This window comes from Bradyrhizobium sp. UFLA05-109 (genome assembly GCF_054185165.1).
In genome coordinates this window covers 1-53833 of sequence record NZ_JBBIAR010000064.1, presented here as the reverse complement: position 1 = coordinate 53833, position 53833 = coordinate 1, and the positions used below count along the sequence as shown (strand labels likewise).

General features: G+C 57.8%; 54 protein-coding genes and 1 pseudogene. 36 read left to right on the top strand and 19 right to left on the bottom strand.

Going from position 1 to position 53833, the window contains the following annotated elements; all coding sequences use genetic code 11:
• The coding region (locus Q3C01_RS34905) for a sugar phosphate nucleotidyltransferase (protein WP_458149806.1) at positions 1-545 on the bottom strand (545 nt) is incomplete at its 3' end.
• A 170-nt stretch (positions 546-715) separates the two neighbouring features.
• Between Q3C01_RS34905 and Q3C01_RS34900 the strand changes: the two genes are divergently transcribed.
• The 3 genes from Q3C01_RS34900 to Q3C01_RS34890 all read left to right on the top strand — a co-directional run bounded on the left by Q3C01_RS34900 (position 716) and on the right by Q3C01_RS34890 (position 3979).
• The gene (locus Q3C01_RS34900; protein WP_458149803.1) at positions 716-2002 is read left to right on the top strand and encodes a glycosyltransferase family 4 protein; all 1287 of its coding nucleotides are present in this window, start codon (positions 716-718) and stop codon (positions 2000-2002) included.
• Positions 1999-2976 carry an NAD-dependent epimerase/dehydratase family protein gene (locus tag Q3C01_RS34895; protein ID WP_458149802.1) on the top strand — a complete coding sequence of 326 codons (978 nt, stop codon included), beginning with the start codon at positions 1999-2001 and terminating at the stop codon, positions 2974-2976. Before Q3C01_RS34900 ends, Q3C01_RS34895 begins: the two co-directional genes overlap by 4 nt.
• 118 nt (positions 2977-3094) lie before the next feature.
• Complete coding sequence (locus tag Q3C01_RS34890) at positions 3095-3979, top strand: class I SAM-dependent methyltransferase (protein WP_458149801.1); 885 nt, start codon at positions 3095-3097, stop codon at positions 3977-3979.
• 193 nt (positions 3980-4172) lie between these two features.
• Here the strand turns inward: Q3C01_RS34890 and Q3C01_RS34885 are convergent, their stop codons facing one another.
• The 3 genes from Q3C01_RS34885 to Q3C01_RS34875 form a co-directional block, all read right to left on the bottom strand.
• A complete protein-coding gene (locus Q3C01_RS34885; RefSeq protein ID WP_458149800.1) occupies positions 4173-4880 on the bottom strand; it encodes a hypothetical protein in 708 nt (235 codons plus the stop codon).
• 18 nt (positions 4881-4898) lie between these two features.
• On the bottom strand, positions 4899-6344 hold the full coding sequence (locus Q3C01_RS34880) for an MOP flippase family protein (protein WP_458149799.1): 1446 nt from the start codon (positions 6342-6344) through the stop codon (positions 4899-4901).
• 355 nt (positions 6345-6699) lie between these two features.
• Positions 6700-7599 (bottom strand): hypothetical protein, encoded by a 900-nt coding sequence (locus Q3C01_RS34875; protein WP_458149798.1) that lies wholly within the window; start codon positions 7597-7599, stop codon positions 6700-6702.
• Positions 7600-7819: 220 nt separating this feature from the next.
• Between Q3C01_RS34875 and Q3C01_RS34870 the strand changes: the two genes are divergently transcribed.
• Entirely contained in the window at positions 7820-8578 is a 759-nt protein-coding gene (locus Q3C01_RS34870) for an FkbM family methyltransferase (RefSeq protein WP_458149797.1), read from the top strand.
• 45 nt (positions 8579-8623) lie between these two features.
• Here Q3C01_RS34870 and Q3C01_RS34865 read toward each other — a convergent pair whose 3' ends face one another.
• On the bottom strand, positions 8624-9556 hold the full coding sequence (locus Q3C01_RS34865; protein ID WP_458149796.1) for a glycosyltransferase family 2 protein: 933 nt from the start codon (positions 9554-9556) through the stop codon (positions 8624-8626).
• A gap of 161 nt (positions 9557-9717) precedes the next feature.
• On the opposite strand from Q3C01_RS34865, the gene Q3C01_RS34860 reads away from it, so the two are divergent.
• The 5 genes from Q3C01_RS34860 to Q3C01_RS34840 all read left to right on the top strand — a co-directional run bounded on the left by Q3C01_RS34860 (position 9718) and on the right by Q3C01_RS34840 (position 15968).
• A complete protein-coding gene (locus tag Q3C01_RS34860) occupies positions 9718-11055 on the top strand; it encodes a glycoside hydrolase family 16 protein (protein WP_458149795.1) in 1338 nt (445 codons plus the stop codon).
• Between the two features lie 100 nt (positions 11056-11155).
• The gene (locus Q3C01_RS34855) at positions 11156-12325 is read left to right on the top strand and encodes a glycosyltransferase (protein ID WP_458149794.1); all 1170 of its coding nucleotides are present in this window, start codon (positions 11156-11158) and stop codon (positions 12323-12325) included.
• 109 nt (positions 12326-12434) lie between these two features.
• Positions 12435-13334, top strand: a complete 900-nt coding sequence (locus Q3C01_RS34850) for a hypothetical protein (protein WP_458149793.1) — start codon at positions 12435-12437, stop codon at positions 13332-13334.
• 107 nt (positions 13335-13441) lie between these two features.
• The gene (locus Q3C01_RS34845; RefSeq protein ID WP_458149792.1) at positions 13442-14707 is read left to right on the top strand and encodes a hypothetical protein; all 1266 of its coding nucleotides are present in this window, start codon (positions 13442-13444) and stop codon (positions 14705-14707) included.
• A 94-nt stretch (positions 14708-14801) separates the two neighbouring features.
• Positions 14802-15968, top strand: a complete 1167-nt coding sequence (locus Q3C01_RS34840; RefSeq protein ID WP_458149791.1) for an acyltransferase family protein — start codon at positions 14802-14804, stop codon at positions 15966-15968.
• Here Q3C01_RS34840 and Q3C01_RS34835 read toward each other — a convergent pair.
• Positions 15965-17020, bottom strand: a complete 1056-nt coding sequence (locus Q3C01_RS34835; protein ID WP_458149790.1) for a glycosyltransferase family 2 protein — start codon at positions 17018-17020, stop codon at positions 15965-15967. The two genes, Q3C01_RS34840 and Q3C01_RS34835, sit on opposite strands and share 4 nt — an antisense overlap.
• A 224-nt stretch (positions 17021-17244) precedes the next feature.
• Here Q3C01_RS34835 and Q3C01_RS34830 point away from each other — a divergent pair, with 224 nt between their 5' ends.
• From Q3C01_RS34830 to Q3C01_RS34770, 13 genes are all read left to right on the top strand, one after another.
• Positions 17245-19164 (top strand): HAD-IIIC family phosphatase, encoded by a 1920-nt coding sequence (locus Q3C01_RS34830; protein ID WP_458149789.1) that lies wholly within the window; start codon positions 17245-17247, stop codon positions 19162-19164.
• 43 nt (positions 19165-19207) lie between these two features.
• The gene (locus tag Q3C01_RS34825; protein ID WP_458149788.1) at positions 19208-20647 is read left to right on the top strand and encodes an MBOAT family O-acyltransferase; all 1440 of its coding nucleotides are present in this window, start codon (positions 19208-19210) and stop codon (positions 20645-20647) included.
• Between the two features lies 1 nt (position 20648).
• Entirely contained in the window at positions 20649-21779 is a 1131-nt protein-coding gene (locus Q3C01_RS34820) for a hypothetical protein (RefSeq protein ID WP_458149787.1), read from the top strand.
• A gap of 39 nt (positions 21780-21818) precedes the next feature.
• A complete protein-coding gene (locus Q3C01_RS34815; RefSeq protein WP_458149786.1) occupies positions 21819-22064 on the top strand; it encodes an acyl carrier protein in 246 nt (81 codons plus the stop codon).
• Between the two features lie 11 nt (positions 22065-22075).
• Positions 22076-22534, top strand: coding sequence for a VOC family protein (locus Q3C01_RS34810; protein WP_458149785.1), 459 nt, complete (start codon positions 22076-22078; stop codon positions 22532-22534).
• Positions 22535-22552: 18 nt separating this feature from the next.
• On the top strand, positions 22553-22990 hold the full coding sequence (locus Q3C01_RS34805) for a hypothetical protein (RefSeq protein ID WP_458149784.1): 438 nt from the start codon (positions 22553-22555) through the stop codon (positions 22988-22990).
• A 104-nt stretch (positions 22991-23094) separates the two neighbouring features.
• Complete coding sequence (locus Q3C01_RS34800) at positions 23095-24165, top strand: ABC transporter substrate-binding protein (protein WP_458149783.1); 1071 nt, start codon at positions 23095-23097, stop codon at positions 24163-24165.
• Between the two features lie 3 nt (positions 24166-24168).
• Positions 24169-25152: an NAD-dependent epimerase/dehydratase family protein gene (locus tag Q3C01_RS34795; RefSeq protein WP_458149782.1), complete on the top strand. Its 984-nt coding sequence runs from the start codon at positions 24169-24171 to the stop codon at positions 25150-25152.
• Positions 25152-26615 (top strand): O-antigen ligase family protein, encoded by a 1464-nt coding sequence (locus tag Q3C01_RS34790; protein ID WP_458149781.1) that lies wholly within the window; start codon positions 25152-25154, stop codon positions 26613-26615. Before Q3C01_RS34795 ends, Q3C01_RS34790 begins: the two co-directional genes overlap by 1 nt.
• 102 nt (positions 26616-26717) lie before the next feature.
• Entirely contained in the window at positions 26718-27404 is a 687-nt protein-coding gene (locus Q3C01_RS34785) for a hypothetical protein (protein WP_458149780.1), read from the top strand.
• A 113-nt stretch (positions 27405-27517) separates the two neighbouring features.
• Complete coding sequence (locus Q3C01_RS34780) at positions 27518-29929, top strand: polysaccharide biosynthesis tyrosine autokinase (protein WP_458149779.1); 2412 nt, start codon at positions 27518-27520, stop codon at positions 29927-29929.
• Between the two features lie 11 nt (positions 29930-29940).
• Positions 29941-30681 (top strand): hypothetical protein, encoded by a 741-nt coding sequence (locus Q3C01_RS34775; RefSeq protein ID WP_458149778.1) that lies wholly within the window; start codon positions 29941-29943, stop codon positions 30679-30681.
• A 437-nt stretch (positions 30682-31118) separates the two neighbouring features.
• Entirely contained in the window at positions 31119-32171 is a 1053-nt protein-coding gene (locus Q3C01_RS34770; RefSeq protein ID WP_458149777.1) for an NHL repeat-containing protein, read from the top strand.
• Positions 32172-32326: 155 nt separating this feature from the next.
• Here Q3C01_RS34770 and Q3C01_RS34765 read toward each other — a convergent pair whose 3' ends face one another.
• Together Q3C01_RS34765 and Q3C01_RS34760 are read right to left on the bottom strand one after the other, a co-directional pair.
• Complete coding sequence (locus tag Q3C01_RS34765; protein ID WP_458149776.1) at positions 32327-33388, bottom strand: polysaccharide biosynthesis/export family protein; 1062 nt, start codon at positions 33386-33388, stop codon at positions 32327-32329.
• Between the two features lie 255 nt (positions 33389-33643).
• The gene (locus Q3C01_RS34760) at positions 33644-35149 is read right to left on the bottom strand and encodes an undecaprenyl-phosphate glucose phosphotransferase (RefSeq protein WP_458149775.1); all 1506 of its coding nucleotides are present in this window, start codon (positions 35147-35149) and stop codon (positions 33644-33646) included.
• A 183-nt stretch (positions 35150-35332) separates the two neighbouring features.
• Here Q3C01_RS34760 and Q3C01_RS34755 point away from each other — a divergent pair, with 183 nt between their 5' ends.
• The 3 genes from Q3C01_RS34755 to Q3C01_RS34745 all read left to right on the top strand — a co-directional run bounded on the left by Q3C01_RS34755 (position 35333) and on the right by Q3C01_RS34745 (position 37746).
• A complete protein-coding gene (locus Q3C01_RS34755) occupies positions 35333-35932 on the top strand; it encodes a hypothetical protein (protein ID WP_458149774.1) in 600 nt (199 codons plus the stop codon).
• A 77-nt stretch (positions 35933-36009) separates the two neighbouring features.
• A complete protein-coding gene (locus tag Q3C01_RS34750; RefSeq protein ID WP_458149773.1) occupies positions 36010-36312 on the top strand; it encodes a hypothetical protein in 303 nt (100 codons plus the stop codon).
• A 177-nt stretch (positions 36313-36489) separates the two neighbouring features.
• Complete coding sequence (locus Q3C01_RS34745) at positions 36490-37746, top strand: hypothetical protein (protein ID WP_458149772.1); 1257 nt, start codon at positions 36490-36492, stop codon at positions 37744-37746.
• Positions 37747-37757: 11 nt separating this feature from the next.
• On the opposite strand, the gene Q3C01_RS34740 is transcribed toward Q3C01_RS34745, so the two are convergent.
• A complete protein-coding gene (locus Q3C01_RS34740) occupies positions 37758-38366 on the bottom strand; it encodes a transglutaminase-like cysteine peptidase (RefSeq protein ID WP_458149771.1) in 609 nt (202 codons plus the stop codon).
• A 188-nt stretch (positions 38367-38554) separates the two neighbouring features.
• Between Q3C01_RS34740 and Q3C01_RS34735 the strand changes: the two genes are divergently transcribed.
• The 3 genes from Q3C01_RS34735 (at position 38555) to Q3C01_RS34725 (ending at position 40436) form a co-directional block, all read left to right on the top strand.
• On the top strand, positions 38555-39295 hold the full coding sequence (locus tag Q3C01_RS34735) for a metallophosphoesterase family protein (protein WP_458149770.1): 741 nt from the start codon (positions 38555-38557) through the stop codon (positions 39293-39295).
• Positions 39296-39334: 39 nt separating this feature from the next.
• Positions 39335-39997 carry a hypothetical protein gene (locus Q3C01_RS34730; RefSeq protein ID WP_458149769.1) on the top strand — a complete coding sequence of 221 codons (663 nt, stop codon included), beginning with the start codon at positions 39335-39337 and terminating at the stop codon, positions 39995-39997.
• Positions 39998-40109: 112 nt separating this feature from the next.
• Positions 40110-40436 carry a hypothetical protein gene (locus tag Q3C01_RS34725; RefSeq protein ID WP_458149768.1) on the top strand — a complete coding sequence of 109 codons (327 nt, stop codon included), beginning with the start codon at positions 40110-40112 and terminating at the stop codon, positions 40434-40436.
• Positions 40437-41186: 750 nt separating this feature from the next.
• Here Q3C01_RS34725 and Q3C01_RS34720 read toward each other — a convergent pair.
• From Q3C01_RS34720 to Q3C01_RS34710, 3 genes are all read right to left on the bottom strand, one after another.
• Positions 41187-41606 (bottom strand): hypothetical protein, encoded by a 420-nt coding sequence (locus Q3C01_RS34720; protein ID WP_458149767.1) that lies wholly within the window; start codon positions 41604-41606, stop codon positions 41187-41189.
• Positions 41607-41680: 74 nt separating this feature from the next.
• Entirely contained in the window at positions 41681-41941 is a 261-nt protein-coding gene (locus Q3C01_RS34715) for a hypothetical protein (RefSeq protein WP_458149766.1), read from the bottom strand.
• Positions 41942-42658: 717 nt separating this feature from the next.
• The gene (locus Q3C01_RS34710) at positions 42659-42814 is read right to left on the bottom strand and encodes a hypothetical protein (protein WP_458149765.1); all 156 of its coding nucleotides are present in this window, start codon (positions 42812-42814) and stop codon (positions 42659-42661) included.
• Positions 42815-43315: 501 nt separating this feature from the next.
• Here Q3C01_RS34710 and Q3C01_RS34705 point away from each other — a divergent pair.
• Positions 43316-43461, top strand: a pseudogene (locus Q3C01_RS34705) (helix-turn-helix transcriptional regulator); the annotation flags it as partial.
• A 196-nt stretch (positions 43462-43657) separates the two neighbouring features.
• On the opposite strand, the gene rfbD reads toward Q3C01_RS34705, so the two are convergent.
• Both rfbD and rfbC read right to left on the bottom strand, forming a co-directional pair.
• Positions 43658-44557, bottom strand: a complete 900-nt coding sequence (gene rfbD / locus Q3C01_RS34700) for a dTDP-4-dehydrorhamnose reductase (protein ID WP_458149764.1) — start codon at positions 44555-44557, stop codon at positions 43658-43660.
• Positions 44557-45111 carry a dTDP-4-dehydrorhamnose 3,5-epimerase gene (gene rfbC / locus Q3C01_RS34695; protein WP_458149763.1) on the bottom strand — a complete coding sequence of 185 codons (555 nt, stop codon included), beginning with the start codon at positions 45109-45111 and terminating at the stop codon, positions 44557-44559. The genes rfbD and rfbC overlap by 1 nt, the downstream gene beginning before the upstream one ends.
• Before the next feature lie 97 nt (positions 45112-45208).
• On the opposite strand from rfbC, the gene rfbA reads away from it, so the two are divergent.
• Entirely contained in the window at positions 45209-46084 is an 876-nt protein-coding gene (gene rfbA / locus Q3C01_RS34690) for a glucose-1-phosphate thymidylyltransferase RfbA (protein ID WP_458149805.1), read from the top strand.
• A 25-nt stretch (positions 46085-46109) separates the two neighbouring features.
• Positions 46110-47174, top strand: coding sequence for a dTDP-glucose 4,6-dehydratase (rfbB, locus tag Q3C01_RS34685; protein WP_458149762.1), 1065 nt, complete (start codon positions 46110-46112; stop codon positions 47172-47174).
• 39 nt (positions 47175-47213) lie between these two features.
• Here the strand turns inward: rfbB and Q3C01_RS34680 are convergent, their stop codons facing one another.
• Entirely contained in the window at positions 47214-47645 is a 432-nt protein-coding gene (locus Q3C01_RS34680; protein ID WP_458149761.1) for a hypothetical protein, read from the bottom strand.
• A 210-nt stretch (positions 47646-47855) separates the two neighbouring features.
• Here Q3C01_RS34680 and galE point away from each other — a divergent pair, with 210 nt between their 5' ends.
• The 3 genes from galE to Q3C01_RS34665 all read left to right on the top strand — a co-directional run bounded on the left by galE (position 47856) and on the right by Q3C01_RS34665 (position 51040).
• The gene (gene galE, locus Q3C01_RS34675; RefSeq protein WP_458149760.1) at positions 47856-48851 is read left to right on the top strand and encodes a UDP-glucose 4-epimerase GalE; all 996 of its coding nucleotides are present in this window, start codon (positions 47856-47858) and stop codon (positions 48849-48851) included.
• A 279-nt stretch (positions 48852-49130) separates the two neighbouring features.
• Positions 49131-49304, top strand: coding sequence for a hypothetical protein (locus tag Q3C01_RS34670; protein WP_198031824.1), 174 nt, complete (start codon positions 49131-49133; stop codon positions 49302-49304).
• Between the two features lie 155 nt (positions 49305-49459).
• On the top strand, positions 49460-51040 hold the full coding sequence (locus Q3C01_RS34665; protein ID WP_458149759.1) for an EAL domain-containing protein: 1581 nt from the start codon (positions 49460-49462) through the stop codon (positions 51038-51040).
• 81 nt (positions 51041-51121) lie between these two features.
• On the opposite strand, the gene Q3C01_RS34660 is transcribed toward Q3C01_RS34665, so the two are convergent.
• Complete coding sequence (locus Q3C01_RS34660; protein ID WP_458149758.1) at positions 51122-51394, bottom strand: hypothetical protein; 273 nt, start codon at positions 51392-51394, stop codon at positions 51122-51124.
• A gap of 291 nt (positions 51395-51685) precedes the next feature.
• On the opposite strand from Q3C01_RS34660, the gene Q3C01_RS34655 reads away from it, so the two are divergent.
• On the top strand, positions 51686-52051 hold the full coding sequence (locus Q3C01_RS34655) for a VanZ family protein (RefSeq protein WP_458149757.1): 366 nt from the start codon (positions 51686-51688) through the stop codon (positions 52049-52051).
• A 195-nt stretch (positions 52052-52246) separates the two neighbouring features.
• On the opposite strand, the gene Q3C01_RS34650 is transcribed toward Q3C01_RS34655, so the two are convergent.
• The 3 genes from Q3C01_RS34650 to Q3C01_RS34640 all read right to left on the bottom strand — a co-directional run bounded on the left by Q3C01_RS34650 (position 52247) and on the right by Q3C01_RS34640 (position 53393).
• Positions 52247-52405 (bottom strand): hypothetical protein, encoded by a 159-nt coding sequence (locus Q3C01_RS34650; RefSeq protein ID WP_458149756.1) that lies wholly within the window; start codon positions 52403-52405, stop codon positions 52247-52249.
• 107 nt (positions 52406-52512) lie between these two features.
• Positions 52513-52938 carry a CHRD domain-containing protein gene (locus Q3C01_RS34645; protein ID WP_458149804.1) on the bottom strand — a complete coding sequence of 142 codons (426 nt, stop codon included), beginning with the start codon at positions 52936-52938 and terminating at the stop codon, positions 52513-52515.
• Positions 52939-53111: 173 nt separating this feature from the next.
• On the bottom strand, positions 53112-53393 hold the full coding sequence (locus Q3C01_RS34640; RefSeq protein ID WP_458149755.1) for a hypothetical protein: 282 nt from the start codon (positions 53391-53393) through the stop codon (positions 53112-53114).
• A 155-nt stretch (positions 53394-53548) separates the two neighbouring features.
• Here Q3C01_RS34640 and Q3C01_RS34635 point away from each other — a divergent pair, with 155 nt between their 5' ends.
• Positions 53549-53728 (top strand): hypothetical protein, encoded by a 180-nt coding sequence (locus Q3C01_RS34635; RefSeq protein WP_458149754.1) that lies wholly within the window; start codon positions 53549-53551, stop codon positions 53726-53728.
• The last annotated feature ends 105 nt before the right edge of the window (positions 53729-53833 follow it).

Here is a 53833-nt window from a genome sequence, read left to right as displayed (position 1 = left end):
TAACCCGAATTGACGTAGTCGGCCGCCTTCACCGCGTCCGGCTTCTCGACGAATTTGGTGACCACGCGCACCTCGCCCGTGACCACTTCCCCGGGATTGATGTAGCCATATTCCGTCGCCGGCCGTTCCGGCTTGACGCCGAAGGTGACGATGTAGCCTTCGCCCGCCGCAACCAGCCCCTGCCGGCAAGCCGCGACGAACGCGGCAGCGTCACGCACGACGTGATCGGCGGCGAGCGCCAGCACGATCGCCTCGTTGTCGCGGCTCTGCGCAAAGGCAGCTCCGGCCGCAATCGCCGGTCCCGAGTCGCGCCGCGTCGGCTCCAGCAACACATCGGCCTCGATGCCGATCTCGGCGAGCTGCTCCAGCACCATGAAGCGATAGGCCGCATTGGTGATGACGATCGGACGATCGAACAGCGCGCCATCGGAGACGCGCAAGAGCGTGTCCTGAAACGTCGAGCGCGTGCCGAACAGCGGCAAAAACTGTTTCGGGCGCACCTCGCGCGAAGCCGGCCATAGCCGCGTGCCCGCGCCGCCGCACATAATCAGGGGGATAATGCGCTGTCCACTGGAGTGGGCAATATCCCGCGAACACAAATCAGTCACAAACAGTCCCCCTGTCATTTGACGCTCACATATCTGCTAGCAAGTACTATTCCAACTGTTCAAATCACATAAGTCTGTCATGCCGTTAACGGTTAAGGTACAGAACAATGGACAGTACACATGGATTAGGGCATGTCATTTATAAACGGATCCGGCGAAAATTTGAGCGTGAGCCAGGTGCTAGATTGAATATTTTGGTTCACGACTACGCTGGCCACCCGTTTCAGGTTGATTTAAGCCGCGAACTCGCCGCACGAGGACATCAGGTCACCCACGCCTATTTTCAGGGCGATCCTGGCCCCAAGGGTCGGCTCGAACGCTCCTGCTCCGATCCGATCAACCTGTCCTTCAAAGGCGTGGCTCTGTCGCGCCCCTATGACAAGGCGTCATTCGTGCGGCGCCGGTTTGACGATGTCGCTTACGGGAAGGCGGTCGCAGAACTGATGCTCGCCTCGAAGCCGGACCTCGTCATCTCGGGAAACACGCCCACCGAAGCTCAGTCGGCTATCGTCAAGGCGTCCCACAAGAGCGACGCTGCCTTCGTGTTCTGGGTCCAGGATTTTTACAGCATCGCCGTTTCGAAACTGCTGCGAAAAAAAATGGGGGCCGCAGGCGCTGTCATCGGCGCCTATTATACGTTTCTCGAGCGCGGACAGTTTGCGAATTCCGACGCGATCGTCGTGATCACCGATTCCTTTGCCGACGTTGCGAGAAACTGGGTTCGCGCCAAGGACAAAATCTTCACGATCGAGAACTGGGGCGCATTAAACGAGATCTCGCCTCTATCGAAGGACAATGACTGGGCGCGCCGTCACGCGCTCGCCGACACTTTCAACTACCTTTACTCCGGCACGCTCGCGCTGAAGCACAATCCTCATTTGCTCATCGACCTCGCCAGGGAAGTGAAGGGGCGCGCCAATGTTGTGGTCGTGAGCCAGGGGGTCGGCGTTGCGACGCTCGAGAATGCCAAGCGGGAACAACGGATCGACAACCTGATCCTCCTTCCGCTGCAACCCTTCTCCGATCTTCCCAAGGTACTTGCGACGTCGGATGTGACGGTCGCAACGATCGAGCCGGACGCCGGAATGTTCTCGGTTCCCTCCAAGGTGCAGTCATATTTTTGCGCACAACGCCCAGTACTGCTGGCCGCTCCGGCGGAAAACCTTGCGTCGCAGGTGGTGCGCCGGATCGGCGCAGGTCTCGTCGTCGATCCCGCTGACAGCGAGGGTTTCTTGCGCTCGGCGCTTCGGTTAATGGACGAGGATGCATTGCGAATAGGTGCAGCCGAAAGTGGTAGGAATTTTGCTTTGAACAATTACGACATCAAGCGGGTCGCGGACCGTTTCGAAACAGTATTCCAATATGCCATCCGTGCGAGAAAGGGAAATTCATGACTAAGACTGCCCTGGTTTGCGGTGCAGGGGGCTTCATCGGCGGGCACCTGGTCAAGCGGCTGAAGCGCGAAGGGTTCTGGGTTCGAGGTGTCGACCTCAAGTTCCCTCCCTTCGCGGAAACTGAGGCGGATGATTTCGCGGTCGGCGATCTCCGGGATCAGTATTTCTGCCGCCAGATCACGGATCGCAGGTTCGACGAGGTGTATCAGCTTGCCGCCGACATGGGCGGAGCTGGCTACATTTTCACCGGCGAGCACGACGCCGATGTGATGCACAACTCCGCCACGATCAATCTGAACATGCTCGATGCCTGCCAGAAGCGGAACGTGCGTGGCATGTTCTATTCGTCATCGGCCTGCATGTATCCCGAACACAACCAGATGGACCCCAACAATCCGAACTGCGCGGAGGATTCCGCCTACCCGGCGAATCCCGACAGTGAGTATGGCTGGGAGAAGCTGTTCTCGGAGCGCCTCTACCTCGCCTACAACCGCAATCATGGCATGCGCAATCGCGTTGCACGCTATCACAACATCTTCGGACCCGAGGGTACCTGGGAGGGCGGCAAGGAGAAGGCGCCGGCCGCGGTCTGTCGCAAGGTCGCGCAGTCGATCAGCGGCGGCGAGATCGAGATCTGGGGCGACGGCACCCAGACCCGCTCTTTCCTCTACATCGACGAATGCCTGGAAGGAACGATCCGCCTGACCCGGTCGGACTTCGAAGGCCCTGTCAACGTCGGTTCGGAAGAGATGGTCACCATCAATCAGCTCGTCGACATCGTCGCCGACATTGCCGGCAAGAAGCTTCACAAGAAGCACATCCCCGGCCCGCTTGGCGTGCGCGGCCGCAATTCGGACAACCGCCTGATCGGACAGAAGCTCGGCTGGAAGCCCTCTGCCTCGCTCCGCTCAGGCCTCGAAAAGACCTATGAGTGGATCGAGCGGCAAGTCCGAAGAAATAGGATAGCTGCGTGAGGTCTTGAGCTCCGGTATCCTTGAGTCACCCTCAAGCCACGACCGAGTTGAGTCTGCATTCGCGCTCGGCAACTTCGACTGGTAGGGCAAACTGCCCTACCTTGACCGGAGCATCGAGATGAAAAAGTTGGTCAGGCAGCTTTTCAATCGTGTTGGGTTCGACATTAGCCGAGCGGACAATGGAAAGCCGCGATGGAGCGGCATCGCCAACGATTACTATCCGATCGATCCTCATCCCAGATGGGGTCACGGTCAGAAATCGCATCCACAGATAGAACGAGTTCTTGCGTCTCAGTTGGAAGACTTCAAGAAGCTCATAAATGGATTTGAAAAATACAAGCGTGCTTTTTCCGACATTCCATTTGAGGCCGCTTCTCAAACAGCGCCATATTGGAACAATATCTGGTTCAGCACGCTCGATGCTGCGTCTCTTATGTTTTTTATAAATGAGAGATCGCCCAAGACCTATCTCGAAATCGGAAGCGGCTTTTCAACGAAGTTTGCTCGCGCCGCGATTGGCGCCGCTGGATCGGAGACAAAGCTCCGCTCAATAGACCCGCATCCGCGCAGCGAGATCGACGACATTTGCGACGAAGTTACGCGCGTCCCGTTAGAGCTTGTGGACCTCCAGGCGTTCGAAAACCTTGCTCCCAACGACATCGCCTTCTTTGATGGCTCTCACCGGATGTTCACGAATTCCGATACAACCGTCTTCCTATTGGACGTTTTGCCTCGCCTTAAACCGGGTGTCCTTGTACATCTTCACGATATCTTTTGGCCTGACGACTATATTCCTGAGTGGAACTTGCGGCTCTATTCGGAGCAATATGCTCTTGGCGCAATGCTACTGGGAGGCATGTCTCGATACCGCGTGGTGCTTCCAAATTATTTTGTATCGACCAATCCGGAAACAGCGCCTCTCGTCTCCAAGTTGGGAATCCCAACAACATACCCAGGCACCAATAAGCCCGGCCTCTCTTTTTGGATCGAGGTCCTGTCATAGTTTCGCGCACGTAGTGTCGACGCAACTGCATCTCACGACAGAAGCTACTGTTACCGTCAACGACCTACGAGTGGATCGGGTGACAGCTGCATCCCGATACCAAGAAGGCGGCAGCCCGAGCCGGGGTTGGACCGAGCCGGTTGGCATGTCCAGCCACCCTTTAGAGGCGAACGGAATCGTCGGAAATGGATGCTCAGTAGTAGGCAGCCCCCACGTAATCGCCACCGGCAATGATGATCTGCGCCTTGTTGGACACAACGCCTCCGACCTGAAACGCGATTTTCCTTGCCGCCAAATGGGATTGGATTTCGCGGATCAGTAGCATTTCACCCTCCCGCCCAGCGTCGTCAACAACGATGATGAAGCTGGACGGATTGATCCAATCGATGAGCTCCACGGCGGCAAGGCGAGAAAACCGGTTCTCTGCTACACCGGCAGGAGGGCCGTCGATCACGAGAAGCTCAATGCTGCTCTTCGTCAGCGGCGCGAAATCATAACCGGCGATCTTCCTGCCTTGAACCTGTTTCGGAACGAGCGACGTCCTGATGACATCGTGCGACACTTGCTGAGAAACCCGATAGGCCCATCCCTGATCGTGCTCCAGCGTCCTCACGCGGGATTTCAGCACGCCCTTCCTGACCAGTAGATCGAACAGAATAGACGTCTGGCCCGCGCCGAGCTCAAGCACTTCCTTGATCGGATAATCGAGCGCCGCCCTCAAGAGAAGGTACAAGAGGCCATAGTTTGCGGCAGAACCAACAGGATAGAACCTGACGCCATCCGCATTGATGGATGAAAGATCCCGCTCAAAGATGTGCTGATACACAGTTTCCATGCTGGCCCCGCGGGTTCCCGCGTCGAGCCTGTGAATGACCTCTTTGAGACGCGCCCTCAGTGCCATAGGCTCTCCTCCGAATGCTCAGGCCCTTTTGAGTACCGTAGCCCTCATATCCGCAACAATATCACGAGCAGCGACGACCATGGTGGCCACATAGATCGCTGTGCCGACCACAACAAGTGACGCAAGCTGAACGATCTGATGCCATGATCCTGGCAAAATGAAGTTCTCGATCGAGATGACCAAGGCCACCATCACAATCGCCGCCAGCAAAGGCCGACACAGGCTAATCGCGACGTCGGAGAGCCGCAAATGGACCTGGATCACCGTATAATGAAGGTAAATCAATGACGTCAGAAGGTTGGCAAAGAAGTATGCTCTCGCAACACCTACCGCACCCTGCGGCAACCCCAATACGAAGCTTGTCACGAAGATGAGCGAACATACGAGCCCAAGGTTTCGCATCAATCGCGTCTTTCCAGTCGCAATCAATACTGTACCTGTCGTCGACACGACGGATTGCAAAAGGCCGGTCGGCGCCAGCCAGGCAACGATATCGGATGCAGCCCGCCATTTCTCACCCAAAACGAAGACTACGAACGCCTCTCGGACGGACCAAAGCCCCAGCATCAGGGGAGCGGAGATGACGAAAATGAACTGCAACAATCTAAGATATTGGCGTCCAATTAACGCGGGATTTTTCTGGTGTCCGCTGAAAATCGGCAGAAGCGCTCGATTGAGCACAAAAGTGAGGTTCTGGAGGGGAAAAAGCATAATTCGGTATGCGATGCTGTAGTAGCCGAGCGCAATCGGGCCCAAAAATCTTCCGATCAGAATGGCATCGGCGTTTCGTGTGAAATAGTTGACGACATTGAATGCAACGAGATTTCCACTGAAGCCAACGACGCCAAAAAGTTCCGCCTTGCTCCATTGAAGTCCTGGCTTCCACCGCGAGATACGCCAGAAAATCATCGTAGAAAGAGCTGTTCCGATCAGAGTCTGAATGACCAAGCTCGTTGCGCCGGCACCTGAGAGAGCCGCAACAATGGCCGCGATCACCCCGCAAGCTGTCGAAAGAGTCTCAATGATCGCAACGCTGCGAAAACGACTGCTTCGTTCGAGCAGCGCCAAATGAGTTGCGCCCGACGAAGCAATTGGGAAAGCCAGGGACAATGCGATCAGCAAAGGCTGCACCCCAGGCTCGTTAAATGCCCTTGCTACCAGAGGCGAGGTAATCGCAATGAGTCCACCCACAACGAACCCGAATAGAAGGCTGAACCAGAAGACGGTGTCGAGAAGCTCACCCGACAATTGCTGCCTCTGAATGATGGCAGCCGAGGTACCCATGTCGCGAAAGATTCCCGCGAAGTTCGTGACGATGGTCGCCATCGCCAATAGGCCGAAATCCGATGTCGGCAATATGCGCGCCATCACCATGACGCTAGAGAGCTGAAGCCCCACACGCGCGATCTGCGACATCGCATTCCATTGAACGTTGGTAAGGGCTGAGCCTGGCGTTCTGTTCATCCGAGTCCTTCAATGCATCATCGGCCTCGCAGACCGGAAGCATAGCTATCGAGCTTCTATCCGCGAAAAGCCAAAATGCAACATTAGCTAAGGCCTGGCAATCTGATGTCTACGAAGTAGTTAGATTGTCAGATTGTCTAGAGATCCGGCGCGAAACCCGTCCTCCGGCCCTAACGCACACGACCGGCGTCAGTACGGCACCGCCGTGATGCTGTATTTGACGATGACGTCGAAGGCAATGAGATTGCCCGCTGGAGCCAGCGACTCTCCGAAGCAAATCCGCTCGATCGATGGCACCACCCCAGGCCGAGATTGGCGGGAACAGTGGCCTTGAGAACAGCCACAATTCCAAAACTCAATTTTGGCTGGAAGAAACTTGACCTAACAAGGATCGCACTTCCGTTCTTAGAGCAGCGCCATCCTTGTCAGACTTGACAGGATGAATGGCGATCAGTCGCCGGTCCACGATTTCCTTTGGACTCAACGGTATCGGCGGACGAAACTGTATCCACGTCTGAATGGCGCCAACAGAATGATCGTTGAGTTCAATCAATTTGTGTCCCGCGGCGAGGGTCCCAAGCGACAACAAGGGATCATCCCCCTTTATTTGCCGACTTCCCCCCTCTGGCATCGCGGCCCAGAAACCACTCTCCTTGAGCGCTCTGATCGTATCACCATGAAGAATGTAGAATGAAGACAATACGTGATGCCCCAGCTTGTAGTGATGCTTGAACGCCTTCAGCAGGTGCGTCGTGTAGAACGGAAATCCGAACCGCAGCTTATTAGTCTTGAGATCGCGTCCGACAGGTGACAGATCCTTGATGAATTTGTTTCGCCACAACCGATGGTCTCGTACCGCTCCTGTGGGGGAACACATATATGCCCCAATCATCCCGGGTCCGTTTGCCGCAAACCTCTCGCGCGCCAAGTCGACCATTCCTTCTCTCAGAAGGCACGCATCCGGATCAAGCTGAATTGCCATCTCCAACTGCGGGAAGCGGGTAATCAAGGTTTCGTAAAGACGAAACATAGACACGGCAATTCCCAAATAACCTTGGCTGGTTGGATTGCTTTCCAAATGGACACGGCCTGGAGAGCTCGCTGCAAACTCCTCAAGCTTTTCGCGAGTGCCATCGTTTGTCTTGTCCTCTCGCACCCAGGCGATCGTGCCCGGATAAAGTCGCAAGGCCCAGGTCAGAGAATCGATCGCGATATCTGCTTCACCAGGACCAACCAGCATGACAAACACAATCATTTGTCACCCCGCCAGCGGCCACGAATTGGGCTAAATTGTTCGGCGGCAATGACCGATGCCAGCCTGCGAAAATGCATATCCCCTTGCTCCTGACATCATGAATGAACGGCGCGCGGCAACATTACTCCAAAATTTGAACCGGATGACGGAGGTTGGACAAACATTTATCGATTTTCTAGCCAATTGCTAAACGTACGCGGTCAATGGTTTCGGAGCCAAGATGACATCGATCAGGAGGCACCTTGGGCGTGCGCTTGCGCCCTTGATCTATCGACAAGGATGGTCCGTCGTGCCGCCGAGCAGACGTGCCGCTTGGCCAGAGCATAATTTTCTTAGTTCGTTCCTTCGAAAGTACGCTGTCGATTGCGTCCTCGATGTTGGAGCGAATGTTGGTCAGTTTGGAAATGAACTGAGGATGTTAGGTTATCAGGGAAGGATAATTTCCTTTGAACCCGACCCTGGTTGCTTCCGAGAACTGGAAAGGTGCGCGCGTGCAGACGGCAATTGGCATGCCGCAAATCTTGCTTTGGGTGACGCCAACGGGTCAGCGGCTTTCAATATCATGGCAACGCGCGTTTTCAATTCGTTCTTGGCTCCAACGACGCGTGAAGCTTCCGATTACGAAAAGCACAATGTCGTCAAAGAAGTCGTTACTGTTGAAGTCAGGCGGCTAGATGAAACATTCCAAGATCTGGCAAAGAAATTTGATTTTAGCCGCCCGTTTCTCAAGATGGACACCCAAGGTTTTGATATTCGAGTGTTTAATGGAGCCGCAGGAGTGCATCAATCTCTCGTCGGCCTAAAGAGCGAACTCTCGATCAAGCGCTTGTACGAAGACGTCCCCGACTGGACGGAAGTCATTCGATTGTATGACAAAGCGGGCTTTGAGCTAGCGGGGATGTTCTCCGTGCATCCAGAAAAGGATCGACTGATCGAGATGGATTGCTATTTCAAGCCGAAGCGTGCCCTCGTTCCTTAACCTAGCCGGACATAAGGCAGGAAGCGCGTGGCGCAGAAGTTTCACCTAACACGCCATCGTGGTGTCGTGCGGATTGCCTTTCATCGGGGGAGGAAGCACAACTGGCTGTCTCCGCAAGGCTTTCAGCATCCGCCTGAATACCCATTTTGCGGATTGCCGATCTTTGAAGCCGAGCCGCAGCCCCGTGAATGCCGCCAATAGCGGCTTCTTCGACAGCTGCCCCCGAAATGCGTGCCGGAAATACAGCGCCGCCGCGGCATCCGAGGTCATCAAATGACCAGCCACCCGCAACCAGACTAAAGTGGGATCTATCGACTTCTGCACCGAAACGCGGTTCGGATCGTGCTCACTCCACCAAGCAGCCAACGGCTCATGCCAGTAGAGAAATTCCGCTCCCCCTTTAACGAGACGGAGTCCAAAGTCCACGTCTTGGTGTCTCTTCAGTCTCTCATCAAACCGCACGGCCTTTGCAAGCTGAGTAGGCACCAGGAGAGTCGAAGTCTGAAATGTGTAGCAGTGAACCAGGAAGTATCTGCTGATATCCTCTCCCTGGTGAGGCGGACGAGCGTTTATCGGTATACCGTTCCAAGTTCCTCCGTCCAACAGTGCATTCGCGCAAACGAAGTAGTTGCCCGAATTTCGACCTCCGATCTGAGATAGCTGTACCGCCATTTTGTTGGGGAACCATCGATCATCAGCATCAAGAAAAGCGACCAGATCGCCACGGGCTGCATCAATCCCCGTATTGCGCGCTACATTGCCTCCGCGGTTGCGTTCGTGACGGATAATACGAACGCAAGGATCGATGTCCGTGAGCCAAACCGTGTCCGGCAAATCGGTAGAGCCATCATCTACGATAATAATTTCGAGAGGCCTCGGGTTCTGAGCGAGTGCACTTCGAATTGCTCCTTCTATCCTGTCGGCACGGTTATAGGTCGGTATCACGACCGAGACGGTCATTGAATCGTGCAGGTTCACAGAGATACACCTCGCGGCAGAAAGTGAATGTCAGCGACCGGCGCCCGGTCGCAAGCATTGAAGAGCGGGAACTAGGCCACAATCACAGCTTTAGCTTACGAGAATTCGATTGTTCTTTCACTACCAGTTTGAGATACAGTTTACAAACGAGGGCATCAAGCATGTATCAGCGCTTCGTAAATCTTGTTTCTGCCGCAGCGGTGATCTTGGCAACCTTGCCGATCTCACCCGCGAAATCTGCGGGATGGGAGCTGGTTTTCTCGGACGATTTTAACGGCAATCAGCTGGATCGGAACAAGTGGGCCACACGTTTCATCTACAACAATGAAACGCTGGACCACTTCAATGACGAGATCCAGCGTTACCGCGATAGCCAGATCACGCTCTCCGGCGGTGTTCTGGATCTCACCGCCGAAAAGAAGCCGGGAACAAGCCTGTTCGACTCGGGGCTGATCCGCAGCCATCGGACTTTCTATTATGGTTACTATGAAGCCCGCGTGTTTCTCCCGTCCGGCAAGGGCATCTGGCCCGCATTCTGGCTCGAAGCCGATTACGATCAGGACGGACGAACGTGGCACCCTCCTGAAATCGACATTTTTGAGTACGTCATAAACGGCGTGGAAGACAGGCCGAATATGCTGCACTCCAATGCTGCAGGACGTGGTGATTACGTGTTTACGGACCCTTCGTTTCAGACGAAATTTGCTGAAATGATGGGCAAGGAGAACCTCAACGAAGGCTGGCATGTTGCTGGCATGGCGTGGCAACCGGACCGGATCACCTTGTTTTGGGATGGTCATCGGATCTACACAAAAACGTATCAATGGCTTCGGAGAGACGGCCAGCTGGGCCCACCTGCCCACATCGATTTCAATTTCGCGGTCGGTGGCGGTTGGGCTGGCCGCCATGGCATTGACGAGAGCGCATTCCCTCAGAAATTCAGAGTGGACTATGTTCGCGTGTGCCAATTTACTTCGTCTGACAAGGGCAAGCGACAGTGCGGGCCGAGCGATATGACGCCCGATCCGCACGAGTTCGGCTACGCCGACGCGCCGAATGACATGCCCAAGCCGGAATTCCTGAGAATGGATCATATCGGGGACACCCGCGCAAATTCCGGCGCCGTCGCATTGCCGATGACCGGCAATCGCCTAAACCTGACCGTGCCGATCAAGTTTCCGGAGCAGTATCCATCTGAACGAACGCTGCGCGTGTCCGTCATGGATGAAGCGACGGGGACAACGGTGACTTCTGCAAGCCAAAAACTTGATCTTGCGACGCTGGCCAAACGCCCCGATGGCACGGCTGCCGTCGACATATCGTTGCCAGCCCTTCAACGGCCCGGTCGCTTCCGGTTCGATGCAACTCTCATTGCGGAGACGGTTGACGCGAAAGGCGCCAAGCAAACGCTGCCGGCGCCAGCCTCCTGCTCGACCGACTTGCGGCAACCCGTCAAGGCTCGGAGCTGCCAGCTCTTGCGCGTGGATGTACAGCCTTGAAATTTCAATCTTGCGATAGCTGTGACCCGAGCCGTCGGGTGAAATGTCTTCGGCAGGTAACCAGCATGGCTCGTTCGAGCTGGGGCGGGAGCCTGAACTCTTGAAAAGGATATTGTGGATCTCCGGCCGCCTGCCAAGCCCGCTTTTCAGCGGCGACGCGCTCTACTCTGCGGGCCTCATCAAATCGCTTGCTCTGACGAATGAGGCCGAGGTTACTGTCGTCGGATCGAGGAGAAGCGAGCAGGCCATCGAAATGCCCTTTCTCGGTCTGCCACAGATCAACTGCGTCGACACACCTCCGTCACAGGTCTCCGCAGCGTTCAGCCTGATCTCGCCGCTACCGAAGGACGCATACTTTCTGGCAACTCCCGATCTCAGAGCGAAGTTGCTCGAGCTGCTGAGCCGGCGCTGGGACTGGATCGTGATCGACCATGCATACTCTTCGGGTTTCCTCGACATTATCCTGAGCCGTCGGCAATCCGCGTCAATCTGCTATGTCGCGCACAACGCCGAAGGACTCATTCGACGCGAGATTGCCCGGAATTTTGACAGTCCGGCACGTCGCCTGCTCATGGGATACGACGCGAGCAAATATAGAAGCCAGGAGGACAAGATTCTGCAATTCGCCGACGCGGTGATTTGCATCACCGACGAAGACGCATCCTACTTCGGCCGCTCGGTCAAAAGGACATACGTGCTCCCGCCGGTCTTCCTCGGCCAGGCTACTCCCCCGCGCTCCCTGACATCGGATACGCCGCGAGCCCTGCTCCTTCTTGGATCCTTCGATTGGGTCGCCAAGCAAAGAAACCTCGATATCCTGATCGACAGCCTTCTGTCGCAATTCAAGCTCCACGGAATATCGCTGAATGTAGTCGGTGGCGTCCCCGAGCCGCTTCGCGACCGGTATGCGTCATTGAAATCGCACCTGGTCTTTCATGGTCGCCTGCCGGACATCTCGGAGATCGCCAGCAAGTGCCGAGCCGGGCTCGTGCCGGAGCTCTTCGGCGGGGGCTTCAAGTTGAAGATGCTAGACTATGCATTTGCAAGATTGCCAATCTTCGGCCTGAAAAACGCCATTGCCGGCACAACCGAAGAGGAGCAGTCTGCCATGTTTCTAGCAGAAGGCGTGACAGGGCTAGGCACCAAAATCGTCGAGAATATCGACAATCTGGAGCTCTTGAATCAGGGCCAGACCAGACTTTTCGCGATGTTTTCCGACAGATTTGGCCTGGAAAGCTCCGCAGTGCGCATACACCGGGCTCTCCTTTGAATGTGCCGTCTTGACGGCGGCACCTAAATCTGAGCCTGACGAACAGCCGATGCCGTCACGCGCATGGCACGTTCATCGTTAACCGGCCCCCTCCACAGGAAACCAGGATATGAGCACCTTTGGATCCTTTTGGCTCGGCCCGCTCTCGCCGTACGAAAAGGCCTCGCTCCTTTCATTTGCCGAGTTTGGCCACAGCGTCGTGCTCTATTCGTACAAGCCGTTCGACGGCCTGCCCCCCGGCATAACCCAAGGCGATGCCAACGAGATCGTGGATGAGTCGTACATCGATCGTTTCATTACCGATGGCCGGCGCAACATCGCACAATTCTCCGACTATTTCCGATACAAGATGTTCCTGAAAAAGCATCTCTGCTGGATCGACTCGGACGTCGTGATGCTGAAATCGTTCGAGGTCGAAAGCAGCGAAAACTTCCTCATCGCGGAGAACGGAACGAACATCTGCAACGCAATCCTCAACCTCAATCCCTCGTCAAAGGAATTGGGGCGAATAGTCGCTGCCAGCGAAAGCGTGCTCGACCAGGACGTCCCGTTCGGCACCCTGCAGGCCTTCAATTCCAGGACGTTCAAAAAACAAAGCTCATCGTTCAAGCCGGCAAGCCTGTTCATGCCGCTTCACTACGATGAGTTCTACAAATTCCTCCTGCCAGAGTATCGAGATGAATGCCACGAGCTTTGCCGGGACGCATTCTCGATCCATCTCTACAACAACATCTGGGACAAAATGGGCTACTACAAGGAGCTGCTTCCGCCGGAAGGCTCCTATCTGCACGACTTGCTGAGCTCAAAGCCCGTTGCGAAGCAATTCAAGGGAGTCTATCCGGAGTCAGTCGTGCGCGCACTGGTTCACGGATGGAACCAGCGGTTCTCTGGCGAGGCCCTGAGCATCGGTTCGATCTTGAAGCAATTGGTTCCCAGCACACGTCGGACGCTGAAGCGTCTCCACTCGCAATACATGCCGCTTCTGCGGGAGATGGGCGGGCAGGGTTAATGCGACCGCCCAAACTGTTCGGCAAGAATGACATCTAACCAAGAATAGACGAATCTCGAACAGGCGACCGAACCTTCGTATATTCGTCTGTGCAGATTGGAGCCCGAATGAGCTCGGCAGCCGCCCACCCGATTGAAACGGAGACGATTCCAGTTGCTCAATCCCAACCGGATCAGCAACTCGACTCGGTCGGAAAATTCGCTGTCTGGTGGGCAATTGCTTCCGTTCTGTTCTTCAACCAAATCGCCTACAACATCGGCGATTTCCCCGTCGCTTCGGATTTGATCTGCTATGCGTTCTTCACAGTTTTTCTGTTGGTCTCGGGACACGCAGCTGCCAGTGTGCCAACACTCTACCTGTTGATCTGCACGATTGCGCTGTCACTTCTCAGAATACCGTTTTCGAGCTCACAAAGCTCTCTGAGTTCGCTTTTGCTTTTGGTGGTGGGCTACGCGCCATTCATTTTTCGTTTCCGACGCCGACCCGACATCGGGTCCGTTCATGACTATATTCTCAAGGCCTATGTGACAGCGGCGACAGTCATCGCAGCGATAGCAATTGTTCAAATTGTCGTCGTCAACATCACCAAACTGGACGTCCTGACGAACATCTACTTCATTCTTCCCAAAGACATCCGCGGGGCGGGCACCTATACGTTCCTCCGCCAGGAAGGCGGAATCATAAAAGCGAACGGCTTCTTCCTGCGCGAGTCAGGCGAACTCTCGGCGGTAACCGCTCTGGCCCTTCTGATCGAGTACCGTCAGCTGAGAAGAATGGGCGTTATGATCGTTCTCTCGATGGGTTTGCTGACATCACTTTCTGGATCTGGTCTGATCGTTTTGGCCGCCGGCCTGCTGCTGCCAAGATCAATCGGCCGAATTCCAGTCTTCGTGGTGTCGGTGTTGGGCGCGTTCCTGCTGCTCTACACGCTCTACAGCTTCGAACTCCCCGGCCTCGATCGTTGGTTTGGTCGTCTCTCGGAGTTCACCACTCCCAATACCAGCGGTTACGCGAGATTCGTTGCCCCCTGGGAAATGATAAGTAGAAGCTTTGATCAGGGCGCATGGACAACCTGGCTCGGCAACGGCCCAGGAAGTTTCTTTAGAGATGTCGCCATCGGCCGGTTTACCTACGAGGTGAGCGATCCGACCTGGGCGAAGCTGACCTACGAGTACGGGTTAACAGGCTTGATCTTGGTCTTTGCTATCGTAGCCACTAGATTGTACTCGAGCGCATTGAGGACTGATATCTCCAACTTTTATCTGTTCAGCTGGGTAATCTTCCCTTATGTCCTGAAGCCCAGCTCCGCCCTGATGATCTGGCTGTTGACGCTGGTACCCTCGTTGCCACGAAACTCATCGCCCGGGAAATAAGTCTTCCAGACCCGACATCGCCGCATTGCTATCCCAGTCTCGTCTGGTCCAGACCTTAGATGCAAACAACATTGTTGGGCGCGATATTCAGGTGATGCCGGTTAGCCAAACACGACGCTATGTCGCCCTCGACGGTCTGCGGGGAATCGCGGCTGTGCTCGTCGTATTCTACCACCTCCAGGTTTCGAATCACTTCACGCACAATTTGTTCTTCCGCAATGGGTATTTGGCAGTCGACCTTTTCTTTGTCTTGTCAGGCTTCGTAATCAGTTCCAGTTATTCGCACCGTATCAAATCGATGCCCGATGCGATGCGCTTCATCGGGTTACGCTTCTTTCGCGTCTATCCGATGCATTTGGCCACGCTCTTGGTCCTACTTGGATTGGAATTCCTGAAGTTCTATTCGCAGAGTTCAGGAATGATCACCGCCAGCGATCGTGCAGCATTCACCGGACCAAATTCTTGGGGGTCGTTCTTCGCGAACTTGGGGCTCGTTCAGGGGCTCGGTAATTTTAATTATCTGACCTGGAACGTCCCGAGTTGGAGCATCAGTTGCGAATTCGCTGCCTATCTGGTTTTTGCCCTTGCTGCGGCAGGGGGACTCTTGCGAAGCAGAATCCTCGTCCTCCTGCTATCTCTCGCAGGGCTCGGCAGCTTTTGCTTCGTTGCGTTCGCGCACGGCGATCTGAATTCGACGTATGACCTTGGCATCGTCCGATGCCTGGCCGGCTTCTTTATCGGCGTGTGTATATTTCAGACCACGCAAGACCCCCGATTTCCGAAGCTGTCTCAAAGCTCGATCAGCTCTGGGCAGATAGTTCTTTTGTTCGCGTTTTTCTTGATCGCCGGAACGATATCGGACGCCAAGATTGTTGCGATTGTGCCCGTATTTGTTGGCTGGGTCCTACTTTTCCAATCCGACACCGGCATCTTGGCAAGAGTGCTGACGACGCCTGCCGTGCAGTACCTCGGCAAGATCTCTTACTCCGTTTACATGGTGCACTATGTGTTCCTGTACGTCGAAGCCATCGTTCTAAAGCGCATTTTTGGCATCCCGTCTTTTTTCGATTCGACGATGCACGTTCCGGTATTTCAGACAGATCGATGGATCGGTGATTTCATTTTGGCTGCATCACTGATCGGCATCGTCGTGATCAGCGGCATCACTTTTCGTCTGATCGAAACGCCCGCGCGAATTTGGGGACGCGATATGGTCTTCGGCTGGAGCAACCGCGCCCGAACGTTGCAGCAGGAGAGCTAGCGCACGACCCTCAGCGTATTCAGGATCGCCTTCATCCACCTGGGGCGGCTGATCGGCGCGTAGCGCCAGCTGGCCAGCGCCCGCGCCAGCCGGCTCGGACCAAGCAGCATGCATGCCGTCCACAGGAACAATGAGCTTCGCTGAGAAAGGGAGAATCCCTGCGGGAAGGAAAGAGACCGAACAGAATCCAGGAAGATGGCTGCTCCGCGGTCGTTCGGGATGGGGTGAATGTCCGGTCGCAACGCGTATGATGCCGTGCGCAGGCACAGGAACAGCATGTTTCTGCTCAACGCTTCAGGCGCGACCGACAAGCCTGCGCTGCGAGCGACTTCGCGGAAGAAATTGAACCGTCGTATCGTGACATCCACCTCCCGCGCGAAACGGCCATCTTCGAGTTGAAGAAATGCCCCGTGATTGTCGCCATGCACGCGGTAGTCGACCAGCGGCTTGGGAATCGTCACGATATCGCCATAAACGGGCGCCGCTGTTACCAGATAGCTATCGGGCGCTCTGTCAATGAAATCGGACTTGAAACCGAAGATCTTCTCCACAACCCATCGCGGGTAGGCGTTTCCGGAACCAGGCGGCGTGGGGTAGACACCCGCCGAGGTAACCCACTCACGAATTTGCTGCGGAGTAGGCGTGATGAAATACTGTGGCAGGATGCTGCCCGTCGGCATGCCTTCCGCGTTGATGGTCCTCATCTGAAACTGGAATTTGCTGGCCTTATCCGTCCAAACCGCAGCTATTTCATTCATCACGTCGGGATGCAGGGCATCGTCCGAGTCCAGGAAGATGACCAGTTCGCCGGTGGAGCGGTGGAAACCGTTCACGGCAGATTGCATCTGACCAGCGTTCGGTTGCCTGACAATGGTGATCTTGTCGGCAAACCTCTCGATCACCTCGAGTGAATTGTCGGTCGATCCATCATCGACAACCACGACCTCGACTCGCGGCCAGCGGATTTCGAGCGCGCTCTTGATCGCCGCTCCCACAAATTTCGCATAATTGTAGTTCGGAATGACGACGGATAGGGTTAACTCAGGCGACAACTGATCCTCACGACCGTAACGTTAATTCCGAACCCGTTGTCCAAAAACGAGTGCTTTGAGCACATATCCCGTATAAGCCCATCTTGCCACCCGCCGATGACAACGCCAAGCCATGAAACTGTCGAATTATTTTCGAACATCGTGCATAGATTATCGGCTGGATTTTCGACATCGGGTACGGCAAATTCGTTGAATTCGCTGACAAAAACAAGCTGGAATCGAGCGTGTCCGTAGAACAGTACCGAGAACTGTCTTGGCTTCCAAGACCACCTGAAGATTTCTCTTCCCGCTGCAAGGGGCTCGCGACGACAAACGTCGATCTTGGAAAACAGATCCGGTTTCTAGCGACCCACGCCCTCAACGAGCAGCAGCTCGCGCGGTTAGGACGGACCATCGTTTCAGCCCGCAAGCAGGGACATTCCCTGCAACCGTTGGCTCCGTTCCGGCTGGGCCTGATCGGAAACGGCACTCTCGACCTCATTGTCCCTGTTCTGACTGCAACGGCAGCACGCCATGGCTTCTCGCTCGAATGTATCACGGGCGCCTATGATCAGTTCCTGCAAGACGCGTTGCAGCCGGGCTCCGCACTCAACAAGGCACGACCGGACGCCGTCCTTGTTGCCCTCGACCATCGCGGCCTCGCACTTCAGCCCACCCCTGGCAACGAACAGGCTGCCGTTCAGTCCGTCAGCGCGGCCATCGATCTACTAGACTCGATCCGTTCCTCCATCTCCCAGAACAGCGGCGCAGTGTGCATCCTGCAGACCATAGCGGCTCCTCCGGAGGGACTGTTCGGCTCCTTCGATCGCGCGCTGACGGGAACCGCAAGGAACATCGTCGACCGGTTCAACGGGCGGATCTCCCAGAGCGTCCTTCAATCGAGCGACCTTCTTCTCGACGTTGCCGGCATCGCCGAAACAGTCGGCCTCGCCGACTGGCACTCGCCGGCTCAATGGAACCTTGCGAAGCTTCCTTTTTCGGACACGTTCGTGCCGCTATATGCCGAGCACGTCTGCCGGATCATCGGCGCCATGCGAGGAAAGAGTCGCCGCTGCCTCATTCTCGATCTTGATAACACGGTCTGGGGCGGCGTGATTGGCGACGACGGCCTCGAGGGAATCCAGATCGCCCAAGGCGACGCTACGGGTGAAGCGTTCCTGTCGGTTCAGCAATTGGCGCTCGCCCTTCGGGCTCGCGGCATCGTGCTGGCAGTGAGCTCGAAAAACAATGACGAGGTGGCGCGGCGGCCCTTCAGGGAACACCCGGACATGTTGTTAAAGGAGGATCATATCGCGGTCTTTCAGGCGAATTGGGATGACAAGGCAACAAACATCCGCGCGATCGCAAAGGAGCTTGCCCTCGGCCTCGAATCGATGGTCTTTCTCGATGACAATCCCGCTGAGCGAGGTCTGGTCCGGCGGGAGATACCCGAGGTCGCCGTCCCCGAACTCGACAGCGATCCCGCGGGCTACGCGCGCACGCTTGCTGCAGCCGGCTATTTCGAGGCAATCAGCTTCTCGGAAGAAGATCGCTCTCGCGCCGGCATGTATCAAGCCAACGCGCGGCGCCTCACTCTGCAAGGCCAAACTTCCGATCTGCAGTCTTATCTCCGGTCGCTCGAGATGCGGATCATCTTCGGAAGCTTCGACCGCACGACGAGGTCGCGCGTCACCCAATTGATCAACAAGAGCAACCAATTTAATCTAACCACGAACCGCTACACCGAGACCCAGGTCGAGCAGGCCGAGCTCGACCCCAGCGTGATGACGTTGCACGCGCGGCTCTTGGACAAGTTTGGCGACAACGGAATTATATGCGTGGTCGTTTGTCGACCCTCCCGACCGCACTGGTGGACCATCGACACATGGCTTATGAGCTGTCGGGTTCTTGGACGGGATGTGGAAAAGGCGGTGCTTGCGGAGATTCTGCTCCTTGCGCGCGCCGCAGGAATATCGAATCTGGAGGGTGCCTTCATTCCGACCGAACGAAACGAGATGGTGCGCGAGCATTATAAGAAGCTCGGCTTCACTTTGACCACCGAGGAGACCGACGGAAGCACCCGATGGCAATTGGGGGTCGATGTTGAACTTGGCGAACTGCCGATGACGGTCGAGCGCGACTACCCACATCTGGAGCTTGCCTGATCCGGTGCGTACCGGAAAGGCAGCGCAGTTCGGGCCCTAAGCAATGAGTCTCACATCCCCTCTGTTCTTTGCGTTTCTCGCAGCCGTAGTCGTTGCCTACAACATCAGTGCGTCCGTTCCCTACCGGCGAGCGGTATTCGGACTGGCCAATGCCTTCTTCATCGGCAGCTATCTGACTGACATCGTCCAAGCGCTCCCCCTGCTCGGGTTTCTTCTCCTGGGCTATGTCTGCGTGAGGGTTCTCGAAGTCTGGAAGTCAGCGGTCGCCTTGGCGCTGGGCGTCTTGAGCGTTCTGGGCTGCTACGTCTTTCTGAAGCGTTTCTCTTTTTTCGAAGACCTGGGTCAACTTCCGTTTCCCTACCTGACGATCGGCCTGTCCTACATCCTGTTCCGGATATTGCACATGATGGTGGATGTACGCTCGGGCGACCTCAGCGAAAGAATCGGCCCTCTCGCCTTCTTCCGATACACCTGCAACTTTCTCTGCTTCGTCTCAGGCCCGATCCAGCGCTATCAGGACTTTTGGGCCACTGATGGCGTAGCGGCATTCGACCTCGATTCAGCCAAGGTCTACGACGCCTTCGCGCGAATCATCACGGGCTATGTGAAGTTTGTCATCGTCGCGGCTACGGCCGAATACGGCTTTTCGTTTCTGAAGCCCCAGCTCCTCCAGGCCGCCGATTTGCCCGTGCTGAAGCTGTACGGCCTCTATGCCGCAGCCGCCTCGCTCTACGCCGTCTATCTCTATTATAATTTCTCCGGCTACATGGACATTGTCATCGGCAGCGGGGTTCTGCTGGAGCAGGAGCTGCCCGAAAACTTCGACCGACCGTTCTCTGCCCGCACCTTCCTGGAGTTCTGGCAGCGCTGGCACATGACGTTGTCGCAGTGGTTCAAGTTCTATCTCTTCAATCCGCTTGTCATGCTCCTGATGTCGTGGTTCCCAGCGCCTGCATTGACAGCCTATCTGGGCGTGCTCGCGTTCTTTGTGACGTTCCTCGTCATGGGCGTTTGGCACGGGACGACCGCAGTATTCGTGATCTACGGACTCCTGATGGGCGCAGGCGCATGTGTGAACAAGCTCTGGCAGGTTGCGTGGACCGGGCGCCTCGGCAAGAAGCGCTACCGGGCACTAACCGACAGGACCGCCTATATCTATCTCTCGCGCGGCACCACCATCGCCTATTTCGTGCTGGCATTAACCTGCCTATGGGTACCTGAGCTGTCGGATTTCGACCGCTTGATCGGAAGGCTTGGATTGACCGGGATTCTGGGCGCGTTCCTTGCGATCGGCGGCGCATTCGCGCTGTTCTGGTTCATTACCGACCGTGTAGTCCCGCACCTGGCTGCGCCGACTTTCCTATTGTCAGCTCGTGACAGCCTGATCGGCAGGAATCTTTCGCTTGCGAGCAAGATGATGGCAATCGTCGTGATCACGACACTGCTGCACAAATCACCCGATTTCGTCTACAAGGCCTTCTGACTTGAAACACATTCTCCGACAGGCCGCGCTGACCTTTGTGTCATTCGCCTTTCTTTACGCCATGCTCGGCGCGCTTTCTTTCCTCATGTTTCCCGACGCCGAAAGCGACGGGCAGCGCGATTTTCAGAATGCCGAGCAGACGCTCTATATGACCGTTCCCAAGTACGTGTTCCTGGGACGGAGCGTTCTCAACAGCCCGGGTGAAAAGGCTATTCTGGTGGGCGCATCAAACACCGGAGTTGGCTTCATACAAAAGACCATCCAGTCAGAATTGGCCTGCGCGAAGGTCAGCAATCTCGCCGTTGGCGGCGCCAACATCTCCGAAACGAAACAGATCATAGACCTGGTCCACGAGGTCCAAAGACCAGCCGATCGGCCCTTGAACACCTTTGTAATCGGCGTTTGGTTCGGAATGTTCGTCGACTCAGACCTGAAGTATTCCGACCCTGATCGCAATCGCGGTGAGACCGATATCGATCTTGAGAAGTATCGCTACGGATTTTATCGGCGCACACCGGAAGGCCCTGCCGCGCTCCTTCCTGCAAGCTGGTTGGATGCTGGCGTTTTGGCCATTCGTCCCATTCTGGTGATCGAGAAGATCGCCCGCGAAGCCAGAACAGGCGTCAATCTGCTGCTGACCGGTCACAAGTCCGCTCAGCGTAACGAGGCTGAACGCGAGGCCGCCGGGATGTCAGAGCCGAACAAGAAGAAAGCTCTCGACTATTGGAATGAAGCCATGGGAAAGAGGAACGAAATTTCCCCCGGTCAGGTCGAAGTGCTCAAGGACACCATTGAAACGTTGCTTCGTTCGGGAGAACGGATCGTGCTGATTGACCTTCCCATTCCGGCCTGGCATCGGGACGCAAGCCCGTTTCAGCGCAGTTATGAGCAAGCGTTCACGGATATCTCCCGCCAATTCGACGGGCAACGGAATTTCGTCTCCATGTCGATGAGCGATCTGAGTAAAGAGCAAGATTATTCCGACGAAGTTCATGCCAAGCGGCATTTGGCCGACGTTTGGTCGGATCGACTGGCAAATGTATTGAATCCACTCGTGTGCCGGACAAGCCCCGAACAGGCTCGTGTTTCTCTGCGCGGCTCCGATCAATCCAAGGCCGAAACTCATCAGTGAGTAGCAGGGAAGCTATTCGGAGAGCGAAAACGAGGTAGGATGATGGACCAGGCTCAAATCTACTCTAAGCTTACAACGGTATTTCGTGAGGTCTTCGATGAGGATGATCTTGGGCTCGAGCCTGAAACGACGGCCGATGACGTAGACGGCTGGGATAGCCTCTCTCACATCCGTCTCGTTCTCGCGGTCTCTAAGGCTTTTGGAATAAAGTTCTCAGCATCCGAAATCGGCAGCCTGAAGAACGTCGGGGAATTCGTCGAATTGATCGGCAAGAAGACGACGTGAGATATTGAGAAGTGTCAAATTCCGTAAGCCCCCCCGCACTCGATTTCGGCAACTTTGCCTTTCATCATCTGGGCCTTGCGGTCGCCTCTCCTGAAGAGGCATTTCGCTTTCTGGCGCTGCTTGGGTATACGGCTGGCAATCAGGTCTTTGACCCGCTCCAGCGGGTCAATCTCGCGATGCGCCACCACCCAACGATGCCGGATGTCGAAGTGATCTGGCCCGGTGACGGTCCCTCCCCGATCGACAAGCTCATCAGCAAAACCGGGTCGATGATTTACCACTTATGCTATACATGCCCCAATGCTGAAGACGCGCTTGGTGAGCTGGAGGCCGCAGGCATCGATATCGTAATGGTCAGCCCACCAACTCCGGCAGTGCTATTCGACGGCCAGAAAGTTTCCTTTCATCATGTCGCGGGCTTTGGATTGATCGAGATATTGCAGACCGAGGAGCTCCTTGATCGGTCTTAGCAGCATTTGGGGATTGCAATGACACACGTCTCCCTCGCGCTGAAGAGCGTTCGAATCGGCCGCCTTGTTTGCAGCCTGATGGTCATTGTGCCCATTTGGATTCCACCCGTTCATGCTCAAGTCTCCGGGTATGGAAAGCCCTTAGCCCCCCTGTCCGGCGGATCCGCTCGGCCCGCCAATCCGTTCCTGCCAAATGCAGCGCACAAGACCCCCGACGGCAGGCTCTGCATCTCTGTACACCCTTCAGCTCGTCCACAGACCGTCAACCCGAAAATCATCGACCAGATCGTGCTGGTCGAAAACATCTGCGGCCAATCTATCCGAGTCCAAGTTTGCTATATTAAAAGCTCCGACTGCATCATCGTGCCCTTGGCGGGTTATCAGAGGCTACAGAGGACACTAGGGATCGCGTCAGGCTCGACCTATTTTCGTTATGAGTTTCATGAGCTACCGTAGGCGCTCCGGCCTCCTTTCGTTCGCGCAACTTCCTGCCTAACCGCCTCGCATGCGTTCGCCCGCATAAATTATTGGTACCCAGAATAGTTTATTAGCGCCCCGCCATGACAAGAGCCCAGCGAAAAGCCCGCAAATCTCACCATGGCTTGCGCCTCCTCGCCGGACTATTCGTTGCTTGCACAATAGCCTATGTCCTCTTCGGCCCGAAACCAATCCGAAGCCAGGGGCCAAAGCCCAAAACCAGTTTTGGCGAGTACACGGTCAAGCTGAGCACGCCGTTATCGGTTTCAGCCGCCGGGATGATCATTGCGGCCTCCGACGGCCTATTTGCGCAAGCAGGTCTGCGCGTTCGCTTGGCGGCGGGCTTAGACGACGATGATGCGATAGCCGCGGTGATGGCCGACGAAAACACGATAGGTATCGCCTCGACTGCGGGATTCTTGAAAGCACGCTCGGGAGGCCTCCCGATCGTGGCCTTCGCCGGATTTTATGCCGTGAACCCCGCAGAGTTCTATGCGCTGCCGCAGACCAAGCTGCTGACGCCGCTTGACCTGGAAGGCAAGCGGATTGGATACAAGCCCACTACCGAATTCACGGCGATTCTCAACGAGTTTGTCAGCAGGAATTCTTTGGCCCAAAGCAAGCTTCTCTTGGTGGAAAGCAATACGCCGCTGCAGGATCTCGTGGATCGAAAGATAGATGTGCTTCTTGGTCGCCGTGATGTCGATGGCATGGAGTTGGAGCGCCCGAACATTGAATATAAGATACTTCGTCCGGATGCCTTCGGAGTTCACATCCCAGGGCCGGTCTTCTTCGCTCAGGAGCGAACCCTCGCCCGGACAAACACACTTGAGAAATTTTTGACTGCGATCGCCGGCGGTTGGAGCGCAGCCTACGCGGACCTCAGCCGGACAATTCCCATTATTGCGAGTTCTGCAGGCGCATTGCCGACCCCATTGGTCTCTCGCCTCATGGATTCACAACGCAGCCTCTTGCGCCCTTTCGGGGCAAGATTTGGCGAAATGGATTCAATACGAATTCGCGCTCTGCAATCAGAACTCTTGCAGCGCCACGCAATCCAGCAGCCGGTCGATTTAACCCGTGCAATCAATTACGATATCCTGAAAGAGGCTTATCGTAATGAGGCAACCAACCTGAGCCGAGTAGAGCCCTGATCGATGTCCAGTCCTACCCAAGTCATTATTTTCGGCGGCGCGGGCTTCGTCGGAACTCACCTCGCAGCTGATCTCGTGGCTTCTCGAAAGTATGAGCGGGTCGTCTCGGTGGACATTGGGCCGCCGAGAGCGACTATCGCTGGAGTCGAATATCTATGTCACGATGTCCGCGAATCGATTGATCCGAATATCGCCAACGGAAGTCCAGCCGACATCTTCAATCTGGCTGCGGTTCACGTAACGCCTGGACATCCAGACGGCGATTATTACTACACGAACGTCTTGGGGGCTGTGAATGTTTGCAGATTTGCAAATGCGACGGAAAGCAAGAACCTGGTCTTTACAAGCTCGATTTCGATCTATGGACCAAGCGAAGCCGCGCTCGACGAGGAGGCCAAGCCAGCCCCTGTGAGCGCTTACGGACGCTCCAAGCTCGCGGCCGAAAAGATACACTTGCTCTGGCAATCGGAGGCTGCGGACCGAAAGCTTACCATCGTTCGTCCCGCCGTGATTTACGGTCCTTACGAGCGAGGAAACTTTACACGCCTGTCGAGAATGATGGAACGACGAGCCTTTATCTATCCTGGCCGAACGGACACGATCAAATCGTGCGGCTACGTGAGGGATCTCGTAACATCGATGATCTTCATGTCAGCCCGCAATGAAGGCACCTCCATCTACAATTTCAGCTTCGAGCACAGATATACGATCAGCGAGATCTGCTCGGCGTTTTCGCGCGTGGCAGGCTATCACCAGCCGCAGTTTGTCATTCCGATCTGGCTAATGAATATGGCGGCGCTTCCATTTGAGGCCCTGCAGACCGTCGGTATGAAGACCGGCATCAATCGGGATCGAGTACGAAAATTGTGGTTTTCTACGAACATCCTGCCCAAGCGTCTTGTCGCCAGCGGGTTTAGGTTCTCTTATGATCTGGAGAGCTCTCTGGCCGAGTGGAAGCGGGAATCGAGGCTGAAGGACTTCGATTGATGGAGCGTCTTGATCCCGGTCGAGGCACCCTGGTCAATACTAGAGTCGATGTTCGCCTTACAAGCGAAGCAGTAAGCGCTCCTGGCACAGGACGGCCGGCCTATTCTGTGCTCTTGGCCATATCCGGCTTGTGCGTATTGATTGCCTTGGCGCCACTTCCCTTCGGCTCCATGGATATGCGTATCGTGGCCGTTTGGGTGTCTCTGCTTTCGGCGGTTCTCTTCCTCGCCGCGCTACGACCGCTCGGGCCTCGGGACTTCGCTTTTCTATGTGGCTTCACGGCGATCTCACTGGCTTGGATTGTGGTCATAAGTGAGCAATTGGGCTGGACAGCTCTGGCGTCCCGACACTTGACCGCTGCAATTTGGGATCGGACCTCAGCCATCCTGGCAGAACAGCCGGACGGCTCCGTTTCCGTAGCCCGCAACCAAGCCTTTTTCTCTGCCGGACCGCAGATCGCGTTCTTCTTATCTATCCTGTGTGGCTATCTTGTCGGCCGATACCGGTTCGCTGCACAGATGCTTTTGATCTGTTTCCTAGGTTCGGGCTTGGCTTACGCGATCTATGGGCTTGTCGCGCTCGTGCTCTGGCCGAACTATTTTCTGTGGCACCAGAAGTACAACTATCTAAGTTCGCTGACAGGGACATTCACAAATCCGAACGTTGCAGCATCCTATTTTGGAGCGGTGACATTAGGGTGGGTGCTTTTCGCGACACGCTTCAGCGGAGATCGCTCCAACGAGGCGCCCATTCTGTGGTGGGAGCTGGTCAGATCTCGCCTGCACGCCGCGTCGCCGCGGAAGATTTTCTATTTGCTGGCCTGTTTTGTGATGCTCACCACCACCATGCTCACGGGATCGCGCGCCGGCTCTGTGCTTGCGTTGTTGTGCTTAGCTGGAGCCGTCGGAACTCACTTCCGGAGAAAGCTGCAAAGGCGGCGGCTTCTCTGGATCGTTCCGGTTGGCGCTGTTTCATTCGTGTTAGTTGCAGTTTCGATTTTCGCTCCGCGCGTTAATCAGCGATTTGGCATCCAAGGCTTCTTCGATGTGGCTCGCTGGGAAACCTACGCCTCGACCATTGAGATTATTAAGACCTATCCCTGGCTTGGCTCAGGTTTGGGTACGTTCCGGTGGGTGTTTCCATCCTACCGGAGCGGCGATATTCCGTCGTACGGCGTCTGGGAGCAGGCACACAACACCAGTCTTGAGCTAGCCGCCGAAATGGGGCTTCCGTTCACGCTCGTGGTAGGCATGGGGTGGGTCGCCATGTTGGCGATCCTGGGCCGAGGAATGCTAGGTCGCAACCGTGATGCGATACTGCCAACCAGCGCCTTTTGGATTGGCGTCTTGGCCGTTGGCCATTCGCAGGTCGATTTTCCGCTGCAGATCCCTGGCTTTGCCCTCGCAATCGGCCCCATTTTGGGCATGGGAATGGCCCAATCGTTCTCCGCTAAAGGACGTTAACACACGTTAACCTAAGCCCGTCCGCCGCTACGTTGGCGGCTGTACATTGACCTAATTTTCTATTAAAAACATCGTATTGGACGTTGGAAGAGGTTTGAATCCATGAGGACATCCGGACGCCTATTATCGTCGAAGCTGATGCTTTCAGCGGCAGCCTGGGCCCTCGCCGTTTGCCTATCGACCGCTAGCTTCGCCGCTTGTGTTAACGATCCTGATACCGCTCAGAAGGCGGCCGCTTTCGCGACGACCCCTGCCTCCTTGTTAGAGGGGCCAAATGGACCTCGCAGCCCCGAGCAAGTTGCTGCTGACGTACAAACGTTCGTTGCTTCCTACCCTCAGGCGCTCCCCGCAATCCTCACCATCTTGAAGGACCTGACCAACAAAGGACCTTCCACCTCGGCGCTTCAAAAGGCAATTGGCACAGGTCTCGGGAAAGCCGCCAATGTATGCAAAACGACCGATCTGACGTTTTCCTTGGAGATTCAGGGCGACCTTGGCGCGACGGGCTCACCTGACGCCAACGCGCAATATGCAGCCCTTACGGGTAATGATCCCACCCGAAGCGTAGCTCTTTCAGGCGCCGCCACCGGATCTTCCGGAGGCGTCGGCGGTCAGACCAGCGCGACAACCGGTACCTTCTTTGGATCTTCCTCATTCCAGACCTTCGCCGCGAACAGCGTGTCGAACAACCCGACGAACTATTTCAGTTCAAGCGTGGGTAGCGCGAGCTCGGCAGGCGGATCGACCACAACAACGACCATCGTCTGCACCGTCTCCGGCTCGTGCTGATGCTTTAGTTTGAGGCTGAGGCGTTGTTGATTTGGACATCCGGTTTGTCGGCGTGCGGATGATCGCTGTGATTTGAATAGCCGCCGCGCAACCAGTTCAGTTAGACGGGCCGGATGCTTCAGACAAGAATTCCATCCTCTTCCTCACCGCAGATCCAGGGCTCTGAACAGCCGTCTCTGGAGCAGACTGTTGCCGGCGCCATTGGCCTGATCAGCAGGCAGTATCCGGTGATGATCCTCACGATGCTGGTTTGCCTAGGCATGGCAGGCAGCTATCTGCTGTCCGCCACTAAGCGCTATACCGGCACCGCCGTCTTGATGATCGACAGTCGGAAGATGCAGGGGCTTCAGACTCAGGGGGCACCGGGGACGGGCGACAACCCCATCGACTCCGCAATGGTCGACAGTCAGGTCGAAGTCCTGAAGTCCGAGACGATCGCCTCGGCGGTCATCAAGGACCTCCATCTTTTGGATTCTCCGGAGTTTATGCGCGCTGACGACGGCCTGTTGAGTAGCGTGACCCAGCTCTTCGATTTCTTTCCTGATCAGAAGCCTTCCGATCTTGAGTTGATGCGAGGCGCCATCGGGCGCGTGCAAGGTGGTCTCACGATCAAACGTGTCGGTTTGAGCTACGTCATCGAAATAGCTTACCAATCGACGTCCCGCGAATTGGCAGCGCGGATCGCAAATGCCATAGCTGAGAATTACATTACGGATACTCTTGAATCGAAATATCAGGCCTCCCGCCGTGCCGCGGTCTGGTTGCAGGACCGATTAAAGGAGCTCCGCGCTCAAGCCTCAACAGCCGAGCGCTCCGTGGTCGACTATAAGGCAAAGAACAACATAATAGACGCAGGCGGCCGCCTGCTGACAGAGCAGCAACTCGCAGAGATCAATAGCGGCCTGACCGAGGCGCGTGCAAAGCGTGCGGAAGCCGAGGCCAAGCTGAAGCGCATCACCTCAATCCTCAATGCGGACGAGAGCGACTCTCAGGTCATTTTGACTGATCTGGCAACCGTCAACGATACTATGGCCAATCCGGTCATTACAAAGCTACGCCAGACCTATCTTGATTACGCAGCCAAGGCGTCGGACTGGTCCAATCGGTACGGCCCGACCCATCTCGCGGTGGTAAATCTGCGCAATCAGATGCGCGAGATCCGGCGTTCTATTCTGGACGAGCTTCGTCGCACTGCTGAGGCCTACAAGAGCGACCTGGCGATCGCTAACGCTCGCGAGGAGGCGAGCCAGAAGAGCCTTAACGATACAATCGCCTTATCGAATGATACCAGCCAAGCGCAAATCGTACTCAAGGATCTCGAAAGCAACGCCCAGAGTGCACGCGCGCTATCCGATAATTTCTTGCAACTCTATATGGTCTCAGTGCAGCAGCAATCCTTCCCGATCACGGAGGCAAGGGTTATCACCCAGGCTGCGGAGCTGTCGTCACCAAAGACCGCGCCGAAGACGGTTCTGGTTCTTTTGGCGGGCATTGTTGGCGGCTGCATCCTTGCAGGTTTGGTCGCGATCTTCCTTGAGATGGTCGACCGCGTCTTCAGGACCGTCCATCAGGTCGAAAAGCTCCTGCAGACCAACTGTCTCGCCTCTGTTCCGATCGTTAGTTTCGGAGCAGACGAGGCCCCAAAGAGCGCACTAAGCCGCCTCAAAGCATGGTTGCCGTTCCCCAGCGGATGGAGGCCGAGTTCGCGGCCGGACTCTCGTTCGACCGTTGCCGCCGGCCAGATGAGCCGCGCCATGGAGGCGGGACCGGCTCACTTGGCCCGCCCAGACGACCGGCAGCTGACGATCGACAACAGCATTGGCCGCTTCGCGATCAATTCGCCATTTTCGCGGTTCGCCGAAGCGCTTCGTTCGATCAAATTGGCGACCGACCTAAGTAACTATGGCGCCCCTCACAAGGTCGTCGCGATCACCTCGGCTCTTCCCAACGAAGGGAAATCGACGGTGAGCGAGGCGCTGGCACAAACCACGGCGCAGGGCGGACTGCGCACCCTTCTCATCGATGGCGACATTCGTAATCCAAGTCTGACCCACCGCCTCGGTCGTTCGGCAGACGTTGGTCTCATCGACGTCGTGTTCGGGAAGGTCGCCCTAAAGGATGCGCTTTGGGTCGATCCGCAGACCAATTTGCACTTCCTGCCTTGCGTGGTGACCTCACGGTTCTCGAACTCCAGCGACCTGCTGGCGTCCGCGCAAATGCAGAAGTTCTTTCAGGATCTGCGCGAGCAGTATGACCGCATCATCCTGGACCTCAGCCCATTGGCGCCGGTTATTGACGTACGCGCAACGGGTACGTTGGCCGACTCGTACATTTTGGTCATTGAATGGGCAAAATCGAAGGTCGACATCGTCGAGCGCGTGATCCGAGAAACGCCGATGGTTCGTGAGCGCCTGATGGGCGCGGTTCTCAACAAGGTGAACCTCGCCGCCATGAGCCGTTACGATACGCATAGCGGAGGCTACTACCGCAACCGATACTACTCACGATACGGGTATGTGGATTAGCTTGTAAGCCAATGGTCAGTACCGTTGGTAAGTCAATCCTCGTATTGATCGCGCTCTTTTCAGCCGGCTGGGCTGCCTTCTTTCTTCGTAACCCCACGCAGGAAGTGCAGCTCGACAGCATCGCCAACGCGATTCTCTCGGGCACCGCGTTCAAGCGCAATCCTGTCTCCGAAGCGGCATTGTCCACCGCCGAAACCCGCGCAATCTGTAGCCCTCGCGAGATTCGGGCCGCGACCATCATCCGCCTTCGCCTCTATGAAATGGCGGTGGATTCACTCGATACGCGCCTCGCCAATGAGCGCCTGAGTTCTCTCCGCGCCTCGGTGAGGCGAGCGTTGAACTGCGTCCCGACTGACGGCCTCTTATGGTTCATCGAATATTGGAGCGCCCTGAATCAGGGCGGCCAGATAAGCGACCATCTCGATGAATTGCGCATGTCTTACAAGCTCGCTCCGTACGAAGGCTGGATCGCACTTCGCAGCCCCTACGTGCTTGCGATTTATGACGTACTTCCGTCTGACTTGCAGGAGAGCGCCCGGAAAGAATTTGTTTCCATTGTGCGGACGGGCCTCATTCGAGACGCAGTGAGGATACTTCGGTCGGCAGGCTGGAGAAATCGAGACGAGTTGGTTGCAGGTCTTTCCGCCGTGCGGATAGACTTCCGCTCGCAGCTGGAACGCGCTTTGCGATCTGAAGGCTTAACCGTCCAGATTCCTGGTGTGGAAACCCCGGAATTTCGACCTTGGCGTTGAGAGGCCGCCGTTTCCGTCTGTTGTCTGCATTGGGATCAATCGACGTTGCGCAGCTGGAAATTACGTGCTCGGAACCAGCCGCTAACATCAGATTGCCGTGGAAAGGTGATCGATTCCTCTACCTCGCGGGGAGACGTTGGATGCCAATCGCAAGAGCCTGCACAAAGCCATGCGCTTTGAGGCAACGGGATACAGCGGGAGTTCCGATGTGTAGGTTATCTTTTGTGTCGCTCCTCGCGATAATCTTATTCAGCTTCGTTTCTCCTGGTTACGGCCAAAAGTCCTCCGTGCCGGGAACAAACGAGAGCACGGGGCGGCGAGGCGCATTGGACGGAGTTTGGCTCTGGACGTTGCCGGACACGCCGAACGGACTGAGGCCTACTCAGAGCTGGCATGCGACCGGCTCATCACCAAATGGCGATATTTACGTAGGCGGGATGGACCATCAGACGAACTCGGCCCTCTACCAGCTCAACTGGCAATCTGGAGTGCTCCGCCTTGTGGGAGATGCCCGTTCTGCATCGGAAGCAGCCCATAACTGGTTGCCCGGCGAGACAGCCCAGAAATTCCACACGCGTCCACTCTGGCACAACGGCAAGATCTATGTTGCCACCATGAACCGCTCAACTCTCGACGACGGGTACCTCAACGAGCGAGGTTTTCACTGGTACGCATATGATCCAGCGCAGAACAGGTTTGACGATTTGAGCGCGTCAGAACCATCTGGCACAGCCGTCGACCACGGCAACGTTGTAACGCTTGCCTCTGATCCTCGGCGAAACGTGATCTATGCCGCAGGCGTACCCACCGGCGAAATATTCCGCTACGACGTCTCCAGCGGCCGAACAACCCGCTTGGGCAGGCCCCCTACTTATGACCAGCATTTCGTCTATTCGGGTCGGGTGATGTGGGTCGATAGCCGCGGCCGCCTCTATTTCACGGCAAGTAACACGGACAGCCCCTCAGTTTTCGCACACATCTTCTACTACGATCCCGAAACCGGTTTCGGCGAGCGCAAGGACTGGCCGCTTCAGATCAACCAGGCTCTCGAGATGGGGCAATGCCTCGATGACAAAAAGCGGTGCTTCTTCTCGGACGACAAGGGGCACGTTTACAGGTTCGACGACGACGGTCCGACCTGGTCGTATCTTGGGCAGCTCGACCTTCAACAACGAGCCTATGTTTGGTTGTTCAATGTCGCGCCTGATGGAAACACGGCTTACATCGGCACAAGTTTTCAATCAGATGGCAAGGAAGGCGCTCTGTTCGCGTTTGAGCTGCACAAAGCGACCACCAGAACCCTGTGTAATTTCGCCGACCTGGACCCCTCCCTTAAGCACCTGAACGCTCATACGGGATACGATGCCTGGGATCCTGAAGGACGATTCTATTTCGCAAGCTTCGATGGAACCTCACGGACGCATGTGATCGTTACGCGCCTGGATGTTCGTCGATTGGAAGCGGCGGCCGGGATACCGAGCAAGCATTGAGCACGGTCCCGCGCCAGCCGAGGCAACGTTCGACTGGGCCACCTCGCGAAACGTTTCTCGACGAGGTCCGCGGAGCCCTCTGGATCACCCGCGGCAACACGTGAAAGGCCAGGCGCGCCAACTCGCCACGTACATGGTGCGTGGCGAGGAGTTCACTATTGTCTTGAAGTAATCCTGAGGATCTGTGCGTTGTTCGCGGTCACGATCGTATCGTTGGCGGTCGCGATCACGACACGCACGAACTGCAGGAATTTGGCCGTATCAACCGTTGCCGCATTGGCCGCGAACAAGACGTCCTTGTCCCGCATGACAAACTTGGTCGCGAGGAAGTAGGCGGCCGGATCCCTGAAATCCGCGTTGTAGACGATCGGCACCGTGGGCCCGACGTACTTGGAGCAATCCACGCCCAGCCGCTCCGCGAGCTCCCGCGGCTCGCGGCGGTACACGTAAACGCCGCTCGGCTCAGCTTGGCCATCGAGCAGGCCGCCGGCCTTGGCCATCGCCTGCGCCATGTTGATCGTCCACATGTCGAACGGGAACTGGCCTTGCGCGCCCGATGCGCCGAAGGCCAGGAAGACCTGCGGTTCGCGGTAAACATAGATCGTGTCGCCGGGGTGGACCCAGACGTTGTTGCTCGGCTGGTAAACCAGCGCGCCGAACGGAACGGTCGCCCGCTTTCCTTTGCGCTCGAGCGTCACCCAGGTTTCCCAGCCCTGTCCCTTCGGACCACCCGCGCGGGAGATGACGTCCAGGACGCGCTCGCCGGCCGCATTGGCGGTCAAACGCGTGGGAGAATTGACCTCGCCCAAGACGCTGATGAGCGAGGTATTCTGGGTGATCAGCGAGACCACGACCTGTGGTTCGATGGCGCGGTTGCCGATCGCCTTAACGATATCCTGCTGAATTTCGCTCGGCGTGCGCCCGTCCGCCTTGATCGCACCGGCATAGGGAACCGTGATGAAACCCGCCGAATCCACGTTCTGATTGGGTAGCGAAACGAAGTTACCCGGTCGGACGCCGGCCTCGGCCGGAATGAACAGACCGCCCGCCGCCGCCTCGAAGATCGAGACCGCGACTACGTCGCCAATACCAAATTTAATGGACGGCGGCGGCCGATTGTCCGGGAACGAGCCGGCGATGGCCCCAGGGCCGTATTCTCTGACGATATCGACGACCTGGGGCGTGAGCTTGACCAGCCCATATTCCGGACCGTTCACCGTGTGTTCGCTCTTGATGACGTGATCCTCAGGACCCGACATCGGCATGATCGAGCACCCTGCCGATAGCAGAGTTACCGCCAATACCCCCCCAAGCCAAATACCCCGCGCCACACGAGTCCCCTTCAATTCTGCCCCCGCAAACTCGATCGTTTCTCCAACAGAGTCAACGAACTCAGCCCCATCCAGACGATGATAACCTGCCGTTGTTGCGAGACGGCTACAGCCACTGATGATATGTTAAGCAGACGCCGCCTAATAGGCGTTATTGCGGCGCACAAGTTCGAGGCAGGTGAGCAAAAGGATCTTGAGATCCAGCCCCAGGCTCCAATTGTTGATGTACCAAAGATCGCAATCCACCCGGCCTTTCATCTGCTCGACCCGCGCGGTCTCGCCCCGGTATCCCTTGACCTGAGCCCACCCTGTAATGCCGGGCTTGACGTGATGCCGAAACGCATAGTCCGATAACAGTTGGCCGAAGTGGCTGTCATGCGCCAGCGCGTGCGGCCGCGGACCCACCAAGGACATTTCTCCTCGCAGCACGTTCACGAGCTGCGGAACCTCATCGATACTCGTGCGACGGAGGATCCGCCCGACCCTGGTGACCCGCGAATCGAAGCGCTGAGCCTGCACGACGGTGGCACCGTCCTCCATCACGGTCATGGTACGGAACTTGAAGATCGGGAACTGCTTCACATTAAAGCCGTTTCGTCGCTGGCGGAACAGCACGGGCCCTCGTGAATCGAACTTGATCGCGAGTGCGCTCAGCAGCATCAACGGCGCAAGCAGGATCAGACCGATGGAAGCTCCCATGATGTCGAGTGCACGTTTGGTTAGCTGCTCCGTGCGCGTCAGCGGCCCGCGCTGAATCTCCACCGACAGCGAGTTCTGCAGGCGATACGCCGGATTCCCAGCCAACGAGCGAATGCGTCGGTCCGGCAACAATTGGACCGGAAGCGGCGAAATCCTCAAGCCGTCGCGCACGAGCTCGATCTTTCGGGTATCGCTCCACGGGAACGCGAGCACGATCTCGTCAACACCCCAGTCGCGCGCAACCGCAAGGGCTCGCTCAAGCGAGGACGATTCATCGGCCGTCATGGCGAATCCGCCATTGCTCTGGCTGGAGAAAATAACGCGTTCCAGCTCGCTGAGGCCGTACTGCTCCAACAGCTCTTCTGTCCCGAGCGACGCCAGTTCCTCGCGCGTGCCCAACAAGATCGCGCGCCGCCCCTGGACCTGCCCCTCCGCAACCATCACGGACACAAGCCGCTTCGCCAGCCGACGGCACATCACGAGCAGCACAAGCGCGAGACCGCCAAAACAGATGACGGATCCGCGGGAGAACGACGCTCCGCTTTTCATCAGAAACGCAAGCAGCGCCAGCAACAGGCCAACCAACGACCACTGCGCGAAGATTCGTCCGACATCCCCTCTCTTTTTCGCCAGCGCCTCGCGCAGGTCATAAAACCCGGTCGAATGCCCGAGAAGAACGTAGAGCAAGGCCGCCACCGGTCCTGCGCCGAGAACCGGCTCGACGTGATTGAGATCGCCGTACGCAATGATCTGGTACAGCCCTCCTCCGAATACACTGGCGAGCATGATCACCGCAGCGTCGACAGACGCCAGCAGGTGCTGGAGCGCAAAGTAAGGAATCTTGATGCGAAGCCCGGACCGTCTGGCGACGACCTGAAGGTCTGACTCCGGCTGATCTCCTGCCGCATGTTCAGCGGAGACGGCCGGAATTGGATTTTGAGGGATCAAAATCACCTCCACAATGCGCCGACGGTAAATCGAAGCCGGACGAGAGAACCATTAAAAATATTGCATTGCAATAAAATTGTGTGCTGCAATGAATAAACTTCTTATGATTGAATCAACTACTGCCAAACCATCAACCGATCAGTCAAGGCTTGTTTGCATTCCATTTGGGCGCTACTGCGACTCATGAAGGGCTTAAGTTTCGTTCCGTTGCTCGCGCTGTTGCTCGCAGGATCTGCCCGGTCCGAACCGGCAAATCCTCCGCTGAAAGGGTGCATCTCAGGCGCGAGCGCGGATCAGCAACGGCTATGCGACCGACAAGCCTCCGAGCAGCTTACGAGCGCCAGCCGCATCACTGCGCTCGAGGGGGGATGGCAGCTCGTCCGCACCAAAAATCCGTCCGGAGGAACCGACGCTGTCTCGGTCATGCATGTGGCAGATTCCTCACAGTCAGACCTGCGCCTTGCCGGTCTGAACCTTCAATGCGGTCAAAAAGGCGTCGAAGTCATTCTGGTGACTCTGGAACGCAGGTCGCGCGGCGACCGTCCCAAGGTGGTGCTGAGCGCAACCGGCAGCCGAAGCGAATTTGAAGCAACCGTCGTCCAGGCCGGCGAAGCCCTGTTGCTGCCACAGCCTGCATCCGACCTTGCGGTCCATGAGTGGCAGAATTCGCCCCAACTTTCCGTTGAGATCGACGCTAAACCCGCCCCGATCCGCGGCGTCATCCCCATCAAGGGTCTTGCCACAGCAATGAAAGCGCTAACCACGAACTGTCCCGCTCGCTAACCCTGCACGGCAGCGCAGGGAACGATTGACGGTTCCTTAGGAATTTGGGTGAAAGGGTGGTCGCCGGAGACACATTTATGATCCCGGCGGCCATATTCTTGTTTCTTGTTGGTGCAGTCCTCGCGTGGGCCTTTCGCGTCTGGATTCTGTTCCCGTTCTGCCTGCTCGCAATGATTGCTGCCATCGCGATCGAGCTCAGCCTCGGGACGAGCATCGCGGCCGCCTTCGGCTATAGCCTTTTGGTTGGGTTCGCACCGCAGCTCGGTTACGCGTTTGGTCTTGTCGCACAGGGCACGCTGCTCGCGCGATTTGCGCAGCCTGCGCGCAAAGCCTCCGTAGCGCTCCTCTACAAGAGAGCATCCCTCGATCAACGGCGATAGCGCTCGGCGGACCAGTGCCCTTGGCTCGCTAACATCGCATGGGAGTGGCTACCTTCCAGCCGCCCGATAGCGTTTGGCGACGCGCAGTTCACATGCGATACTCGTGCTCAGATCGGGCCTTCTCTGGCCGGCAACCACTCGCGCATCAAAAAGCCTCCCTTGCCCATCGCCTCTTATTTGCTGGTCGCGCTGTTGGCCACGGCTCCGGCAGCCGTCATAGCCGATGACGGCTACGTGCAGTCTGCGATTTTCCCCCTAATCGCTCTCACGCTGGCATTCGCTGCTATGTTTGCGCCCTCGCCCGAAATCGCGTTGGCAAGGCAAACCCTGAAACGGCTCGCCCTGGCGATTCTTGTTCCGATCATCTGGATGATCGGGCAGATCATCCCCTCTCCCGTTTCCTCGCTTGCAAACCCCATCTGGTCGAGCGCGGCAATCGCATTGAACGAGCCCGCGCTGTCAGGGCACATCAGCATCGATCCCGGCGCCACATTGCACAGCCTGGTTTGGTATCTGGCCATCTTCGCGGTGATCGTTGCCACCGTTCTAGTTACCAAAGATCGACGCCGGGCCGAGCTGATTCTGCTGGTCTTGACGGCGGCTGCGACACTCGTTGCGCTCTCCTTTTTTCTGGGACGAGCCGACCAGCTGGCAGCGACAAGCGGCATGGTCGCGTTGACTGCCTTGCTCGCCGCCTTGGCCAACGGAGCCGTAGTCGCCATGGCCGTGGAGCGCCATCTCAATCACTCCGAAACGATCTTTCCTGTTTCGGCTACGCGTCTGTTGCAGATGCTTCTCGGTGTTTGTGGCATTGCGGTTTCGGTTGGAGCGATCGTGGCTCTTGGGCAGAGGCAGCTTCTCAGCCTGGCGGGGCTGGGATTTGCGCTGATGCTATGTGTAGCAGTAGTGCGCCGACTGGGCCTTCGCCCCTGGCTGGCGAGGATTCTCGCGCTCACCCTGATCGCCGCGACCGGAGCGGGACTAGCCCGGTCTGGCGCCTCGACGGATCTGCTCGGGCTCGCCGAATCCTCAGATGAATCGTTGGCAGTTGCCCAACGAGCCTTGTCGGGCCCACCATGGGTCGGAAACGGCGTCGGCAGCTTCGCGGAGATTTCGCGCGTTTACAGCGATTTCGGCACCAGCGGACCCGTCATGCCGCCATCAGCCGCCATCTCCATCGTGATTGAATGGGGACGGCCGGCGTTGCTCGTTCTTGCCGCGCTTGCACTTCAGCTCTTCTTCTTCAATTTGCGAGGCGCTGTCGGTCGGGGGCGAGATTCCTTCTTCGCGTCACTGGCTGCAGCCGGCGTGCTTTGCGCCCTGTGTGCAAGCTTTGTTGGCCCCGGTCTTCTAACGCCCGTCGTGCAAATCATTCTCGCGGTCATGGTCGGGCTCGGCATCGCGCAATGCACGGGACGAACCAGCAGTGTCTAGGCCGGTCGAGCTTAGACCCGGCTGGCCGCAATGGTTGCCCAAAGCTTGGAATTCGGCATCTGCATCCGAACCCATCGATAGGGAACGCGCGACCACGGCTTGATGACCTGCGTCATGTTGTCGAGCACCAGATCTCCGCTCGTTGTGCGGACGACGAGAATGAGGTGATGCTCGCCCGAATTCACAACGACCTCACTCAACAGCAGCGCGCGCGACGGCCATCCTCGCGCCAGCAGTTCATGCCGCTTGCTGACCGCGTAGTCGTTGCAATCGCCCCGCGCCGGATTGATCAGCCATTTTTCGCCGGCCAACCCGAGTTCATTTCGCTCCGGTGCGATGTCACGATTGACGGTCTGATTGACTTCCTTGAGATCGGCCCATCGCTGCTCGGTAAGCTTGACGGAGCCGCCCCGAAAGACCGGCCTCGTGCGGCACTCGTCCCGATAGTGCAGGCAAAATTGCGTGTATGCCATCGGCGGCAAGGTAGGCGTATCGAGCTTGATGCGCTGGATTGCGGATTGGAGGCCCATCGGCATCCCCAAAAGCCCCGCCTCGGCCGGGCCAAACCAGTTAACAGCGGTTACGACAGCCAACACGGCCAGGTTTGAAATCTTGCGCATTTGGTTGCTCCCCGTACGCTGATTGGCTAGGAAGCTACCCGTAACGGTTTGAGATTCTGCGGCTTTTGGTCAGTCAAATAGAGACAAAAGCTGGGCACGATTTTGCGATTGCGTTTACTATGTTCGTTTACATCGGTGTTGTTCGGGCGTTGACACCAGAGCGCTGCAAGGGCCATCAAGTTCGGTAAATGCTAAGATCGTCGCGATCAAAATCCAAGCTACGCAAGCCGAAGCTGCCGGACGGACTGCGCATCTATGCGATCAGCGACGTCCACGGATGCGCCGATCTTCTTCAGCAGATGTTTACCGTGATCGACCGTGACCTCACCACGATCGGCTCGCGGCGGGCGATCCACGTTTTTCTTGGCGACTATATCGACCGCGGTCCGGACTCCAATCGGACGATCGAGCTCCTGATCGAACGCGGCCTGAAGCACGAGTCTGTGTTCTTGAGGGGCAATCACGAGGCGTTTCTGCTCGAGGTCCTGCAGGACCCCGCCCGCCTGAATGAGTGGCGGCAATTTGGCGGGCTCCAAACGCTGACATCCTATGGACTGAGACCGTCGCTCAACCCTGATCCGGCCGAGCAGGCGGAACTGATTCAACAACTGGCACAGACCATTCCGCCGCATCAAATGAAGTTCTTTCAAGGACTCCGACCACGCTTCGTGTGCGGCGACTTTTTTTTCGTCCACGCCGGCGTACGTCCGGGTGTGCCGCTGGCAAAGCAGGAAGAAAGCGACCTGCTATGGATCCGCGAGGAGTTTCTCCTGAGTGACGACAATTTCGGCAAGTATATAGTTCATGGTCATACCCCGGTCCAACAGCCAGATATCCGCTCCAACCGAGCCAACATCGATACCGGCGCCTATGCAACCGGCAATTTGACACTGTTGACCATTCAGCACGATAACCTGCTTGCGCTTTGACGCGAGCAGCATGGCCAAGGCTGCTCGCCAGAGAATTGAATGAACTCGTCGAACACCATCCGCGCCGCTCTGACTGGCCTCGCTTTGTTCATCGGCGCCTATGGACTCGCATCGCCTCTCGCCGGGATGATTGTCTCTGAACGCCCCAAATTTCCCCGCGACCCGCAACAAGCGATGGCGCCCTCTCCTTCGATGCCGAGTTGGGCCGGCCTCCTCGCCCTCTTTGATTCCGGCGTCCGGAACAGTCAGGCACTCAACCTGGCCTTTCAGGCCATCCAGCATGGCCAATCTGCAACCGGCGCTAGCGGTGAAAACGATACCGCCCGATCGCAGCTCACGAACGCTCTTTCAAGGGTCCCCTACGACGCAGAACTTTGGCTTGCCCTGGCATTGCTCGAGGCGCAACGCGATCCGAACGGCCCGGCGACCGTCGAAGCGCTCCGGATGGCCTACTTCACAGCCCCGAACGAAGCCGAGCTGATGCCGGTCCGGCTGGACACTGCTACCCGTTTCGATGCCCTTGCAGACCCCGATCTGAGGGAATTGGTGCAAGGCGACGTGCGCCTGATGCTGACGCGTCAACCGGACCAGAAAGCCGCAGTCGTATCGGCTTATCGCCGCGCGTCCAACCGAGGCAAAGCGTTCTTGGAAGAGGCGATTCAGACGATCGCCCCCACGTTTTTGACAGCGCTACATCGCTAGCCAGCCATTCACCCGGTGCAGCACGCTCGGGGACTGCACGACTGCTTTCGGGAGAACGTATTGCTCGTCTCGATAGGACCGTCTAAGATTGGAACACCTTGGGGAGCACACCATGCGATCATCTCTCGCCTTTCTCGCGCTCGCTTCGAGCCTGACCGTCGCGTCCGCGGCACCCTCATTTGCCGCCGACTACGCCGTGCCTCCGGTCACACGGCACGCCGCAACGGTGCCGTATATTGACCGCGGTCCCAATCCCTATTGCGGTCCGCGGTGCGGTTGTCCGATCGTGGCGCGCGTCCGACATCGGTCGCTCGAGCAGGCTTACTCCTATGCCTTTGATCCGCGCACGAGAGACGAGCCGCACTATTATTACGGTCCGGTCCGCACCTACGTCCGCTACGCCAATCCGGCCTATCCGGAGCAAGTGCTGACGTACTGAGAAACCCCAGGAATCGAGCGCTGCACAGCCTCTGGATGCCGCAAGCCTCGCGCGTTCGCTTAGGCGAGAATTAATAGCGATCACCTAGCCTCACAGTTTGAGGAGTAGTGTCGTGATCGCAATTCAATCTCTTTCCTGCGCGTTCGTCGTGTGCATGGCGTTTACTTTCGCCAGCTATATCCTATTGGATCATTTTTTACGGCAGTGGATCGACGAGTTCTAACCGCTGTAACTCGCGTCCTACGAGGCTTTTGTTGCCCATTGCCTCGGCCGCTCAAGGCAATAGACTGCGAGGATTCGGGCTGTGGACGATCGACTCGGCCCCCAACTCAAGTAGATCCTGCGCAACATCGCCTAGCCATGCGGTAGGCCCAGCGTCGAGCGGAACTTCGTGAGCAGCACGGGCTTAATTCATTTGCACGTAATCTGCCGAAGGCAGCGCGATGGCGCGCAACAAGAGTACGCGTTGGACCAAAGATCAGGAAGCGGAACTGCTCAAGCTTAATGCAGCCGGCGATCCACCGCGGTTGATCGGTGCTAAATTGCAGCGCTCCGAACGATCCGTTTCCCTACGCTTGGCCCAGCTCAAGAAATCTCCTCACCCAAAAGGACACCATCATCGATTCGCTTCCTGAATCAGGCCGCGAGCTGGACACGGGCACCATCGTCAACATTCAACCGAATGCGAAGAAAGCGTCGACACAATCGATGTGTCATATGAGAGTACTGGTGCAACTTGCCTATCAGTGCCTAGTTGCTGCTGTTCGAGTGCCTGTACTCCGGAAACCGGCTCAGCATCGCGGCCTTCAAGAATTTGAAATGCGCAATTGACGTGGAGAGCTCCTTGAGCCTGCGCTGACCGTTCTGAATTTCCTTGTCAAACAGGTCCTGATGGTGATTGTCCAGCGCCTCGCGCTCGAGGTACTCATCATCGCCATTGCCGATGGTCACCGCGGCGCGTGCGAGGACGTCCTCGACGCGGCGGTTCAGGCCTGATTGCTCACTCTCTGCGGCATGCAGGGCGGTCTCGATCGCATCCATGATGGCTTCGATGCGCGCGCGGTCGGTTTCCGCATCGCGCTCAGCCGAGCGCGCGCGAAATTCCGTCTCAGCGCGAAAGCGGTCTCGTAGGAGAGAGTGGGTGCGAGCCCGCAAGAACAGCTGGAACATGCGTGCATTTCCGGTTTGAAGCGCCAGACCAGAAAATGGGTCCGGCATAGTTAATAAAGGCTAAAGCTTTCGCCCTACTCAGCGCGGCTTTGCGCCATCCAGGCCTTCCAGGCGCCTTCGTGCTTGGCGTAGAGCTCCAGCCAGCGCTCCTCGCCGTCGGCCACCCACAGGCCATTTCCATCATACGGAGCCTGGCTATCCTCCCGATGGAGGGTCGCCTGCCCGTCCAGCCGCTCGAATTCGAACGTCTCCTCATGCGTGAGGCCGATCAAAACGCGTCGCCCCACCTCGTCAACGAAATATCGGCGTGGGGCGTTGTTCCTCAAGCTAACCATCGCGCCCCCTCTCTTTCGCGATCCAAGGACCGGTCAACGCGCCCAGGCGTCGACCATAGGCCCTGACAAAAAGGGGAGCACCCACCAAGGGCACGACCAGAGCAATCAGCCAGATCATCAGCTAAGACCCCAGTCAACGCAACACGAACGGCAATCATTTCCTTGCAAAATCCGTGCGCAGCCTAGCTACCGAGTGCCAACCGAACAACGGCCAGCAAGACTTAACCTAACCAGATATGGTTACCCCCGACGGTCACGACCTTTGCCTGCAGCTCACCCTCACCTGTAAGTGGATGGCACGGAACGGCCCCGCTTGCGCACATCGCTGTCATACTCGCGATGAGCGCACCCAGATCGCGCTTCGGCTGCAATTCATCAAAACGCTCGTCTGGGCCGGGCGAGCGGTGCGGCCGGCCGCGGGACGGAGGCACGATAGACGGCGTAAAGCCGGTAGCGCTCATAGCGCTTGTGAGACCGCCACGCGCGCGCAGCGTATCCAAGACCGAAGCCAGCGAAGAAGATCAAGAGGAGGATCAGGACGGGCGCCATCGCAGTCTTTCCATTTGCGGAACGTTTCGATCTCCCCGGATAACCTGTTCATTGGTACCATTCTCATCGTCCAGTTGTGACGACATAATGATGAACGCAGCTGAATTTCTTGTCAGGCTCGAGAATTTTTGGGCAGCATTGTGCTCGCGAAGCGAACTTTGATCCTCATCAACCGAGGAACCAGAAGACCAGCTTCACCAACAGCAGCGTGATGAAATAGACCCAGCCTGCCATCGCAATCAGCGTCACGCTAAAAAATGCGCCCTCAAATGCCCGCTCTCTGATCTTTGCAAGCGGCAACGCCGTTAGAGCTCTCTGCAGCATGTCGATCTTCGCGTTGTTGTTCGCGCAAGACATAGCAGAACGAATTCGACGATCTCGTGACGCGAGTTGTCTCGCATAACGAATGCAACGTGATTTTTCGGAGATGACAGCAATACGCGGTTGCGCACAATTATTTGACGTTCAGTCTGATTTGTCGCGGGAACTGATTCGGTGCGCATCGGTTGTCGCGATCCGACGCAAGCAAAGACGACGAGAGAACTCATGCGCGCATCCAGCGCGGTGCAATCGGGACGAACTCGGCCGTCTCGCCGTCCGGACCAGACCTTCCGCGGAAAAGGAAGAGCCCTTATCTGTCGACACGACATCGCCTGGTCGAAGGGTGTCATCGTAAGCACGCGCTGAGACGCAACTTCCTTCCGCGCACCTGCGCATCGGAGATCACTCTCTTGAATCGAGGCACCACAGGAACAGCTTCACCAACAGCAGTGTGATGAAGTAGACCCAGCCTGCCATCGCAATCAGCGCCGCGCCATGTCGCCAGCGGTCCAGCGCTACCGAGGCATGAGCTGCACCGCAATCTACGGCTCTGGCGGCTGTGGCTCGTGCGCAAACGACTGCTGACGGGGCCCGAGAGTGTGAAGGCCGCTGCACTTGCCTTCGGCTTCTGGCACTTCAGCGACTTCTCGTGGTTGCGAGGAGAGCTGCTCGGCCGCGTCCAGCACCTGGTTGGCGGCAGCTCTACGCGGACCGGAGACTCAGTCGCGCGCTTTCCCAGTGTTCTCGCTGACAGTTCACAGCGAACGCTTGCCAGCGTCCGACACAAATTTGCAGGCGGGGAAAATCTCAGCTCATGCCGCCCGAAGGGCGCACCGCGTCGGCACGCTAGCCGGCGCTAGCTATCATGATGTCCAGCTCGCGCTCGAGGGCGCACTGCCATGTCGGCGTCTCCAAGCCAAAATCCCGGCGCAGACGCTCGAGACTGAGACGAGAGTTGGCCGGTCGTTTTGCCTTGACCGGAAACTCATCCGTGCAAATCGGATTGATGGTCTCGACCAGCAGGTCGACACCGCGCGCTTTCAGTCCGGCAACGATCGCCGCGGCGAACCCATGCCAGCTTGTTTCGCCCGCACACACGACGTTGACGACACCTTTTCGTCGTTCAAATACGGAGTCCATGCCGGACCGGTCTCTGGGAATGATATTCGCCACGACATCGGCGATTGCCTTTGCCGAGGTTGGCGCACCGATCTGGTCTGCGACGATGCGAAGCTCTTTGCGCTCCTTCGCCAGTCGCGCGATCGTCTTGAGAAAGTTCGCGCCGCTCGCCGCGTAGACCCAAGACGTGCGAACAATCAAATGAGGCGCACCGGAAGCCGCAATGGCCGTATCGCCGGCGAGCTTACTCGCACCATAGACCGATAGCGGCCCCGTGGCGCTGTCCTCCCGCCAAGGCACACTGCCGGAGCCATTGAAGACGTAGTCCGTCGAGAAATGGATCAGCGGAACATGATGGCGCGCGGCCCACTGCGCGATGAAGGCCGGGGCCTCAGAATTGATCCGACGCGCAAGCTCCGGCTCATCTTCCGCCTTGTCGACCGCCGTGTAGGCGGCCGGATTCACGATCAGATCGGGTTTCAAATCATCGAGCTTGGCTGCGAGCTCACCAGGCCTCGACAGATCGAACTCTTCGCGCGCAGGTGTGACGACCGTGGCCCATGTCTGAAGCAAGGGAAGTAACGCGCTCCCGACCTGCCCCGCAGTTCCCGTCAGCAGAATTCGCATCAGACCTGTCCGTAGAGAGGAAGATTCTCGACATCAGCCAGCAGAGGCGCGGCCGCATCCTTCGCGGAGAGTGACGGATTTGAAATCTTCCAATCGATCCCGATCGCCGGATCGTCCCAACGCACCGAGATCTCATCCTTGGGGCTGTAGCCGTTGTCGCATTTATAGAAGAAATCCACCGTCTCGGAGAGAACGGCAAAGCCATGGGCAAAGCCGCGAGGAACCCAGAGCTGCCTGCGGTTTTCGTCGTTCAGCTCGACGGCGACATGCCGGCCGAACGTTGGGCTGCCGACACGAACATCAACGGCAACGTCAAGCACGCGCCCCCGCAGAACCGTCACGAGCTTGCCTTGCGTCATTGGATTCTGCAAATGCAGGCCGCGGAGCACGCCGTAGCTCGACCGCGACAGATTATCCTGCACGAAGGGGCGGACGATGCCGCTCTCCGCATAACGGCTCGCCTGATACGTCTCGAGAAAGAAACCTCGCTGGTCGCCGAACAATTTGGGTTCGACAATGAGAACTTCCGGCAATTCTGTCGCAATTACGTGCATCTGTGGTTGTACGCCCTGACATTTACGTCGAATCTATATCAAACTTGTGCACCGCACACCATCTGCTAGTTTATGGTTGGTAAATCTGCGAGGGACTATGAAAGGTATCATACTCGCCGGCGGAACCGGCTCACGCCTGTACCCGGTGACGACCGTCGTTTCGAAGCAATTGCTTCCAGTCTTTGACAAGCCGATGATCTATTATCCGCTGTCGACGCTGATGCTCGCCGGAATCCGCGAAATCCTGATCATTTCCACGCCTGCCGACAAGCCGCTGTTTCAGCGGCTGCTTAGCGATGGCTCTGAGCTGGGCCTGAAGTTTTCCTACGCCACGCAAGAGACCCCTCGCGGCCTTGCCGATGCATTCATTGTCGGCCGGAATTTCGTGGGCGATGACTCCGTGGCGCTGGTCTTAGGCGACAACATCTTCTACGGGCATGGCCTTCCGGAAATGCTGGCGAAGGCCTCTGCCCGCAAGAGCGGGGCGACCGTGTTCGGCTACGTTGTCAACACGCCTGAACAATATGGGGTGATCGAACTCGACAAGTCCGGCCGCGCGCTGTCGATCGAAGAAAAGCCGAAGCAGCCGAAGTCGGATGTGGCGGTCACCGGACTTTATTTCTACGACAATGACGTCCTCGATATCGCGGCCAATGTGAAGCCCTCGGGCCGGGGCGAGATTGAGATCACGGACGTCAACAAGGCTTATCTCGAGCGCGGCGATCTGTTCGTGGAAGTGTTGGGCCGCGGATTTGCATGGCTCGACACGGGCACGCACGCCTCTCTGGTCGAGGCCAGCCATTTCGTGCAGATCCTCGAGCAACGGCAGGGACTTCGCATTGCCTGCCCCGAGGAAATCGCGCTAAGACGCGGGTATATCTCGCTCGAGGCATTCAACCAGGTGGCCGAGCGGACTTCCAAGAGCAGCTACGGCGAGTATTTGAAATCTGTCGCGCGCTCGTTCCGCGCCTGATTGCCGACATTGGGGTGATTGCATCATGCGGTTCAAAGGATCCACAATTTTCGTCACCGGTGGTGCGGGCTTCATCGGATCGGCCGTCGTCCGTCATTTGCTACGCGACACGCACGCGCGCGTCGTCAACCTGGACAAGCTGACTTATGCCGCCAATCCCGAGTCGCTTCCCGGCGCGGACGACAACCCGCATTACGCGTTCGAAAAGCAATGCATCTGCGAAGGGCCCTCGCTGCGAAAGCTCTTCGAAAAGTATCAGCCCGATGCGGTGATGAATCTCGCCGCCGAGAGCCATGTGGACCGCTCCATCGACGGCCCCGGCGAGTTCATCCAGACCAACATCGTGGGCACGTTCACGTTGTTACAGGAGGCGCTGCGCTATTGGCGAACGTTGTCGGCAGAACGGCGCGACCGCTTTCGTTTCCTCCACATCTCGACCGACGAGGTCTTCGGTACGCTCGGTGCCGAGGGGCTGTTCTCGGAAGAGACCGCCTATGCGCCGAACTCGCCCTACTCCGCCAGCAAGGCGTCCTCGGATCATCTAGTGCGTGCCTGGCGCGAGACCTACGAGCTTCCGACCATGGTGACGAACTGCTCGAACAACTATGGTCCCTATCACTTCCCCGAGAAGCTGATCCCACACATGATCATCAAGGGGCTCGCGGGCGAGCCTCTGCCGGTCTATGGCGATGGCCAGAACGTCCGCGATTGGCTGTACGTCGAGGACCATGCCAAGGCACTGACGCTCGTGCTGGAGCGCGGCGTGGTCGGCGAGACCTACAATGTCGGCGGCCGCAACGAGCGGACCAACCTGCACGTCGTCGAGAAGGTCTGCGAACTCCTGGACGAGATCGTGCCTGCAAATGCGGGGTCGCGGCGCAGCCTGATCTCCTTCGTCAAGGACAGGCCGGGCCACGACCGCCGCTACGCCATCGACGCTTCAAAGCTTGAACGCGAACTTGGCTGGCGCGCCGAGGAGAATTTTGAAAGCGGCTTGGACAAGACGGTCCGCTGGTACTGCGAGAACCGGAAATGGTGGCAGGCCATCCTCGATGGCGGTTATCAGCAGGCACGTATCGGCCTCGGCTGATGGACGCGCCTCAACTCCAGCGTGCGTTCAAAGACTTGATCAGCGCGGCGCGACGGGGACGAATTGCGCGGTCTGCCCGTCCACCCCGGCCCAGCCCCGAAATTGCAGAAGGCCCTTGTCGGTCGAAACGATGTCGCCCGGCTGCAGCGTATCATCATTGAGGACACGCTCGGTCGCGATTTTCTCCGGCGGATCGGGCGGGATCGCCGCCCGCAGTGGCGCTTGCAGCTTCCAGTCCAATCTCGCCTGATCCGACCGCCTGCGCGCCTCAATGATACGGCGCTTCCAGTCCTCGCGGGACATCAGGCTGTCCGGCGATGGAGCACTCTCGGCATCCGCAACTTCGGCCGGTGTGGGTGCGCCCGGCGTTGATGCTTCCGCCGATGCGGGCTCATCGCCCGCGAAACCCTCTCCGCCGCCGGCGAAGGTCGCCAGCACGATCACGCCACAATGAACTAATCTATGCGCCATCAATCGCCGCCCCGCGGTCCGGAACATCTGGTCAATTTAGCCGGTTATCGCTTCAGCGTCATCAGGCAGGTGTAACGAAGCTCATACGCTGTCAATCAGCGAGGGTTAAGGCTAATAGCCAGGACAGATTTGACCAGCGCGGCCTGTGCGCACTATCAATGGCTCGATTCAGACTGCTGGTTCTTCCCCCTGCCAAGCCGCGGAGACGACATGACCAACCGACCGACTGTCCTCGTTACGGGAGGCGCCGGTTACATCGGTTCGCACGCCTGCCGCGCGCTCGTTGCGGCCGGCTATCGACCCGTCGTCTATGACAATCTCTCTACTGGCCATCGGAGTTTCGTGTCGGGCCGGCTTGTGACCGGCGATCTGCTGGATGAAGCTACGCTCGCCCGTGTCTTCGCCGAACACGAGGTGTCCGCGGTGATGCATTTTGCGGCCGCGAGTCTGGTTGGCGAATCCGTCGCCGATCCACAGAAGTACTACATCAACAACGTGCAGGGCACGCTGTCGCTGCTCAACGCCATGCGCAATGCCGGCTGCCATCGCATCGTGTTCTCATCCACCGGTGCGGTCTACGGCAATGCCGATAGCAAGGCGCTGCCGGAGAATTTCCTCTGCGCGCCGATCAATCCTTACGGCGCATCGAAATCGATGATCGAGCGCATGCTCGCGGACTATCGCACGGCGTATGGCTTCGGCGCATTTTGCCTGCGCTATTTCAATGCCAGCGGCGCTGATCCCGCCGGTGGCATCGGCGAACTGCGCGACAACGAGACGCATCTCATCCCGCGCGCCATGATGGCGCTGCAGGGACATGTCGGCGACTTCGCCGTCTTCGGCGACGACTACGAGACGCCCGACGGCACCGCGATCCGCGACTATATCCACGTCACCGATCTTGCGGCCGCGCATGTCGCTGCGCTGAAACTGCTGCTCGAAGGGCATGCCGGCGGCAGCTTCAATCTCGGCACTGGCGCAGGATTCTCGGTGCGGCAGATTCTCATTGCAATCAAGCAGGAGACAGGGCGGGAGGTCCCCCACGTCGTCAAGCCACGGCGGCAGGGCGACCCGACTTATCTTGTCGCCGATCCCTCCGCGGCTCGCAACGTTCTGGGCTTCGAGCCACGCCATTCCGATCTGCCCACAATCATTCGTACCGCCTGGGCGTGGCACCAGAAGGCTCATCCATTAAGGCAGAGATGACGCGGCGCAGTCGCGATCTGACGAGCCAAAGCGAGGAATCACCGCACGCGGATCGGCCTCAGCCAGCCAAACTCCGTGGTTGTACGGTGCCACGCGCGCCGATTTCATCGCAGTAAGGTTGAGCGGTTAGCTTAATCCGCGGTCTTTGTTGCGAGTTTTCGTCAATAGCTTATCCCTCTTACGCACCGGGCTTCCCCAAGGCCCGGCCCCACCCAAGCAAAGCCGTCGAGCGAACATGGGTCGCTTGGCGGCTTTGTCGTTAAGAGGATCGTTGTCGTCATGGCGCGCAAGCCCTGGTCGTTCAAGGAAGACCGCCGGTTAATGGAGCTAGCCAAGTCTTCAATTACGTTGGAAGAGGCCGCCAAGCAGCTGGGACGGTCGCCCGATGCGGTCAAGCGCATGGCGCTGCGACTTGGTCTGTCGCTCAAGCCCAAGGCCGCCAAGAAGAGCTGAGGCCGACGGGCAGGTTTTCGGAATTCTCCGGACCAGCGCTTTATTCGGGCGATCTCCACCTTCGGCTGTTGGCCGGCTCTGGACGGCTTAAACCTTATCTTAGCGCCTCGGAGGGTAGGATCCGGGGCATCCTTTCTTAACCTTTCGCCGACCGGATGAAACCAGCGCGGCCGCCCGTTTCCCTCATTGCGCTCGTGCTCGCGAGCACGCTGCTCTTTGGTCTGGCGGCCCACCTTGCCGCGACGAGCTTCATCCGCCATCAGCAGGCGCGCCAGCTCGACGAACTGACCGAGGTGGTGCTGCGCCGTTCCGAGTTCGCGATCGACCTTGCCGCCACGAGCCTCGACGAGCTCGCGGGCCGCGGACTTGCCGATTGCAGCCCCGCCTCGCTCCAAGCGATCCGCCTCCACGTCTACCAGCGCTCCGCGGTCAAGGACGTCCGCCTCGTCAATGCCGACGGTTCGGTGATCTGTTCGGCCTATTCGGAGACGCTGGAATTCGACAAGGGCTGGGTCGACCGCGCAGACATGCTGGGGTCACGCGATGCGGGACTGCTGTTGTTTCGCGTCGAGCAGTTCGGCGGTGACGCGCTCGGCGTGCTCCGGGACATCGACCGCAGGAAAGGGTTGGTCGCGATCCTCGGCGTCAATTCGAGCCTTTTCGACATCATGCCGGCCGAGCTGCGCGCGCACAGCGAGGTGCTGCTCGCGCTGAGCAATGGCGAGAAGTTAGGGGCGTTCATGCTCGACGCCGACAAGGCGCTGCGCGAGGCGACCGATTTCGACAAGAGCTCGGCGCGCTATCCGCTTCGCACCACCATTCGCGTCGACCGCGCGGTGCTATCGACATGGAATTCGGAAGTCTATTGGCAGGCGATGGCGCTCGCTCTCGCGCTTGGTGTGCTCTTCGGCATCCTGTTGTCCAGGACGCGGCGCATGGAGGGACCGGTCGCGGATCTCGACCGCGCGCTCGCGCGCGGCGAGTTCAAGCCATATTTCCAGCCGATCTTTGAACTGCTCACAGGCCGGATCGTAGGTTGCGAGATCCTGGCGCGCTGGCTGCGCGAGGACGGCTCGGTGGTGCCGCCGATGAATTTCATCCCGCTTGCCGAATCCAGCGGGCGCATCCAGGGGATGACCTGGCAGATCCTGGGCAGCGCGCTCACCGAGCTGCAGCCGCACCTGAAGAAGGACAAGGACTTCAAGCTGTCGCTCAACGTCGTGCCAAAGCACCTGTTAAGCGCCGGCTTCGTCGACACGCTGCGCAGCACGGTACTGACCGCAAAGGTCTCGGCGCGACAGATCGTCGTCGAGGTAACCGAACGCGACGAGCTCGACGACCTCGCGCGCGCCGCATCCGTGGTGCGGGAACTACGCGACTACGGCTTTCGCGTCGCCATCGACGACGTTGGCGTCGGCCACAGCGGCCTGTCGCGACTGAAGGGATTGGGCGCCAACACCATCAAGATCGATAAGTTCTTCGTCGACACGATCACGGTGGATGCATCGACCACGACGATCGTCGAGATGCTGGTCGAACTCGCGCGGGAGCTACACATGACGGTGGTCGCCGAAGGCATTGAGACCGAGGAGCAGGTTCGCGCGCTGATCGCCTGCGGCGTCGAGGAAGGCCAGGGTTACCTCGTCGCCGCACCATTGCCGTTCGCCAAATTTATCGACCTGCTCAACGAACGTCGCCCGGCCTCTGTCGATTCAGCAGCAGTGCTGGTCGCCTGAACCAGTTTTGATGCAGCCGACACATAGCCCACGTAAGCGGTAGTCCAATCGTCACGGCGGAACGGACGCTCCGGGGGAGAATTATTGCCGGTCCTCATATCGCTCACAACGCGGATCACCACGCCTCACCAGAGCAAACTCGCTCAGTGGCGGAAAACACTGCTGAAGTGAGTACTGGTCGCCATACGGAGGTGGCGAGCGGAAGCAAATCTTCATACCGATCGGCACCTCGTACTGCCTGCCCGCGATGGTATAGATGCAGGGATCGCTATTTTTAGGTTGCTGCACTTTTTCTTGCGCGCGAGCTGCAACGGGAAAGAGCAGCACGGACGAGGCAATAACGAACACGCGCATGGGGAACTCCTCGAGTTTTTTACCCTTCGCTGGCTCCCCGTTACATTCTACGGTCACAGCCGCGGACTTCGCAACGCAGATTGCATTGGCTAACGTTCTGGCCATTTTTAGCGTTTGCGCCGTCTGGCAGATCGCAGCCGAGAAAACGAAGCACCAATTGCTCATGAGACGAGCAGCTCCGGTATGCTGCCGTTAGCGTGGTCACAAGGACGTGTGCCCCGCAGAGCAGGATATTAACGATGTCCAGAACTTCCTCTGAGGCAAGGCTATCATTGCTATAAAGATGGCCCCATGACCCGGAACAAGCTCATTGCCGCAACGGGCATTTGCCTCGCGCTGATCGTCTACGCCACGCTCGCCGCACTGACGGGGCGGCCGGTGTTGATCGGCCATGCCGAAGCCTATTGGGTCGTCGTGATCGAACGCTTCAGTGCCTATGGCGTCCTGGGCTTCCTGCTGGCCTTTCTGCTGCCCGGGCGTTTCGCCCAGGCCTGCCTGCTGGTGGTCGGCGTTGCCATTTCACTCGAGCTCCTGCAAGCGCTGCGGCCCGACCGGCATGCGGCATTCTTCGACGTCATCCAGAAGGCGTCCGGCGGCGTCGTTGGCGTCAGCATTGCGCAAACCGTTTTGGCGTTTCTGCCGCGGCCGCGATCCTGATTCAGCACTCTGCGGCCTGGCGAAGGCGACGTTGCCAGCAGACTTGGTCGGTAGCGGACTTGCCGGTAGTAGACTTGCCGGATGACGCCTCGCCGGCCTATTCTCCCGCGGACTTTGAGGAGAAACGTCGCCCATGATCAGAATTGTAATTGCGCTTGTGGCTGCTTCGCTGATTGCCGGTGGAAGCGCGTGGGCTCAGACCACCTCGTCGAACGGAATCCGTAGCGGATATGGCGCTCCGGCGGGTTCGCCGCCCACGTCGACGACGCCTACGACGTCGTCTTCGACGTCCTCTTCGACGTCGACGGGCACGCGCAATGTGGGAACCGGCCAAGGGCGGACCGAGGGCGCCATGGGCCTCACCCCACAGCTCCAGAGGGAGCTCGGGATTGGTCGCCAGCAATAGACACGAGCCGTAACGGCTGGCGTCTGGCGGCCTTCGCAGAGTGCTGAGCGGCTATTTACTTCGCCATCTGCCCGCGGAGCTCACCGCCCGGATTCGCCGCGGTGTGGATGTTGGCGTACCACTTTCCTGCCAACAGATCCGCGGCCTGTGCGTCAGAGAGCGTGGCCGTGCCTCGGATCGGGCTCTGGGTGGACTTGAATGGCAGCGCGATGCCGGCGTTCTTGCCCGGCTCGCTCGGGCCATGGAAATGCGCGCCAACCGCGGGCCCAGTCAGACCTGAATAGGTGACCGCATAGGTCAGGACCTTGCTGTCGGTATCAAAGGTCGCCTCGGCCTTGCCGGAGCCGGAACTGCTGTTCGGCGGCACCTCATTGCTGCCCTTGAGCTCGGCCGTCAGCTTGACCACCTCGGCAGTGGCCGTCGCGACCAAACTTGTCATGCCCAAGAGTATTGCGCCCGCCAGACACGCGACTTTCTGCATGACATCCTCCCCAACCTCCAGGTCGTATTGCGCTTCGCCCTGTTCTGGTTGAACACCCCCGGCAATAGGAAATTCCGGCAACAGATTTATGCCTGATTCGAAGGCATCATGTCCGCTCACTGCGGCGTCGACCATGTCATCCTTTGGGATGGGTTTCGACCACGGAGGACACCTCAAGCCACCCCGCGTTTCTCGCTCTCTTCGGGCGTCAGAAGCATGGCCATCTGCCGATGGGTATCGCGCAAAGCCTCGATCGCACCGTCGAGATCGAAATCGGACTCGCGAATGCTGGCGAAGAACCGCGCCGTCAGCGCGAGGTTAAGCTTAACGCGTGTCGCGCCGTCGCTGCTCTTGCGACGGCGAAGCGACAGATGTTGCACCATGAGCTTGGCTTCCGCCGCACCGCAATTGCACAGCGTCGCGAGTTCATCATACGTCATCCAGACCTGGGGCATGTTCCTGACCGCCGATTGCAAAGAGCCGCAACGTAAGGGCGCAATCGTAAAAGCGAGGTTGCTGGCACATTCACTTGATCCCGCTGCCAATGCCGATGGCCCCGGATCACTCGAAAGGGTTATCAGATCTACCTCCGAATGGAACTGCCAGGCAGATGACGGCTACGGCTAAGATGACCGATAACTCCGTGACTCAGGCGGCCATCATGGACTTCTTCCGTGGCCTTATGATTGCGATGCCCATCAGCCTCATATTATGGGTGCTGATCGTCGTGCTTGCCTATCTTGCGTTCCAATCCTTGGCACCAGCCGGCGACGTGCCGGCTGCAGTGTGACACATTCGACATGCGGCGACGATCGGCGGCCTTGAAGCCGCCCTGTCGTCACGCACCTCAATGTACCGCTGCGTAGAGGATCTTGTCCTGCGTCGCTTCCGCTGC

Bases quoted from the DNA above. Each gene is read 5' to 3' on its own strand.
- Q3C01_RS34900 (WP_458149803.1), top strand. From the start codon at position 716: ATGGACAGTACACATGGATTAGGGCATGTCATTTATAAACGGATCCGG.
- Q3C01_RS34895 (WP_458149802.1), top strand. From the start codon at position 1,999: ATGACTAAGACTGCCCTGGTTTGCGGTGCAGGGGGCTTCATCGGCGGG.
- Q3C01_RS34890 (WP_458149801.1), top strand. From the start codon at position 3,095: ATGAAAAAGTTGGTCAGGCAGCTTTTCAATCGTGTTGGGTTCGACATT.
- Q3C01_RS34885 (WP_458149800.1), bottom strand. From the start codon at position 4,880: ATGGCACTGAGGGCGCGTCTCAAAGAGGTCATTCACAGGCTCGACGCG.
- Q3C01_RS34880 (WP_458149799.1), bottom strand. From the start codon at position 6,344: ATGAACAGAACGCCAGGCTCAGCCCTTACCAACGTTCAATGGAATGCG.
- Q3C01_RS34875 (WP_458149798.1), bottom strand. From the start codon at position 7,599: ATGATTGTGTTTGTCATGCTGGTTGGTCCTGGTGAAGCAGATATCGCG.
- Q3C01_RS34870 (WP_458149797.1), top strand. From the start codon at position 7,820: ATGACATCGATCAGGAGGCACCTTGGGCGTGCGCTTGCGCCCTTGATC.
- Q3C01_RS34860 (WP_458149795.1), top strand. From the start codon at position 9,718: ATGTATCAGCGCTTCGTAAATCTTGTTTCTGCCGCAGCGGTGATCTTG.
- Q3C01_RS34850 (WP_458149793.1), top strand. From the start codon at position 12,435: ATGAGCACCTTTGGATCCTTTTGGCTCGGCCCGCTCTCGCCGTACGAA.
- Q3C01_RS34845 (WP_458149792.1), top strand. From the start codon at position 13,442: ATGAGCTCGGCAGCCGCCCACCCGATTGAAACGGAGACGATTCCAGTT.
- Q3C01_RS34840 (WP_458149791.1), top strand. From the start codon at position 14,802: ATGCCGGTTAGCCAAACACGACGCTATGTCGCCCTCGACGGTCTGCGG.
- Q3C01_RS34825 (WP_458149788.1), top strand. From the start codon at position 19,208: ATGAGTCTCACATCCCCTCTGTTCTTTGCGTTTCTCGCAGCCGTAGTC.
- Q3C01_RS34815 (WP_458149786.1), top strand. From the start codon at position 21,819: ATGATGGACCAGGCTCAAATCTACTCTAAGCTTACAACGGTATTTCGT.
- Q3C01_RS34805 (WP_458149784.1), top strand. From the start codon at position 22,553: ATGACACACGTCTCCCTCGCGCTGAAGAGCGTTCGAATCGGCCGCCTT.
- Q3C01_RS34800 (WP_458149783.1), top strand. From the start codon at position 23,095: ATGACAAGAGCCCAGCGAAAAGCCCGCAAATCTCACCATGGCTTGCGC.
- Q3C01_RS34795 (WP_458149782.1), top strand. From the start codon at position 24,169: ATGTCCAGTCCTACCCAAGTCATTATTTTCGGCGGCGCGGGCTTCGTC.
- Q3C01_RS34790 (WP_458149781.1), top strand. From the start codon at position 25,152: ATGGAGCGTCTTGATCCCGGTCGAGGCACCCTGGTCAATACTAGAGTC.
- Q3C01_RS34785 (WP_458149780.1), top strand. From the start codon at position 26,718: ATGAGGACATCCGGACGCCTATTATCGTCGAAGCTGATGCTTTCAGCG.
- Q3C01_RS34780 (WP_458149779.1), top strand. From the start codon at position 27,518: ATGCTTCAGACAAGAATTCCATCCTCTTCCTCACCGCAGATCCAGGGC.
- Q3C01_RS34775 (WP_458149778.1), top strand. From the start codon at position 29,941: ATGGTCAGTACCGTTGGTAAGTCAATCCTCGTATTGATCGCGCTCTTT.
- Q3C01_RS34770 (WP_458149777.1), top strand. From the start codon at position 31,119: ATGGACCATCAGACGAACTCGGCCCTCTACCAGCTCAACTGGCAATCT.
- Q3C01_RS34755 (WP_458149774.1), top strand. From the start codon at position 35,333: ATGAAGGGCTTAAGTTTCGTTCCGTTGCTCGCGCTGTTGCTCGCAGGA.
- Q3C01_RS34750 (WP_458149773.1), top strand. From the start codon at position 36,010: ATGATCCCGGCGGCCATATTCTTGTTTCTTGTTGGTGCAGTCCTCGCG.
- Q3C01_RS34740 (WP_458149771.1), bottom strand. From the start codon at position 38,366: ATGCGCAAGATTTCAAACCTGGCCGTGTTGGCTGTCGTAACCGCTGTT.
- Q3C01_RS34735 (WP_458149770.1), top strand. From the start codon at position 38,555: ATGCTAAGATCGTCGCGATCAAAATCCAAGCTACGCAAGCCGAAGCTG.
- Q3C01_RS34730 (WP_458149769.1), top strand. From the start codon at position 39,335: ATGAACTCGTCGAACACCATCCGCGCCGCTCTGACTGGCCTCGCTTTG.
- Q3C01_RS34725 (WP_458149768.1), top strand. From the start codon at position 40,110: ATGCGATCATCTCTCGCCTTTCTCGCGCTCGCTTCGAGCCTGACCGTC.
- Q3C01_RS34720 (WP_458149767.1), bottom strand. From the start codon at position 41,606: ATGTTCCAGCTGTTCTTGCGGGCTCGCACCCACTCTCTCCTACGAGAC.
- Q3C01_RS34715 (WP_458149766.1), bottom strand. From the start codon at position 41,941: ATGGTTAGCTTGAGGAACAACGCCCCACGCCGATATTTCGTTGACGAG.
- Q3C01_RS34710 (WP_458149765.1), bottom strand. From the start codon at position 42,814: ATGCTGCAGAGAGCTCTAACGGCGTTGCCGCTTGCAAAGATCAGAGAG.
- rfbD (WP_458149764.1), bottom strand. From the start codon at position 44,557: ATGCGAATTCTGCTGACGGGAACTGCGGGGCAGGTCGGGAGCGCGTTA.
- rfbC (WP_458149763.1), bottom strand. From the start codon at position 45,111: ATGCACGTAATTGCGACAGAATTGCCGGAAGTTCTCATTGTCGAACCC.
- rfbA (WP_458149805.1), top strand. From the start codon at position 45,209: ATGAAAGGTATCATACTCGCCGGCGGAACCGGCTCACGCCTGTACCCG.
- rfbB (WP_458149762.1), top strand. From the start codon at position 46,110: ATGCGGTTCAAAGGATCCACAATTTTCGTCACCGGTGGTGCGGGCTTC.
- Q3C01_RS34680 (WP_458149761.1), bottom strand. From the start codon at position 47,645: ATGGCGCATAGATTAGTTCATTGTGGCGTGATCGTGCTGGCGACCTTC.
- galE (WP_458149760.1), top strand. From the start codon at position 47,856: ATGACCAACCGACCGACTGTCCTCGTTACGGGAGGCGCCGGTTACATC.
- Q3C01_RS34670 (WP_198031824.1), top strand. From the start codon at position 49,131: ATGGCGCGCAAGCCCTGGTCGTTCAAGGAAGACCGCCGGTTAATGGAG.
- Q3C01_RS34665 (WP_458149759.1), top strand. From the start codon at position 49,460: ATGAAACCAGCGCGGCCGCCCGTTTCCCTCATTGCGCTCGTGCTCGCG.
- Q3C01_RS34660 (WP_458149758.1), bottom strand. From the start codon at position 51,394: ATGCGCGTGTTCGTTATTGCCTCGTCCGTGCTGCTCTTTCCCGTTGCA.
- Q3C01_RS34655 (WP_458149757.1), top strand. From the start codon at position 51,686: ATGACCCGGAACAAGCTCATTGCCGCAACGGGCATTTGCCTCGCGCTG.
- Q3C01_RS34650 (WP_458149756.1), bottom strand. From the start codon at position 52,405: ATGGCGCCCTCGGTCCGCCCTTGGCCGGTTCCCACATTGCGCGTGCCC.
- Q3C01_RS34645 (WP_458149804.1), bottom strand. From the start codon at position 52,938: ATGCAGAAAGTCGCGTGTCTGGCGGGCGCAATACTCTTGGGCATGACA.
- Q3C01_RS34640 (WP_458149755.1), bottom strand. From the start codon at position 53,393: ATGCCCCAGGTCTGGATGACGTATGATGAACTCGCGACGCTGTGCAAT.
- Q3C01_RS34635 (WP_458149754.1), top strand. From the start codon at position 53,549: ATGACGGCTACGGCTAAGATGACCGATAACTCCGTGACTCAGGCGGCC.